The organism is Arthrobacter sp. ISL-69 (assembly GCF_018613775.1).
In the GTDB taxonomy this organism is placed as follows: domain Bacteria; phylum Actinomycetota; class Actinomycetes; order Actinomycetales; family Micrococcaceae; genus Arthrobacter.
Genome location: NZ_JAGGPO010000006.1, coordinates 1 through 49359 on the forward strand (window position 1 = coordinate 1; position 49359 = coordinate 49359).

A 49359-nucleotide genomic window follows, 5' to 3' on the forward strand; every position below is an offset into this window, starting at 1 on the left:
GCCCTGGCAGCGCGGCATTAACGAAACACCAATGGCCTGCTGGAGTGGTCCCCGAAAGTTGGACACCTTAATCGAACCTTACGCGATGGCGGATGTTTGGGCGCGGTACTCGTCGGGGCTGAGGTTACCGAGCCGCTGCTGAATGCGGGTGGTGTTCCACCATCGCAGGTAGTCAGTCAGCCCCGCATGAAATTCCTCGAGAGTCCCGGGTCTCTGGATGCGGAACCATTCCTCCTTGAGATGGCTGAAGAACCCCTCCATGACGGCGTTGTCGAGACACGTGCCTTTGCGGGACATCGACTGGGTGAGCCCCGCCTCACGCAACGTGTCCCGCCAGAGGGCGTGACGGTACTGAAATCCCTGGTCGGAGTGAACAAGAGGTTTCTCACCAACGTTGAGAGCCTCGATTGCAATGCGAAGGCCGTCGGTGACCATCTTCACGCTCGGAGAGGGACCTGCCGTCGCAGAGATGATCCGGTTGTCATGGAGATCGAGGATGGGCGAAACGTAGACCTTGGAACTGCCGATGTTGAACTCGGTCACGTCCGTGGCCCACTTGGTGTGCCTAAATCCTGTCGCGAACTGGCGGTTCAACAAGTTGTCGGCCGCCTCGCCGACCTCACCTCGGAAGGAGTTGTACCGTTTGCGACGGCGCACCGGGCACTGCAATCCGAGCTCGCGCATCAGTTTGAGCACGGTCTTCTTGGACACCCTCCACCCTTGTCGGAGCAGGACGGAGAGGATACGCCGGTGCCCGTATGCGCTGTTAGCCGCCTCGAATGCACCCCGAATGGCCTCTTTGATATCGGTCTGGGTGTCCCCGCGACTGAGCCGGCGCCGGTGGTCGTAGAACGTCGACCTGGGAAGGTCCGCGATCTGCAGCAAGAGGGGTAGCGGGTAGTGCGCCTTGAGATCTTCGACAGCACGAACTTTCAGCGTCGTTCCCGTGACCTCAAGGCCCGCAATTTTCCCAAGTACGCGACCTCAGCGCGAAGCCGTTCGTTCTCCGTGCGCAGCGTCTCGATCTCGCTTTCCGGAGGGGAATCCCCGCGATCGGTTGGCGGCCTGCCGCGCCGCTTCGGACGTAGCCCGACTTCCCCATCGCGCCGATAGATGCTCGTCCAGTTGGCAACGGTGCTGGGCGACGGAAGGCCATACTCCTCGGAAAGAGCTCTTCCGGACTCACCCTTGATATGGCGCACCACGATCTCGAGCTTGGTCTCGAAGTCGTACTGCCTGCGGTCTCTCGTCACCAGCGCACCCGCCCCCCGTAGCTGCCATCGCTGATACAACATTTGGACCGGAGACCGGGCAAGGTCAAGCGAAATGGCCACGGACTTCGCAGTGAAGCCCTGCTCGAACAATTCGACAGCCGACACGGCGTCGGAGTGACTCAACGTGCTTCCTGAGTACATCTGATTACTCCCTGAAGAAGGATACCTAGATTCGGTGTCCAACTTTCGGGGACCACTCCACTACTGCGCCAGTATTTCCCCAAGGGCACGGACCTGAGCATCCACAGCGCCGCAGACCTCGACTGGGTTGCCCAGGAACTCAACGACCGACCGCGCAAAGGACTAGAGTTCAGGAAACCGATCGAACTGATCGAAAACCTCCTGTTGCAATGACCGCCTGAATCCGCCGATCCTTGAACGCAACACCAGGAATTCACAAGCACGCGGCGAGCGAAGTGCATGGCTCGAGGGCAGGATGGAGAACATGGAAGTCCTTGGGAGCCGCATCCTGCTTCATCCGTCCGAACCCGAGCGGAGCCACCGGTTTTATCGGGACACGTTGGGCTTGGCGATCTACCGAGAGTTCGGGAGTCGTGACGCGCCGGGTCTGGTCTTTTTCCTGGGAAACGGTTTTCTTGAGGTCAGTGGACGATCGACTGATCCGCACGGGAGTGCCCTGGCGATCTGGATTCAGGTCCGCGACGTGCAGCTCGAGCACGATCGGCTGCTGGGGGCCGGGGTACCGGTGATCCGCAAGCCGCAGCAGGAGCCGTGGGGGCTGGTGGAGATGTGGATCGCGGACCCCGACGGAGTGCGCATCGTGCTCGTTGAGGTTCCGAAGGATCACCCCCTGCGACGCGACCAGCGGTGATCGTTTCTTCTCTCGCGACCGCCGCCCCGACGACATCCTTTGCGGCGGAACGAATGTTCGAAGGGCCGGGCCTTAGCATTGGGCGTATGAAGGTTGGTAAGGTCCACGGATGCTCAGGGCGGAAACCGCAATGACCCGTGACAGGGATCGGGATGCTTCAAGTCGCCCGCGTCAGGCCCGGCCACGTGACGCTCTTGGGCGGCCGCTGCCGTACGGAAGCGCTGGCGTCGAGCCGGTCTCGGAGGAGCCGCTGCCGCCGGCGCAGACGTTGGTCTCGGCCCGGAGTCTGGTGGAAGCTGGCCGGCCCTTCGCCGCCCATGAGGTACTCGAGGCCCGCTGGAAAGCCGGGCCGACCGAAGAACGCAACCTTTGGCAAGGACTCGCCCAGATCTGCGTCGGGCTCACCCACGCCGCCCGGGGCAACAGCGTTGGCGCGCTCCGGCTCTTCAAGCGCGGTGCGGCCCGACTCGAGGAGTACGGTTCCGGCGAAGGGCCGACCTACGGGCTCGACTTGTCCGCCGTTGTGAGTTGCGCACGTGATCGGATGCGCACCGGCCGCTGAGCTGGCGACGGAGGCACTATTTCCGGGGGACTACTAAGAGTTTGCTTGACCAATAACTTGTCCCGTTTGCGGGAACCCTGAGCGGGACGGATTCAGCTCCGGTAACTGGACCCTGCTCTTTTTGCCGTCTGTGATTTTAGTGATGGAACCAGGATGGGGTTGCCGGACACTTAAAGGTATGGGGGACACAGGGAAGGTATCCACAGATAGCGAGCTTTGGCTGCGCGTCGTGGATGGTGACGGCTCGGCTTTTGCATCCCTCTATAGGCGCCATCGCGATCGGGTCTTCATTCACAGCCTCCGGCTAGTAAGGACACAATTCGAGGCCGAAGACGTAACAGCGATGGCGTTCCTTGAGGCCTGGCGTTGCAGGTCCAAGATTCGCCTGGTCAACGACTCAATGGTCGGTTGGCTGCTGGTAACTGCCACGAACGTGGCAAGGAACAAGCTCAGGTCCACACTGCGGTATGAACGCCTTCTCCGGAAACTTCCAGAAAGCCAGGCGGTGCCGGATCACAGCGACTTCGTAGCTGACACGGTCGACGAGGACCGACGGTCCCAGCTCCTGCACCGGGCCTACCGTTCACTGGGTCGACAGGACCAGGAAATTATTGCGCTCTGCGTTTTCGAGGACATGAGCACAGCTGAGGTGTGTGAGCTGCTTGGCATTCCATCTGGCACGGTGAAGTCCCGCCCATCAAGAGCCAAAGGGAAGCTCTCACAGCTCATGAGACCACCAACAGGGTTCCTGTCGGCACGGCCCCGACTCACGTCTGAGGAGGAAACACAATGAGTGACAATTCGCGTTCACCCCGCTTCAACGGGGAACGCAGCGCAGCCATTGAGGCGCTGCTGACTAAGGTCGTGCAGGACGGGACCCCGGAAAACCGGCACTTCCAGGACACCAAAGGCAAGAGGATTTTGCTGGCAGGCATCGCCGTCGCCCTTGTGGCAACCGGAGGTGCCGTCGTCATGCAACTGCCTGTCACGGACAAAAGCTCAATTGATTGCTTTGCACGAGCCGAACTCCACGGCAGCCGGTTCCCCGGCACCACAGTTGTACTGGGGGAAGGAACACGGGTCGGCGAGCCATCGACACAACGCAACCCAATCCCTATCGAGGATGCGTTGGCCGCCTGCCGGGATGTGTGGGCCCAGCACGGACTGGACCCCGATGACCCTGACGGCAACGCACATCCGAGCCTGTACGACCGCAGCTTTTCCTATCCCGTTCCCGACCCACTGACCGTATGCGTGCTTCAGGACGGTAGAGCCGCCGTCATCCCCGGAGACGAAAAAGTGTGCGGTGCACTGGGACTGGCCCTGAAAACGGACACAGCACCTTGAAACGGAGGGCGATCAACAGCTTCGGCCCGATGGGGGAACGTTTACAGGACGGTCTATGTCGCTCCGCGTTGAGACGGATCATCGTCCTCATCGTCCGACTCCTGAGGAACGGCGTTAGGTTGGCTGTCTTGGCCTTTCTTACCGATCAGCTCCTGGCGATATCCTTCAACTTTTGTGGCGTAGTCGCCGCCCCATCCAACGGCAAAATAAGCACCCAAGCCGATCGAAATCATGATCATGGCAGTTGTGCCGGCTTCGGGCCCGGCTATCCAGGTCACGACCGCGTAAAGACCCAGAACTGCCAGGATCACGAGAAGGACTTTCCCAACTTTCCTCATCTCACATCTCCGATCTAGGAGTTCTAACGGCGTGAACAGCGCGGCCGGATCCCATGATGGTATGTCCCGAACCGCTCTGTTCGTCCCGGCTTGAAGTGGCAGTTCTATTTGGTCCGTTCGGGAACCCGTACCGGGACGGGTTCCCAGGTCTAGGCCAGCTGAGTCAAGCTAAATACGGCCAGGCAAGGAGCGGCGGCCTCAATATCGCGCTTCCTCCGCCCACGATCAACAGAATCAAGTACCAGCGGACGCGCTTCTCTGGCATGTCCTAACCCCCCAGCCGGCCCGTGTGATTCATTGGCGAGTTGCTTCTCGACCAGAGATTCCGGGCGGAACATCGAAGCGAACCAACCGCCTATAAGAGCCGGCCAATAGGCCACGGAAAGAAAGCCGTCCGGGCCGTCCGCAAGAGTGATAACAAAAGTCACGGAAAAGAAAATCGAGCAGACGCCCATAACCACGACGAGCCAACGTGCCGGGGCGAACACGAGCTGGGACCCTGCTTTGGCCCTTCAGAAGCCACACGACCCCACCCATGGCGCCAATGAAAACCATCACCACGCCGATCCATTTGATGGTGTCATTCTTGCCTGACGGGACTGCAAGAAAGGCAACGACCAAAGAAGAAAGGGCCAAAAGAATCACGACGTATCCAGCAGTGGTCCGAAATCGCTTCTGTCCCATCGTCGCCATGGCATCATCGAACTCTGCTGGTCAGGCTGTGTCAACGTCCTGGAGCTGGACTGGCTCAGGTGGCAGGATTTGGGACTGCCCGAACGTTGAGCGGGACAGATTCGCTGTACTCAGTGTTGTCCCGCCTGAGTGGCCAGGGCTGCGCCATGGTCCGTGGCCCAACAGTGAGAGGGACTTGGCAGTGGCGCGTAGGGTGCTGCGCGGGTAGTCGTGTCGAGCGTGCGTCGTGCCGGACGCGGACTAATCGCCGCCACGGAGTTCATAATGCACTTCATGGCGCTGAAAGCTGGGGTGCGAGGCCAGGACGATCAACCGTAAGTGGACCGTACGCGACCAGTTCAGCGCCCATCGGGCAACCTTGATCTAAGTTCTTCTGCACGGGAAACAATGTTCTGACGCTGGTCTCGGGTGAATCTTCTGACCTGCATGTCGAGGACGAACCGGCTGCCCAGTGCTCCCACGCCCAACAGTTGACCCACGCGACGGATTGCTTCATCCACGTCCTCTGAATCGTCAATCACTTGGAAGACCTCGTCGCGCCGATCCATCGCCTGCTCCAGGGCCTCGAGGATCATCAATTCATCCCTCGTCTGCCGCTCATCCTCATCCATGCCGCGATTCTTGCACGACCGGCAGTTCTTGGGGCATTTCCGTCCAGTTTGGGGATCCTTCACCGGGCATAAGCCGGACCAGGGCGCTTGGCGGGCGCCGATGAGGCCGGCAGCAACCTTGGTTTGTTAAACCCTGTCGCGAATCTAGTCGCTGGAGACGTTTCGCTTAGTCCTCCGGGCGCTAGGATCTGCACAGGACGCATGAGCAGGTTTTCAATGGCGCCTTGTCAGCGTTTTGTGCTTCGGGGAAGAAGAAGACGATGAGCGGTATTGACGATCTCATGGCGGAGGCCAATGACCGCTGGGCAGACGCGACGAGAAGAGCCCAGGGCGTCGAGGACAACGGCCTGGGCGAGGCCGTGAAAACCTACTACACACGCTATTTTCCTGCCGGATTCTTCATCCTGGTCGCGGCCGGGACCATCGGCGCAACCCTGGCTTTCCCGGGCACACCGGAGAGGTGGACGACCTTCCTAACCTTCGGGTTTCTCCTTGGATTTCTAGGCGCCCTGATTGGGGGCTTGGTCTACAACGCGAAGAAAGTGGTACCTGCAGCAAAGTTGGGGAGGATCGATGTGCTTCTTTCCCTTGAAAACGAGGAAAAAAAGCAGGTCCGTCGTCAGATCGCAGGGAAGGCACCCATCGATCCGGAACATCTTTCGGTCACCCGGGCCGCCGCGGTGCAATTACGAAAGGGCCTCGCCACGCAACTGCTGCTTCTGGCGCCGTTGTATCCGCTCGTCCTTATTCCCCAAGTCATGAACTTAGCTCTCCGCGGTGACAGTCTGTTCGCTTGGCTGATGGCAATTGGTGTGGGAGGAATAGTGGCCGGGGTAGGGTTTCTCGTCCGTGACTTCCGGCGGGCGGGCCGGTTCCTGACTCACACAGCGGAGCAGGCAGCCCCAGGCAACGCGCCGTTTTAATGTTCCAAACCCGAACCTTTATCGGGGCGGTTTTCGAGGTCTAGTCCATGAATCGTGCAACGGAGGGCCGCGACCTACCGGATTCTCATAGTTCGTGGTTCAGTTCATTCATGCCGTCTCAATCATCCAAAATGGCCGGTTGGCCTCCTGGTGGGGCAAGTCCTGAGGTGAAGCGCAGATTCCGTCACGTCATTTACTGGATGTGGACCTGCTTGTTGGTCATGATCATCCTGAATTTCTTGCCAATTGACACTGAACCGTGGCTTTGGGCAAAGCTTGTCCTCATGGGTGCTGCGGTCGTTGTGATGGGCGTGAAGGTGACTCGGTTTTCGTTGTGGCAACGAGATGAGTACTGGCGGGAGCGCGGCAAGGACCCCAAACATCCCGAACGTATTGTCCCGCCGGCCAGCTGAGCGAACTCGGTTGCTACTACTAGTTCCTGCCACTTGGAGCTTGGTGTGAGCGCTAGCGGAAATGGCAGAAAAGTAGCGGCTGAGAGCGGTGGTTCAGCTCCCGTTGAGGAACCCTGAACGGACGGAATCTGGTCTTCCGGCATATTCCATTGGAAGGCAACCGCAGCGGGCAGGGCCCTGGGGCGACCCTGCAACGCCGCGCGGCAGAAGAGGCTTCGCTAGGGTCCGCTCGTCGGGGCGTCAGCGGTTGGAAGGACGGGGAACTGTGAGGGGTAGGCGGGAATTCCGCCGCCCGAGCCTGATGCTTCGAAGATACCGACTTTAGTTTGGCCGTCGCTGAGGTACACGGCGATCTCGCGCGGTGGGCGGGGTGTGCTGAAGTTCTTCACGGCGTCTTCCGGGCTGGTGGGCATGGGGCCGCCGAACAGATCTTTGGCGTAGACATAACCGGACGCACCGTTGGTCGCCATGACCGCGATCAGATCAGGGGTCCCGTTTTCGGGGCTTTCGACGCCATACGTCTCGCCCTTGGCGTTGACGCCCAGGGCGGTTCTGACCTGCTTCACGTACTTAGCGGTGAGCTGCCAGCGGCTTTCGGGGTCGGTCGTGATCGTCACGCTGTGCTGGCCCGGGGTGAGAGGGATCGTGTAACGCCACTCGTTCAAACGAGCAGTAGCGTCGACCTCGGTGAAACTTGCACTGGCGCCGCCAGGGAACCCAAACCACCCAGGAGTGAGGGCGATCAGTTTCAAGTCGATGCCGGTGGTTCCTTCAGGCGGTTCGCCCAGTTCGACCGTCGCTGTACCTGTGTACGTCTCTGTCACCGGGGACGCCAAAGGTGTCACTTGTTCGGTCCCCGGAAGCACGAAAAAACCGGCCGCCGCAGCGCCGATGCCGCCGAGCAGCCCCGCGCCGGCCAGGGCGCCGGCGCCCAGCCACAACCGAATACGCCTGCGAGTCCGGGCCGGAGACGACTTCTGTACCCGTGAGACAAGTTCTGCTTCGAGTGCGTTGCTGAACCGGTCATCGACGCGAAGCTGGTTCATGACCGTTCTCCTTCCAAAACCGGGGTGGTGGAGACAGGTGACGGTTGTGACCTCTGAAGCGCGTTCCGCATGCGCTGACGGGCCCGGTGCATTCGTGTTTTGGCCGCACCCGGGGTCAGATTAAGAACAGCAGCCGCGGCAGCGATGGTGTATTCCTCAAAGACGATCAAGCTCACCAGGTGCACGTCCCCGGCGTTCAATGTTCCAAGAGCCCGGGCCAGATCCTGGTCGAGAACGTCTTGGGCGGTGCGATAAAAGTCTTGACCAGCGCGCTCGGTTTCGTCCGCTCGCGGAAGGGAAGCCAGGAGCCGGCGATAGCGGAGCGCTGCACGGCCGCTGTTGCGTGCGGCATTCGTTGTCGTGACGAGCAGCCAGGGCAGAACGGATCCTTCGACGATCCGCACCTTGGCCCGGCACCTCCAGAGTTCAAGAAACGCGGTGGCCATGATGTCTTCGGCATCGTGCCGGTCACCGGAGAGCCTGTACGCGTGGCGGAAGACCCTATCCCGGTGTCGGGCATACAACACCCTGAAGGCTTCACTCTCGCCCTTGAGGCTGCGAGACCACAGCCCCTCATCATCGGATTCAACGTTCCCCATGCCCTGTATTGTCCGCGACGGCCCAAAAGGTTACACACATGCGAAAAATCTTTAGCGAAATCCGCAACCCCGTCTGTTTGGGGAACCCGTTGTAGGACATATTCACGTGTCTTGGGATGCTTCAGTCCGTCGGCCTGCCCTTGGACCCTGCCATTTGTGTATGGCTGTATGGGGTCGTCCCTCAGGCGAGGACGAACATTGCAACGCCTGCGGCGATCAGGCAACAAAAACACACAAAGAGTGAAGTCCACAGGAATTTGTGTTCCCTGCCATATCCTTCTCCCTTCGGTTGCGGGTGTTTCGCCATATAGATGAGGGCAGCTATGAACGCAAGATCGGAAAGCGCCATGAATAGCATCCCCAACTGCTGCCACATGGCACCCTCCATTGAAGATCGTCCAGTCAGGGCGTTCGCGGCGACCGGCGTCCCGCCTTTGGCATACGCCCAATTTGGACCAAAATCCGTTGATCGCCGCGGCCCATCACAAGATCAGGATAGTTGCTTACCTTCAGTGTGACCGTTAGCTCGGATTGGCGATTAGATCGCAGCTTGAAATGGCGGTTTTGCTTCTTAGCCCTCATGTGTGTGGCCGTTACTGCAGCTGATTTTGCGCCCGGATGCCTGAGGAGCTGGGTCTACTATTGCCTGCATGAGACGCTGGATCAGCGAGCACCCCAATGCGTTCCAAGCATGGGTACTTCTGGTCGTATGGGCAGTCGGGATTGCGGCGTTATCGAGTTTTGGACGATCTCTGGGAGATGCCTTCTTCAGTTCACTTTTCTGGGTGGTCGTCCTTGGGTTGTCCTGGTATTTCACGTCACGGCGGTTGCGTAGAACGGCATCCGAGCTTGAGGCGCATGGACAAGTTTTGGCCTATATACGGTATCCGCGCTCACTTCCCGGTTCGCTTAGCGGAATCTGGAATCGGGGGATCGCGACCCTTGCCCCTGGGAAAATAGAGTTTCAGCCCGCTGTTTACGACACCCTGGAGCCATCCGGACGAGCCACTACGTTCACAGTCTTGGCCGCGACCCAGGAACTCCGACAGCTTGGCCGCGAAGATTCGAAATACATAGGTGAACCGGGCTTTCGATCGATCACGCTCACCACCGAAAAGGCGGATGTCGAGGTAGCAGCCACTCCGGCTTCCCTGCAGAAGATCCTTGATGCCGTCATCGCACCGCGAGAGCCTGAAGCCACCGATTGACCCGAACCACGGAACCCCTACCGGGCCAAAAATGGGCGCTGCGGCGCGCCACGTGGTCAAACGCCGCCCAACCGCCCGGTTGAGTAAGTGCGCGTGTGGTGACAGGCAATGACTGCGGTTGTAGGCTCCGGATATGTCGGAGGGTCGGAAGCGCATCGAGCCGCGCATGACGCGGGGCGGATTCCGCCTTCAATTAGTGACGTGGGCCTTGGTGACCATTAACCCGGTCTGGCAACTTGTGTACCGGTCGAATGAACCATGGGATGGGTTCCACTACATCATGGTGGCAATCTTGGTTGCTTGCGTCGGCTTTCTCGCATATTTGATGTATGTGCGCTACCACGACGGTCATTTCTGGGACGAGGAAGAAGCTAGGCGGGCGGACTGGGACCGTCGAGGTAGGCAGCTCTAGCGGTGACTCAAAAGACGAACCCCTATCGGCGCGGGTTTCCCACAAGGGAGCGGCGCCTACTGTTCAAAAGGGCCTTCACCCGGGGCATGAGGCTGACTTCGGAATTGTGCAATTTGCTCGTCTCGCTTCACCTTCCGATTGATGAAGATTGTGGAGACGCCTGCAATTGCTCCACCCGCAACGAGGAACAGAACGCCAGGCCATCCCAACACCACGTAGGTCACCCAACACATAGCCAGGAACCACACCACCCATAGGGCACGCTTCGTCGTCTTGCTCATGCCTCATCCTAATGAAGACTGCATCCTTCGGATACGGGAAATGATGTTTGCCCGTTGTACTCCAAGCGATCTTTTCGTCCAGTAAGTGGAACCCTCTACGGGACAGTCCGTGCAGAAGAGGAACACTAGGCCAAACTGCCGTGTAGCCATGCATGTCATCTGCCACAGATCACTCCACCTATTTCGGGGTCTAGGATGCAGCTAAGCAGTAAGAGGGGTACTGCCGCTAGACGGAAGGAACGGCGTTCATGCGGGTAATCCGTAACGCGAAGCAGGTGTCCGTAATAGCCGGTGGAGTCCTGGTAGGTGCCGCGGGCCTGGGCCTGTGGCAAGCCGCATTGCTTTCGAGCGGGCACGAAACCGGCAGAGTGGCCGCGCTCACCGCCATATTCGCTGGAGTGGCCCTTATCCAGGGCGGCGTCATTCTGTTATGGGACCGCCGATCCACACCCACCACCCTGATGCGGCCGCAGGCGGCGGATGCCATTCTCGGGATTCTGCCTGCGGCCGTCTTCGGATCCGCCATCGCAGCCCTGCCCGAAATTCGAGATCCTGCCAGGCCCGCTTTCTGGGTACTTGGCCTACTTCTATGTTCGATGGCTATTGCAGTAGTGCCGGCAGAGAAGGCGCTGCTCTCTGAGATTCCGCCACTGCGTTCGGTAGGCTTCCTGGACTGGATCAGATCGCAGAATTTCGGCTGGGGCACCCTGCTGCTCTCGATTCTCCTTACGTCCATGTACTTTACTTTTCCACTGCGGGTGGATGCCTGGACACCCGTGGTTGTCGTGCTGGCATTTGCCCAGGCCGCGGTGAGCATCTGGCGCATCGTAGAACAGCATCAATTTTCCAAGACAGGACCCCGCCTGTCCGGCATGCAGATAATCTGGCTGCGCGCGATCCACGTCAACCAGGGACACGAGGCGGCAGTCAAGGAGCTACGGGCGATGTATCCCAAGATCGGCACCGCGCGCGCCGATGCGCTCATCGAAAACCTCTACCAAGCCGAGGAAGAACGCTAACGACAAAAAGATTTTGGAAGCTGTCTGCGTCAGCCGGAGGGGAGTTTCCTTGGGGAACCCTGACCGGACGGAAGAGGGCTCCTGAACGGGTGAGGGTCAAAATCGAAGCAGATGAAGTGAGTGACATCGACAATGAATGGGCAGGGTGAGCCTTACCCGTTCCCAAATATTGGCGCGGCTTGTAGCCTCAGCACATGAGCGAGGCTAAGGGTCCCAAGAGGTTGCAACCCAGGATGACCCGCGGCGGCTTTCGCGTTCAGTTTGTCCTGTGGTCGCTCTGGACCGCGCTGCAGTTGGTGATGGTAGTCGGGAATCTGGTCGTGGGAACTGTTTGGGATCTGGGGGATTACCTATCGCTCGCAGCATTGATCCTGGGGGTGGCGTTCCTTGGGTTCCTTTTGTACGTTCGTCATCATGACGGCCATTTCTGGGAGGAGGAAGAGGCAAAGAGAGCTGATTGGGACCGGAGGGGGCGGGCACTATGACGCAGAGGAACCGCAGCGATTGGCTGTCTGGCCCCTGTTCCGCTGCTCGCCAAATGGGACTAAGTGCGTCTGACGACCCCGTCATCGCATTCAGCACGGTCCAAAAGGAATAAAGAAACGCTTTTGACTGGGTGTGGCGGGCAATCGCAGGCCTGTGCGGGCGCACGTTAGACGAAGTTTACAGCGGCGGTGTTTCCGAGGATCCGTTGGCTTTTCCTCCAGTGTCGCTGCCACTGCCCCTCCGCTTGTTCGGCCAATCCGCGCGGTCGGCGTCAGTATCCTTTTTCTTCCTCTGTGCCCGGTCCGCGGCCCAGCCGCCCACGAAGTAGAGCAGAAACACGAATGGCGCGAGCTGCCAGTTGATGAGCAAACCTACGCCCACGGTCAGCAGAATTCCCACCGCGATCAATACCGACCATTTGACCGCTTTTGAGACTCGTGAATTGTCGGGCATGGCTCAGGGTAATTGCAGCGGAGCCTCGGTCACAACAGGAATCACCAAATCCCTCGTACGACGTGTCCCATCTTGATCACCTGCCCTCCGCCTGGCGCCGGGCCGTAAGGGCTGTCCCGTTTAGAGCTTCCAAATCGTCCCATTAGAGGGTCCTACGCCGGGGAAGTCAGGACTTCACAAGCTGCGTTGTCGCGCCAGCTTTTGAGGTGTTCCGTATGACCAGTCCGGTGACCTGTCCTGTGATGGGGTCATATGTGACACACTGCTACACATGGCTGAACTTCTGGTCGGTTACGCGAGAGTCTCTACCGACGACCAAGACCTCACCGCTCAACAAGACGCCCTGGCCGCCATGGGCGTTGAACCTGACCGCATCTATGTCGACCATGGCCTCACCGGCAGCAATATGAACCGCCCTGGCCTCCGAGAAGCGCTGGCAGCCTGCCGCGCCGGCGATACCTTCGTTGTGGTGAAACTGGACCGCCTTGCCCGATCCGTGCGAGACGCTCATCAGATTGCCGACGAGCTCGCCACACGTGGAGTGAAACTCAGTATCGACGGCTCGGTGCACGATCCTGCGGACCCGATGGGCAAGTTGCTGTTCAACGTCCTGGCGATGGTCGCTGAATTTGAGGGCGATCTCATCCGGGCCCGGACCCGTGAAGGCATGAAGATCGCCAAGGCAAAGGGCCGGCTCCGGGGGAAAAAGCCCAAACTTTCACCCCGGCAGGAAGCACATCTGGTTCAACTGCATAGCGCCGGCGAGCACACCATGTACGAACTCGCTGAGCTGTTTTCCGTTGGCCGCTCCACCGTCTATCGGGCCATCGAAAGGGCGCGCCGGAAAACGGAAACCACGATCGAAACCTGACGCACGGCCAGCGACAACCTCGGCCAGATGGCTTTATTGTTTTGGGTTATATGTAGGAGCCATTTCCTGAACTAGGCGGTTTCCCGCCGGGCATCGGCGGACGCCGGACCTGCCTGGCCGTGATCCACCGGGCATTCTGCCACTGGCGCGGCGGCGGGCTGCTCAACGGTAATGCCGTACAGCGCTTCCAGCGCGGCAATGTAGTGTTCCTGCTGGCCGTTGGAGGCCAGTTCACGGGCCCGGACCGTCGGGACATGCAGGAGCTGCTTGACCATCCTGCGCAGTGCGAACTCGACTTCCTCGGCGGCGGCCGTGCAGCCGTGGCGCGCCCGGACCTTCTCCATTTCCGCGTCCAGGACGTTCATGGTGTGGCGGCGCAGCGCAACGATGGCCGAGTCCACGGACCGCGCTTCGCGCTCCTGCTCGAAGGCTGTGGCGGCGCCGGAGACGATGCCGCTGGCCTGGGCCAGTGATTCCGCCTGCTCCTGGGGAGCGGCGAGCCGCACGGATTCGAGGGTGAGCAGCTCGACGCCGTCGAGCTCGCCGACAGTCGGATCGAAATCGTGGGTGAGCGCCAGGTCGATGGCAATCAGCGTTTGCGGTGAGTCCGCCCGCACCCGGGCCAGCTCGTCCGCTTCGACGCGGGTATCGGAGCCGCTGCACCCGATCATGACATCCGCTGCGGCCACGGCGGCGGGGAGCGAATCGGCGTCGAGGGCCTTGCCGCCGCGGGTGGCCACGAAGCCTTCGGCGCGTCCGGAGGAGGAGAAGACGGAGATGTCCTTGCAGCCGCGTTCGCGGAGCAGTGACATGGTGGCACCGGCGTAGGCGCCGGTGCCGAAGACCACGGCCTTCTTGGTTGACCAGTCAGCGTTTTCGGAAAGGTCCGTGGCGAGGTCCAGGGCCACCGAGACAATCGACAGTCCGCGTGAGCCGAGGGCTGTCTGAGCCCCGACATCCTTCGCAGTCTTGGACGCGGCCTGGAACAGCCGGATGAGGCCGGAGCTGGCAGTACCTTCGTGCTGGGCGGTGATGAGGGCGCGTCGCACCTGGCCGGCGATTTCGCGTTCGCCCACCACGGCCGAATCCAGGCCCGAGCTCACGGCGAAGAGGTGCTGGCTGACTTCGCCGCCGGTGCGGGTATTGAAGGACCGGGAGACGAGCTGTTCGTTGAGCCCGCTGCGTTCGCTGATCTGGGCGACGAGGGCGGCCCGTGCCGCTTCTACGTCGTCCGCATGGGACGCTTCACCGTAAATTTCGAAGCGGTTGCAGGTGGCAAGCACCACCGCACCCGTCACTGCCGGTGACCCGGAGAGTGCGGATGTAGCCAGCTCGGAAGCGCCGGTGCTCAGTTGAGCAACGGTCTCGAGGTCGATGTCGGCGTGTGTAGCCACCAATGAGAAAAGAACCACAGCATCACAATCATAGCTTTTTCGTCGCGGTGTAGAACAACTATGCGCCGTGGGAAAGACCACGGCGTCCTGTGATTCCCGCCACGGGCGGCCGTGACGGGCTCCGGGTGACAGGCTGTCGTTATCTTTTGCAGGCGAATTTAGGGACAATCGGAGTCATGACTTCAAGCGCTGCAACCTCTGACGGCACGGTATCCGCCGCCCCGTTCTCCGCTGGCACCCTGGATGCAGGGCACCCGCTGATGGACGGCCGCACGGCTGATTCGCCGCTCATCACGGCCTACCGCGGCGGCAAGCCGTCCCGCCGCCCCGTCTGGTTCATGCGCCAGGCCGGCCGTTCCCTGCCGGAGTACCTGAAGGTGCGCGAAGGCGTTGCCATGCTTGACTCGTGCCTGCGTCCCGAGCTTGCCTCGGAGATCACGCTGCAGCCCGTCCGCCGGCATGACGTTGACGCCGCCATCTTCTTCTCGGACATCGTCATTCCGCTGAAGCTCGCCGGTGTGGGCGTTGACATCGTTCCGGGCGTGGGCCCGGTCCTGGACAAGCCCATCCGCACCGCCGGGGATGTCGCCGCGCTGCCGCAGCTGACCTGGGAAGCGCTGGAGCCCATCCGCGAAGCCGTCCGGCTCACCGTGGCCCAGCTTGGCAAGACGCCCCTGATCGGGTTCGCCGGAGCGCCGTTCACCCTGGCTGCGTACATGGTGGAAGGCAAGCCCTCCCGCGACCACCTCGGCCCGCGGACCATGATGCACGCCGATCCCGAAACCTGGAACGCCCTGGCCAACTGGGCTGCAGACGCCTCGGGCATGTTCCTGCGCGCCCAGCTGGAAGCCGGTGCCTCCGCCGGCCAGCTGTTCGATTCCTGGGCAGGCTCACTGGGGCTGGCCGACTACGAACGCTTCGTGGCCCCCGCCTCCGCCCGCGCCCTGGACCACGTCCGGCACCTGGGTGCGCCGCTGATCCACTTCGGTACCGGCACGTCAGAGCTCCTGGTGGCAATGCGCGACGTCGGCGTCGACGTGGTTGGTGTTGACTACCGGCTTCCCCTCGACGAGGCCAACCGCCGGCTGGGCGGCACCGTCCCGCTGCAGGGCAACATCGATCCCGCGCTGCTGTCCGCCCCCTGGGCGGTCCTCGAAGCCCACGTCCGGGAGGTCATCAGGGCAGGGTCCTCTGCGCCCGGCCACGTCCTGAACCTGGGCCACGGCGTGCCGCCGGAAACCGACCCCGCCGTGCTGACGCGCGTCGTCGAGCTTATTCACTCGATTTCCCCGGAGTAATACGGTGAGCGCAGCCACGCCGGAACCGTCCGCACAAGCGGCCGTGGTGGTGGGCGGAGGCATCTCCGGCCTTCTCGCGGCGCTGGAGCTTGCCAAGGCCGGCCGGGACGTCACGGTCCTGGAGGCCGGCGACGCCTGGGGCGGCTGCGTGGGCAGCCATGTGGTGGGCGGCCTGACACTGGACAGCGGGGCGGAGTCCTTCGCGACGCGCTCCACCGCCGTCGCAGACCTCGCGGCCGAACTCGGCATCGCCGGCAACATCGTGGCGCCCCACCCGGGCGGCGCGTGGGTCCAGCTCCCCGAAGGCGCGAGGGAGCTCCCCAAGACCGGCGTCCTGGGCATACCCGCCAACCCGTGGGACCCCGAAGTACGCCGGACCCTTGGGCTTGCAGGATCCCTCCGTGCTTCCCTGGACAGGTTCCTGCCCGCCGCCACGGGAACCCGTGCAGCGGTCACCAGCGTCTCCGACCTGGTCCGCGCCCGGATGGGCCGCCGCGTCCTGGAACGCCTCGTCGCACCGGTGGTGGGAGGCGTGCATTCGGCCGATCCCGCGTTGCTCGACGTGGACATGGTGGCGCCCGGACTCCGCGCCGGAATCCGGACCCACGGCTCCCTCGCAGCGGCTGTCGCCGCCCAGCGGCGGGGCGGCACGGCCCGGCAGGATCCCGCGGCCGGTGGGAGCAAGCCCGCAGCGCAACCCGCCAAAGCAGGATCCGCCGTCGCAGGCCTTCAGGGCGGCATGCACACCCTGATCACCGCCCTCGTGGCCGAACTGCGTCGGCGTGGCGTGAGGCTGCTGGACAATACCCGCGCCGACGCAGTGGCCAGGACTGCCGGCGGCTGGCGGGTCTCAGCGGGGGAGCGGACGTATGACGCCAACCTGCTGGTGGTGGCTCTTGACGGCCCGTCCGCCGTCGGGCTGATGCAGGAGGCAGTGCCGGAGTTGGCCGCGTACCGGCCGGTCGCCGGTCCGGATGTAAAGCTTGTGACACTTGTTGTTGACCTCCCCGAACTGGACCGCCGGCCACGAGGAACGGGCATCCTGGTGGCTCCGCAGACTCCCGGCGTGCAGGCCAAGGCGTTGACCCATGCCACCGCCAAATGGGACTGGCTGGCGGCTGCGGCCGGGCCCGGCACCCATGTTGTCCGGTTGTCGTACGGCCGGGGTGAGGTCACGCGGGCCGGTAAACCCCACGCACGCGGGGCGGATGCCGGACTGTCAATCGCAGCCGAAGCAGGTGCCGGTGACCAGCACCTCCTTGACGCCGCCTTACGGGATGCGTCGGCCCTCCTGACCGTAGCTGTCACGGCCGATGACCTGCTCGACTGGGACGTGGTCAGCTGGGGCGGGGCGCTTCCCTTCGCCGCCGTGGGGCACCGCCAGCGGGTGGCCGATGTCCGCCGGGTCTGCGCCGGCGAAGGAACCCTGGTGATGGTGGGCGGCTGGCTGGCGGGTAACGGCCTGGCCTCCGTCGTGGCCGACACGAAAAGGCAGCTGGCGGACCTCCTTCATTAGCCCGCGAGTACCTCGTGAAAGGCTTCTTCGCAAGTTTCTAATGACGCGTAATTCTGGCTAGTGTCGATGACTATGGTCAATCAGAAGTCCGAAGAAACTCGAACGCTGACTGGTTTCCATGGGGGTCTTCGGCGCGGCACGGCAGCAGCGGCGCTCGGAGCGGTACTAGTCCTTTCCGCAGGTGTTCCTGCATCCAATGCTGTGTCCCTCGTTCCGGCTCCGGACACCACAACCGACGGCGCAGGCGCCACCACCTCCGTGGAGGCGGGTGTTCCCTTGCTGGACGCCGTGGCGTCCGTGGTCCTGAGGCCGAAGCCTGAGCCTTCCGACTCGCCCGAACCCGGCACCGGCAAGCCGACGCGGCCCGGATACCGGACCCAGCCTGCCCCGTCACCCTCTCCGACGACCGAGCCGGCCTCGCCCTCACCGTCACCCACCACCCCGACATCGCCTTCCCCGTCGCCGTCCGAGGGGACGGTGCCGCCGTCGGGAACTCCCTCACCGTCCCCCACGGGCGGTGCGGCAGCTCCGTCCACCGGTCCCACGCAAACGCCCGGCTCGTCCGCGCCCGCCACCGGAGCGGCTCCCGCCGCACCGTCTTCAGTGCTTCCCGGCACGGCGGCCCCGGCCGCGCCCGGAACAGGAGCAACTGCCCCCGGCACTGCCTCTGGCGCCCAGGGATCGGCCGGCGCATCACAGTTACCGGCCGGCGGCAAAGCCACCGGCCCCGCCTCGCCGGCTCCGGCGTCCGCCTGGAACACCACCAACATGTTCGGTCCGACCAACATGGCCACCCTGACGTCGGCAGGCGTCATACCGCTGTCCGGCCCCGGCTACGGGGTGTCCAGCGCGCCGGTCATGCGCTCTGCCGTGAGCGTTTCGCCCATGGGCGACGTGTCGCCGCAGGTGTGGTGGGGCGCCGGGCTCGTGGCGCTGGCCTGCGCCGCGGGTGTTGCCTACGTCCGGATGCGCCGGGTCTGAGGTTATTGCCTGCCCATCACCGGGCGGGCAAGGCGCAGTTTCGGTCGTAATGTGAAATTAAGCACTTCTACACGTTGTAGAAGTGCTCGGTTTCGACTTAGCTGCATGGAAGGGGCAGACTGGTAGCTATGAGCCACACATCTGCCGAATCTGTCACTAAAACCGAAGAATCAGCCGAGCAGTTCTTCACCCTCTGGACCGTGTTCAAGCGCTCCGCCGACGTCCTGCGCAGCGCCGATGCTGCCGAGGACTTTGATGCGCTGATCGCCCGCCTGGCAGGGGCCGGTGTGGTCCTCCGGGGAAGCTATGATGTCTCGGCCATGCGTGCGGATGCGGACATCATGGTGTGGCTCCACGGTCCCAAGCCCGAGGCCCTGCAGCAGGCGGTCCGCGACGTCCGCCGCAGCAAGCTCTTTGCCGGCACGGAGATCGTCTGGTCCGCCATGGGTGTGCACCGCGAAGCGGAATTCGCGAAGAACCACACGCCGGCTTTCTCCCGAGGCGTGGCACCCGCCGAATGGCTCTGCGTCTACCCGTTCGTGCGCTCGTACGAGTGGTACCTGCTGCCGGACGCCGAGCGCGGCGCCATGCTTCGCGACCACGGCATGCTGGGCCGCGAATTCCCGCAGGTCATCTCGAACACGGTGTCCTCATTCGCCCTGGGCGACTGGGAGTGGATCCTCGGCCTGGAGGCCCCCGAACTGGTGGACCTCGTAGACCTGATGCGCCACCTGCGCGCCACCGAGGCCCGCCACCACGTCCGTGAAGAAATCCCGTTCTACACAGGCCGCCGGGTCACCGCGGCCGAGATCGCGGAGGTCCTTGCATGAGTGCCCTTGAGTCCCGGGCCGCGGTGACTGCCGTCAACCCCGTCACCGAAACCGGCCGAATGGCTCCGAAGGAGTACGACGCCGTCCTCCTCGCCTCCTTCGGCGGCCCCGAAGGCCAGGACGACGTCATCCCGTTCCTCCGCAACGTCACCCGTGGACGCGGAATTCCGGATGAACGGCTCGAAGAGGTCTCGCACCACTACCGCGCCAACGGCGGCATCAGCCCCATCAACCAGCAAAACCGCGACCTCAAGGCGGGAATCGAAGCGGAGCTCTCAGCCCGCGGCATCGAGCTCCCCGTGTTCTGGGGCAACCGCAACTGGGATCCGTATATCCCGCAGACCCTGCAGGACGTGTACGACGCCGGCCACCGCAAGGTGCTGATGGTCACCACGAGTGCCTACTCCTGCTACTCCAGCTGCCGCCAGTACCGCGAAGACATCGGCATGGCACTGACCGAGACCGGCCTGGACGGGAAACTGGAAGTGGACAAGGTCCGCCAGTACTTCGACCACCCGGGCTTCGTGGAGCCCTTCGTGGACAGCACCGCCGCCGGGCTTGCCGACGTCCGCGCCCAGCTGGCCGCAGCCGGCACGCCGGACGCGCCGGTCCACATCCTGTTCGCCACACACTCCATTCCGACGCGCGACGCTGAAGCCGCCGGACGTTCCGAGGGTGAGCCGCGCCAGTTCGCTGAAGATTCGGCCTATGTTGCCCAGCATCTGGCGAACGGCGCCGAGGTCATCCGCCGGGTCGAGAAACAATCCGGGCTGACCGCACCGTGGTCGCTTGTGTACCAGTCGCGCTCCGGTGCGCCGCACGTACCGTGGCTCGAACCGGACATCAACGACGCCATCGAGGAACTCGCCGGCCAGGGCGTCAAGGGAATCGTGATCGTCCCCCTGGGCTTCGTGAGCGACCACATGGAGGTTGTCTGGGACCTGGACACCGAAGCGCTGGAGACCTGCCGGAACTTCGGCATCGCCGCAACCCGGGTCCCCACGCCCGGCACGCACAGTAAGTTCGTGGGCGGCATTGTGGACCTGATCTGTGAGCGCACTGCCGCGAACAACATCGCCGACCGGCCCCACGTGACCGGTCTGGGCCCCTGGTACGACGTTTGCCGTCCGGGCTGCTGCTCCAACTTCCGGGGCGAGAAGCCCACCATCGCGGGAGCCGACGCCACCGTGGGCACCGGCCACGACGATTACGCCTCGGACTCGCCGGCCCGCCCGGCTGCACCGGCGGCGGGACAGGAAGCCCTGTGACCGTCCGTATCGGGACGCGCGCCAGCAAGCTGGCGCTCACCCAGACCCAGCAGACAGCTGACCAACTGGCCGCAATCGGCGGCTTCCCGGTGGAACTGGTCCACATCAGGACCGACGGCGACGTCCTGACAGGCTCGCTGTCGCAGATGGGCGGCACGGGCGTGTTCGTAGCGGCGCTGCGCGACGCCCTCCTGCGTGACCAGTGCGACGTTGCCGTGCACTCGCTGAAGGATCTGCCCACCGGAGCCGCGCCGGGACTGACCCTGGCTGCGACGCCGAAGCGCGTTGACGTCCGGGATGTGCTCTGCGCGCGCGACGGCTTCAAGCTCGCCGACCTCCCGCAGGGCGCCCGGGTGGGAACCGGCTCCCCGCGCCGTGCAGCGCAGCTTCGGGCTGCCCGCCCGGACCTGGACATCGTGGACATCCGCGGCAACGTGGACACCCGCCTCGGTCGCGTTCCCGGCCTGCCGGGCAACGCCACCGATGCCGTGGTGGCAGGAAAATCCTGTGACCTCGATGCCGTCGTTCTGGCGGCCGCCGGACTGGAACGCATCAGCCGCCTGGACGCCGTCAGCGAATACCTTGAAACAGACGTGATGCTTCCGGCCGCCGGCCAAGGGTCGCTCGCCATCGAGTGCCGGACCGCTGATGCACCGCGGAAGACCGGATCCACCGAGGGCTCCCAGGGGCCGCTGGCCCAGGCCCTCGCGGCCCTGGATGACACGGACACCCGGCTGGCGGTAACAGCCGAGCGCGCGCTGCTGGCACGGCTCGAGGCCGGCTGCGCCGCCCCGGTCGGAGCCTACGCCTTCCGCAAGGGAAGCATGCTCTACCTGGAGGCAGTGGTCTGCGCCGTTGACGGCAAGGCCTCGGTCCGCGACAAACGGGCCACGGACGGCCTCACCGAGGTGGGCGCCACGCTTCTGGGCATCGAGCTGGCCGAGGTGCTGCTGGCGGCCGGAGCCGCCGACATCGCGGACCTTGCCGCGTCCTGAACCGGCGGACCCCGGCACATGATGGGACGGCGCAGCGCCCGCCGCACGGAGGGCCAGCCAGGCCTGCGGGTGCTCGAGGGCGCCCGCGTCCTGGTCACGCGGAGCCCGGACCGGGCCGCGTCCCTGGTCGCCGCCCTGCGGGAAACCGGCGCCGAACCGCTGCTGCTTCCGCTCATCGACTTCGAACGCGCCCGCGACCAGCATTCCCTGGAAGTCGCCTTTGACGCCCTCGGCGCGGGCGCGTACAGCTGGCTCGTCATCAGCAGCGTCACCACCGTCCAGGCACTCGAAGAACTTGCCCGGGACCGGGGCGTCACACTGAGCCAGTGGCTCCCCGGAACGGTCCGGGTCGCCACGATCGGTCCTGCCACGCGCCATGAACTGGAAGCACGGGGAATCCCCGTCGACCTGGCCCCGGCCAGGCTCCAATCCGGTGTAGGCCTCCTCGACATCTGGCCGCAGGGCCACGGCAGCGTGTTCCTGCCGCAGGCGGACATCGCGGACGGCAGGCTGGCCGAAGGTCTGGAGTCACTGGGTGCCAGTGTTCAGGCCGTCACCGCGTACCACACCGTGGACTATCCGGCGGATCCGGCCCGCAGCTTCAGTCCGGACGGCGGCGCTGCCGTTGAGCCGCCCCTGGCTGAGGTGCTTACCCCGTCCGAAGCGAAAACCGAGCTTGCCGCCGGGCGGCTCCACGCCGTCGTCGCCGCTTCACCCAGCGCCGCGCAGCGCATCCATGGCGGCCTCTCGCCGCTGGGCGACTGCCGGTTCGTGGCGATCGGGCGTTCAACGGCGGCGGAGGCGGAGCGGCTGGGACTGCCGGTTGCCGCCGTCGCCGAGCAACCCACCACGTCCGGCCTGGTGTCCGCCGTCATCGAGGCGCTGGCTCCAAAACACTCCGCATCAACACCGCCCGCCCCCGAGAACTACGCGAAGGACAGACCATGAGCTTCCCGACCCACCGCCCCCGCCGGCTCCGCACCACCCCGGCCATGCGCCGGATGACGGCCGAACACCGGCTGGCGGCTCCGGAGCTGATCCTTCCCGCCTTCATCCGCGAGGGGCTCACGGAACCCAATCCGATCGCCTCCATGCCCGGCGTGGTGCAGCACACCACTGATTCCCTCAAGCGGGCGGCGGCCGAGGCCGTGGAGCTGGGCGTCGGCGGCATCATGCTCTTCGGCATTCCGGCCGAACGCGATGCACGCGGCACCGCTTCCCTGGACCCCGATGGCGTGCTCAACAAGGCAATCCGCGACGTCCGCGCCGAAGTGGGCGACGAACTCGTGGTCATGAGCGATGTCTGCCTGGACGAATTCACCGACCACGGGCACTGCGGCGTTCTCGACGCCGACGGCTACGTGGACAACGACGCAACGCTGGAAATCTACGCCGCGATGGCCGTGGCACAGGCGGACGCGGGCGCGCACATGCTTGGACCGTCCGGCATGATGGACGGCCAGATCGGCGTGATCCGGCAGGCGCTGGAAGACGCGGGGCACACCAACACGGCCGTGGTGGCCTACGCCGCCAAATACGCGTCAGCGTTTTATGGCCCGTTCCGGGAAGCCGTGGATTCGCAGCTCAAGGGAGACCGCCGCACCTACCAGATGGACGCCGCCAACCGCCGCGAAGCCATCCTCGAGGTGGAGCTGGACCTGGCCGAAGGCGCGGACCTGGTGATGGTCAAACCCGCCATGAGCTACCTCGACATCCTCGCGGACGTCGCGGCAATGAGCACCGTTCCGGTCGCCGCCTACCAGATCTCGGGGGAGTACTCCATGATCGAAGCGGCTGCCGCCAACGGCTGGATCGACCGCCGCTCGGCCATCACCGAATCGGTCCTGGGCATCAAGCGCGCCGGCGCCAACATGGTCCTGACCTACTGGGCGTCCGAGCTTGCCGGCTGGCTGAAGGAGTCATGATGAGCGAGGCGTCCCTCCCGGGAACCGGGAGTTCGGCAGCCCCAGCGGCCGCAGCCGACACCGCCGCCGTGGCCACCCCGGGCGCCAGCCCCACAGCGCCCGTCGGGCCGGGGAAGGTCCTGCTGGGCCTGAACACCTTCGGCGACGTCGGCGTATACCCGGACGGGCACCCGGTGCCGCATGCGCAGGTGCTGCGGCAGCTGCTGGAGCAGGCGGAGCTGGCGGACGACGTCGGACTCCACGCCTTTGGCGTGGGGGAGCACCACCGCCGGGACTTCGCCGTCTCGGCCCCGGAGGTGTTCCTGGCCGCCGCCGCGGCCAGGACCAAGCACATCAGGCTCGGATCCGCCGTGACCGTGCTCAGCTCCGATGACCCCGTCCGCGTCTTCCAGCGTTTCTCCACCGTTGATGCCATTTCTGAAGGCCGCGCCGAAGTCATGCTGGGGCGCGGCTCCTTCATTGAATCCTTTCCGCTGTTCGGCCTGGACCTGGCGGACTACGAGGTCCTGTTCGAGGAAAAACTGGAGCTCTTCGACAAGGTCCGCACCCAGAAGCCGGTCCATTGGGAGGGGCGGACCCGCCCGCCCATCAGCGGGCTGAGCGTCTATCCGCCGCTGGAGCACCACCTGCTGCCGGCCTGGATCGGAGTTGGCGGCACCCCGGAATCCGTGCTCCGGTGCGCCGAGTACGGCTACCCGATCATCTTCGCCATCATCGGCGGCCAGCCCCGATCCTTTGCCCCGCTCGTCAACCTGTACCGCGAGGCGATGGCCAAGTACGGCCATCCGATGCAGCAGATCGCCACCCATTCGCCCGGCCACATCGCCGACACGGACGAGGCGGCCCGCGAGGAGCTCTTCCCGCACTGGCTGGCGCAGCGCAACCGGATCGGTGCCGAGCGCGGCTGGGGTCCGGCCAGCAGGGCGGAGTTCGATGCCATGTGCGGACAAGAAGGTGCCCTGTATGTGGGGTCGCCCGAGACCGTGGCGCAGAAGATCGTCCTGCTGAAACGCAACCTGGGCGTCGACCGCTTCGACCTCAAATACGGCAACGGCACGCTTCCGCACGCCGCCATGATGCGCTGCATCGAACTCTTCGGCACCGTGGTGGCACCCCGGGTGGCAGAACTCCTGTCCGGGCACGATCCCGCAAACTGAAAGAATAGGAACCATGACTCCCAGCTCTCCTCGCAATGAGGAACTCTTCGACCGTGCACGCCAGCTCATGCCGGGCGGCGTCAACTCACCCGTCCGGGCCTTTGGCTCCGTGGGCGGGACCCCGCGGTTCATGGTGTCCGCCAAGGGCCCGTACCTGACGGATGCCGACGGCGCCGAGTACGTGGACCTGGTGTGCTCCTGGGGTCCCGCGCTGCTGGGCCACGCCCACCCGGCCGTGCTCGAAGCAGTCCACGCCGCCGTGGACCGCGGACTCTCCTTCGGCGCATCGACGCCGGACGAAGCCAACCTGGCCGCGATCGTCAAGGAACGCGTGCCTGCCGCCGAACGCGTCCGGATGGTGTCCACGGGCACCGAAGCCACCATGACCGCCATCCGCCTGGCCCGCGGCTTCACCGGACGCGACCTGGTCATCAAGTTTGCCGGCTGCTACCACGGCCACCTCGACGGACTCCTGGCCGCGGCCGGGTCAGGCGTGGCCACCCTGGCCCTGCCCGGCTCCGCCGGAGTCACCGCGGCCACCGCTGCCGAAACCCTGGTGCTGCCCTACAACGACCTCGCCGCCGTGGAAGCCGCGTGCGCCGCGCACGGCAGCAACATCGCCGCCGTCATTACGGAGGCGGCCCCGGCCAACATGGGTGTGGTCACGCCCGGCGAGGGGTTCAACGCCGGCCTTTCGCGGATCACCCGCGCACACGGCGCCCTGCTCATCGTGGACGAAGTCCTCACGGGCTTCCGCACCGGCTACTCGGGCTACTGGGGCCTCACCGGCGGCGCGGCAGACGCCGCCGAGCCGTGGACGCCGGACCTGCTGACGTTCGGCAAGGTGATCGGCGGCGGCATGCCGACGGCGGCCCTCGGCGGCCGGGCCGACATCATGGACTACCTGGCGCCGCTGGGCCCTGTTTACCAGGCGGGGACGCTGTCCGGAAACCCGGTGGCCATGGCTGCCGGCGTCGCCACGCTGACCCATGCCACCCCCGAGGTGTACTCGTTCATCGACGCCCGCTCGCTGGAGTTGTCCGCTGCGCTGTCCTCGGCGCTGGACGCAGCCGGCGTGGACCACTCCATCCAGCGGGCAGGCAACCTGTTCTCGGTGGCCTTCGGCACCTCGGCCCGCGGCGTCCACAACTATGAGGATGCCCAGGGCCAGGAAGTGTTCCGTTATGCGCCGTTCTTCCACTCCATGCTGGACTCCAGCGTCTACCTGCCGCCGTCGGTCTTTGAAGCCTGGTTCCTTTCCGCGGCCCACGACGACGCGGCCATGAACCGGATCTTCGACGCACTTCCCGCCGCAGCCAGGGCCGCCGCATCGGCAGCCGTGCCCGCCGCCCGCTAAGGCGCACGCAGCCGGACGACGGCACTGCTGCTTAAACACTGATGGCACCCGCAGCGGCGGGTGCCATCAGTGTTTAAGGCGGGTCTGTTCACGCCCGGGTGTAGCAGGCTTAGAAGGCCACCGTCACGTCACCGTTCGGCCATTCCTTTTCGATGAAGGCCTTGACCTCGGGGGAGTGCAGGAGTTCGTCGAGCTTCTTGATCCGGACGTCATCCTTGGAATCCTCGCGCCAGGCCAGGAAGTTCGCGTACGGGTTGTTTTCCACGGACTCCACAGCGAGGGCGTCCTTGGTGCTCAGGCCTGCCTTGAGGATGAAGTTGCCGTTGATCAGCGCAAGGTCCACCGAAGGGTCCTTGAGGTCGTTGATCAGCAGTTCGGGCTGGTTTTCGGAGAACTTGAGCTTCTTGGGGTTCTGCTCGTCGGTGAGGGTCAGCACGGAGGTATCTTCCTTGATGTCCTTCACGAGCCCGGCCACCTGGAGGACCTTGAGCGCCCGGACCTGGTTGGACGGGTCGTTCGTGATGGCAACCTTGGCGCCGTCCTGAACGTCCTTGATGTCCTTGACCTTTTCGGAGAACGCGGCGTACGGCTCGATGTGGACGCCTTCGCCGTGGCCGAACTTGTAGCCCTTGGTCTTCACCTGGTCTTCGTACCAGGGAAGGTGCTGGTAGTAGTTCGTGTCCAGCGAGCCGTCGCTCAGTGCGGTGTTCGGCGTCTGGTAGTCCTCGATCTCCTTGATGTCCAGCTTCAAGCCGGCCTTCGGGGCGAGGTCCTGATTGATGAACTCCAGGATCTTTGCCTGCGGCACCGGGCTGGCACCGACGGACAGGGTCACAGGATTGGCGGGGTCAAGGGTCTTGACGTCGGCGCTGGGGCTGGACGAACCGCCGCAGGCCGTCAGCGCCAGTGCGGCGGCAATACCGGTGGCCAGAAGGGAGAGTGATTTACGCATCTGATGCGTTCCTTTCGAATTGCTGGGAGTTCGACGGCGGGCTTGCGCCCGGCGCCGTCTCCGGCATAGATGCAGCCGGCGGCTACCTGCTGCGGTGAAGATTGCCGTGGGCCGTTGGATGACGGCCTATCGGTGGTGGTTGGCTTAGCGGTGGTCCAGGCTGCGGGAGATCCATTCGCCCACCAGTTGGATGACCTGTACAAGGACGATGATCAAGACGATGGTCACGATCATGACCGTGACATCGAATCGCTGGAAGCCGTAGTTGTACGCCAGCTTCCCGAGTCCTCCGCCGCCCACAAGGCCCGCCATGGCCGAGTATCCGACCAGCGTGACCACGGTTGTGGTGGTGGCCGCAACGAGGGCGGGAAGCGATTCGCGCAGCATCACTTTGTTGATCACCTGCATTTTGGTGGAACCCATGACCTGGGCGGCGTCGATCTTCCCGTGATGGACGTCCCGGAGACAGGTTTCCACCAGGCGGGCGAAGAACGGGATGGTGCCGATGGACAGCGAGACCGACGCCGCGATAGGGCCGAGGCTCGTGCCGGTGAGCAGGCGGGCCAGCGGAATCAGCGCCACCATCAGGATTGCGAACGGGATGGACCGGGTGATGTTGACGATGACGTCGCTCATGATCCGGTTAGTGACGGGCATTGGACGGAGACCGCCCGGAGTCGTTACGTGCAGGAAGACGCCGAGGGGCAGCCCCACCAGCACCGTAAAGAAGGCCGAGATTCCGACCATCTGCAGGGTTTCAATGATTGCTTCGGGGAGGGCTTTGGCCAGGACGGGGTTGCTGAAGATGTCGTTCATGAGGTCCTTCCCGTCACGTCGTTCAGTTCAGCAGCATCGCCGGGTGCTGTTTTGGTCTCGGCCAGCTTCGCCCCTATTCCTCGCTGGTGGAGGTAGGCGAGGACGGCATCGTAGTCCGCATTCTCGGCGAGCTGGACGCGCAGGTGCCCGAACTGCTGGCCGCCCAGTGTCTCGACGCTGCCTGCCAGGACATTGAGGTCGATGTCGAAGTGCCGCGCAACGCCGGTAAGGACAGGTTCCTTGGCGTTGTCACCGGCGAACAGGATTTCCAGGACGGGTCCGCCCTGGAGTGCGCCATGCAGCGGCTCTGATGCCGGCAGCGGGAGGAGCGCTTTGGCCAGTTTGCTCTCCAGATCGCCCGCCACGTCCTGCAGCGCCCCGTGCTCGATGATGCGGCCCTTGGCCAGCAGCGATACCGAGTCGCAGACACGCTTAACAACGTTCATCTCGTGCGTGATGATGAGCACGGTGAGCTGCAGGCGCCTGGTGAGGTCCTGGATGAGGTCGAGGATTTCGTCCGTGGTCGCCGGGTCCAGGGCAGAAGTGGGTTCGTCACACAGCAGGACGTCGGGGTCGGCGGCCAAGGCGCGGGCAATGCCCACGCGCTGGCGCTGGCCACCGGAAAGCTGGGAAGGGTATGCGTTTTCGAATCCTTCGAGGCCCACGAGGGACAGCAGTTCCGCAACCTTGGACCGGATCTTGTCCTTCGGCGTCTTGACGAGCTCCAGGGGGTGCGCCACATTGCCCGCGGCAGTGCGGGAATCCATGAGGTTGGCATGCTGGAAAACCATGCCGATGCGGCGTCGTGCCGCACGTATTTCGGAGTCCCTGACGGAGCTGAGTTCTGTGCCGTCAATGCTGACTGACCCGGCTGTCGGACGATCCAACAGCGTGAGGCAACGTACCAGGGTCGACTTTCCGGCGCCGGAATGGCCAATGATTCCGTGAATGGAACCTTTGGGAACGGAAAGGGTGACGCCGTCGAGGGCCACCACTTCCTTTTTCCCCTGGCGGTAGACCTTTCGAAGGTCAGTAACTGTGATCATTTATCCTCAGGAGGTTGGCCTCGGGCAGGGCATAGCACAAGCACGCTTTTGAACTTAATTATGTCAGCGAAGCCAGTGGCGAGTCACTTCCGCATAATGTTCGGCGTTAGGCCTGAAGAGCTGCACTATATTGCCGCCGGGCTCACCTGGGTTGTTGCTGGTGCGGTCTCACGGCGACATGGAAAATTGCGCTGGCCAGCCTTGGAATCCTGCGAGCCCCATGAAGCGTGTGATCCTCATCCCAGAGCGCCAAGCAATGGGGCCATTCCCGCTGAGGTCCTGCTGCGGGTTGTGCGGCTAGAAGTCGCCCCTGCTGGCGTCTTCAGGCGGGAGCACCGGCCAGTCGCCTTCGATCACGGCGGCGGGCTTGGTCTTGCGGAGGTAGGTCTGGAAGTCCGCGGCCTGGGTTGCTGCCCAGCCGACCTGCAGCTGGTGCAGCTGGCCCGCAGGCATCCGGAGCTTGGGAAACTTTCCGGCCATGGCGTCCAGCATCCGGAGCGTGGCGAGGGCGTCCGCAGCGGACGTGTGGGCGTTATCGAGGTTGACGTTGTACTCCTCGCAAAGGGCGGTCAGCGTCCTTTTGCCCTTACGGTACCGGTCCACCTGTTTGTTCATGATGTAGGGATCCAGAACCGGGAAGCGGTTCAGCTGCGGAATGCCGTACCTGGCCGACTCGGCAGCCAGAACGGTGAAGTCATAGCTGGCGTTGAAAGCGATCACGGGAACACCGTCGTCGAACAGGCCCTGCAGCACCGCGGCCAGTTCGCGGGTGACCTCCGCGGCCGGACGGCCCTCCTGCCTTGCCTTTTCGGTGGTCACACCATGGACTTCGCTGGCTTCCGCGGGGATTTCGACGCCGGGATCCGCGAGCCACTCATGCTCCTTGACGACACTGCCCTCGGCATCCACCACAGTGACGGACGCGGTGACGATCCGGGCGGCACGCGAGTTGCGGCCGGTGGTTTCCAGATCGAAGGCTGCCCGGGGCCGTTTGTCCCAGGTGGCGGTGGTGTTAGAGATGCTGGTGTTCGAGATGGTGCTGGTGATCGAGGAGCTCATGTTTCAAAACTACCTGCTGCCACAGACAGTTTTGTGCTAAGCCGCTGGTGTGCCGCCCGCCTCCCACAGGGACTGCGGCCCAGCGTGCGATCGGGCCCCGGCGCCCAGCGGCCCGGGCATCTGGGGGAACCGTTAAGCTGGATTCATGCGCACGGAGTATGTCGAGGCGGTGCTCGCCCTGGTTGAGCTCGTCCCTCCGGGGGCCGCGGTTGCCTACGGGGATGTCGCTGAGCTCCTCGGCTCCGGCGGTGCACGGCAGGTCGGGTCCGTGATGAGCCACCATGGCAGCGGCGTTACGTGGTGGCGCGTTTTGAGGGCGAACGGCGAGGCACCACAGGGGCTCGAGGCCGAGGCCCTGCGGTTCTACGTCCGCGAAGGGACCCCGCTCGTTGGCCGTTACCAGGACTTCCTCCGGACCGGCGAAGGACGTTGGCGCGTGGACCTTATGGCTGCCCGCTGGGCCCCCGAAGACGGTGATTTTGACCTCATCGACGCAATTGCCGAGAGGCTGGAGCGGCGGCTCCATAAAATGTCGGCGCCGGATGATGAAATGACTGTGTGACAGTTACCTTCGACTCTTCCGGAATCCGGGCAGGCCAGCCACCAGCCCGGCAGCCGGCCAAACATCCACTCCAGCAAACAGCACAGCTGACGGCGGCACGGCACGCGGGATCAGCCGCCGGCCTGAGGCTCCTGCCTCCCCGGCAGGTCCACAGCGTGGTGCCGGTACTGTCACCCGACCAGCAGGCGGCCGTGGATGTGCCGCACGGATCCGGCCCCGTCCTGGTTCCCGGAGCCCCGGGGACAGGGAAGTCCACCGTACTCATCGAAGCTGCCGTACGCAGGGCCGAGCGCGACGGCGTGGATCCGGAACGGATGCTGGTCCTGGCGCCAAGCCGGCTTGCCGCCGATTCCCTCCGGGACCGCTTCACCGCCCGGCTCAACAGGAGCCTCAGCACCACGCCGGCCCGCACCTGGGCCTCCTACGCTTTCGATCTGATCCGGCGAGCCAAAGCCGAAGGCATCCTGCCCCTGCCACGGCCGCCGCGGCTTCTCTCGGGACCCGAACAGGACCTTATTATCAAGGAACTTCTCGAAGGCCACGCCCTGCCGGGCCTGGAGCTGCCATGGCCGGATGATCTGGGGGCCGCGCTGGAAACCCGCGGTTTTCGCCAGGAGGTACGCCAGCTCTTTGACCGGATCATCGAATCCGGCCGGACACCTGATGACCTTGTGGCCTTGGCGCAGCAGTGCAGCCGCCCGGACTGGATTGCGGCCGCCGCGCTGTACGCCGAGTACCGGGACGTGCTGGACCTGCGGATGCCGGAGGCTTTCGACCCCGCCGGGATCATCACGGCGGCCCGCCAGATTTTCCAGGACGCCCCGGAATTCCTGGCCGCCGAGCGGGACCGCCTGCAGCTGATCCTCGTTGACGACATCCAGGAAGCAAACCCGGCTGTGTTCGAGCTGCTGGCGGACATCGCGGCGGGCAAGGACATGTACGTGACGTCGTCGCCTGACACAGTGGTCCAGGGGTTCCGCGGAGCCAGGCCCGATCTCACGGCTGAGTTGCCGCACCTCCTTGCCCCTGCTGGCATCGCCGACGCCGGCCCGGGGGACGGGGACGGCAAGGACACAGTCCTGGAGAGGCCGCTCTGGGTGACCCACCGCCATCGTCCCGCCGTTGCCGAGGCGTGGCTGTCCGTTGCAGGACGAATCTCGCAGCGGGCAGGCGGCCAGTCAGCCCGCCGGCTGGAAAGTGCAGGCACAGCGGAAGCGCAAGGGGGACCGGCTCGGGCCCATGCCGCCGAAGACGGCATTGTAGAGGGCCACATCCTTCCATCCCCGGTCCACGAACTGCGGTATGTGGCGCAGCGCATTCTGGATGCGCACCTGAACCACGGCCGGGAGCTGGGCGACATCGCCGTGATCGTTCGGAACGGCGGGCAGCTGAATCAGCTGCAGCGGCACCTGGCCGGCCACGGCATCCCCGTGCGCGTTCCCGTGGCCGAATCGGCCGTCCGCGACGAAGTGGCAGTCCGGCCCTTGCTGGACGCCTATGCCGTGGCATTGGATCCCGCGGTCCTGACGCCGGAATCCGCAGTCTCGCTGCTGACCTCCCGAATCGGCGGAGCGACGTCCATCGAATTGCGCAGGCTACGGCAGTCGCTGCGCCGCGAGGAGATCCTCGGCGGCGGAGGCCGCACCAGCGACGCCCTGCTCGTCGAATCGCTGCTCGAGCCGGGCGCCCTGGCCACCATGGGGGTCGAGGGCCACTCTGCCCGCCGTGTCGCCCGGATGATCCAGGCCGGGCAGGCGGCTGCGCGCGAACCGGGCGGAAACGCGGAAACCGTGCTGTGGGCGCTCTGGCACTCCACGGGGCTGGCCGGGCGGTGGACTGAAGCGGCATTGGCAGGTGGAGCGTCAGGGGCCAGGGCAGACCGCGACCTGGACGCCATGATGGCCCTGTTCCACACAGCCGAACGCTATGTGGACCAGTTGCCGGGTTCAGGACCGGACCAGTTCCTTGAGTATTTGCTCAGCCAGGAGCTGCCCATGGACACCCTGGCGGCCCGGGCACAGCTGGAGGACGCCGTGGAACTCATGACGCCCGCGAGTGCAGCAGGACGCGAATGGCCCGTTGTCATTGTTGCGGGGTTGCAGGAAGGAGTCTGGCCCAACACCAGGCTCCGGGGGGAGCTCCTCGGCAGCACGCTGTTCGCCGACGCCGTGGAGCACGGCGTGGACCACGCCCTGCAGCTTGGGCCCATCAGCAGGTTGCGCGAGATCCGCTATGACGAACTCCGCAGCTTTTCCACGGCCGTCTCCCGGGCCCGTGAAGTGCTGATCTGCACCGCCGTCTCATCAGAGGACGAGCAGCCCTCCTCTTTCCTCGACTACGTTGCACCGCTGCATCCCGGGCAGGACCGTCGGATGTTCACCCCCGTGGAACGGCCGCAGACCCTCCGCGCCCTCGTGGCCGAACTCCGTCAGTACGCCCAGCTGGACGGCAGGTACGCTGCCGAATCGGTCGAAGCCGCCAGGGTGCTTGCCGGCCTTGCCGCAGTCGAACCGTCCGTACCCGGTGCCCATCCCGATTCATGGTGGGGGCTTGCGCCGCTCTCTTCCGGGGAGCGGATTGTGCCGCCCGGAGGGACCGTGTTCGTCTCACCGTCCAAGGTGGAAACCGTCCAAAAGTCGCCCCTTGACTGGTTCATCCAGGCTGCCGGCGGGGAAGCCGCCACCGACTTCGCGAGGAGCCTGGGGACCCTGGTCCATGCCATCGCCCAGGACCTGCCGGATGCTTCGGGGGCCGAATACGTGGCGGAACTCGTCCGGCGGTGGCCGACGCTCGGCATGAAGGACAACTGGGAAGGCAAGCTGGATTTCCAGCGGGCCGAAGCCATGGTCCGGAAGCTGGCCCAGTACATCCTCGTCATGCGCAGTGAAGGCAGGAGCCTTGTCGGCGTCGAACGGGACTTCGAAGTGAAGCTGCCGGACATCGTCGATGACCCGCAGCCCGGCACGGAAGCGCCGGCAGGAGCAGACGCTGAACCCGCGGTGAGGTTCTCGGTACTCCGCGGACAGGTTGACCGGCTGGAGATCGATTCCGAAGGACGCCTGGTGATCGTGGACCTCAAAACGGGCAAGCGCCAGCCGTCCAAGGCCGAGCTGTCCCGCCATCCCCAGCTGGGCGCCTACCAGGCCGCGGTGCTGGCCGGCGGGTTCACTGAGCCGGGCACACCGGCCGGCGGTGTTCAGCCGGGAGGGGCTGTATTGGCCCAGCTTGGCACCAGCAACAAGAGCCCCGGCATCCAGGTCCAGGAGCCGTTGGACGGCGCCGGCAACTGGGCGCTCGATATGGTGGACGAGGCCGCGCAGCTCATGTCCGGCAGCCATTTCGAGGCGCGCCATGATCCGGCAAAGTCAGGCCACGGCGGCCATGGCTGCCGGCTGCCCGAGGTCTGTCCCCTTTGTCCGCGCGGAAAGCAGGTAACTGAATGACGACGTCCCACGACGTCCCGGCCCCCCGTTTTTCCCCGGAAGAGCTGACTGCCATGCTGGGCGAACGCAACAGTCCCACCGCTGAGCAGTCCGCCATTATCTCCTCGCCACTTACTCCGCGGCTGGTGATTGCCGGGGCAGGATCCGGCAAGACCGCCACGATGGCAGACCGCGTTGTGTGGCTCGTTGCCAACGGTTGGGTCCGGCCGGAAGAAGTCCTGGGTGTCACGTTCACGCGGAAGGCTGCCGGTGAGCTGGCCAGCCGGATCCGGGCCAAACTGGCGGCCCTCCAACGCATTGCCGCGGAGGACACGCACCACACGATTTTTCCGGCAGGCCTGCTCACCGAGGATGCCTTGGAACCCAAGGTTTCCACGTATCACTCCTACGCCAGCGGCATCGTGTCCGACTACGGGCTCCGCCTGGGCGTCGAACGTGATGTTGTGCTCCTGGGCGGAGCGCAGGCGTGGCAGCTGGCCAGCGAAGTCGTGGAGGCTTTCGACGGCGAGTACGAGCACTTCCGCGCTGCCAAATCCACCCTCGTGAAAGCAGTCATCCAGCTCGCGGGCGAGTGCGCTGAACACCTGCGGGATCCCCGCGAGGTTCAGGGCTGGCTGATGGACCGCGTCGCCGAATTTGAAGCCCTGCCCTACATGGCCGGGGCCAAAAAGAACCCGACACAGGCCGCCGGGGAACTTGGCGCGATGCTGCGCACGCGGGCCAGCGTCGCCGAAATGGTGGGCCGGTACGCGGAAGCCAAACGGGTCCGCGGCGCGTTGGACTTCGGCGACCTCGTGGCCCTCGCCGCGCGGGTCGCCAGCGAGATCCCGTTGGCCGCCGAAGTGGAACGCCAGCGGTTCAAGGTGGTCCTCCTGGACGAATTCCAGGACACCTCGCATGCCCAGCTCGTCCTGTTCTCCAGGCTCTTCGGCGGCGGCCACGCCGTGACGGCCGTGGGAGATCCCAACCAGTCGATCTACGGCTTCCGGGGTGCCTCAGCCGGCCAGCTCTTCCACTTCGTCCGGGAATTCCCGGTTCTGCTGGGCGAAACAGGGAACGGAGCCGACGCCGCGGATGCCGGTCCGGCGGGAACCGGGCACGGTGAAGGGCAGTCCCGCGGTCCTTTCGCGGTGGCGCCAACGTCGTACCTCACAACTGCCTGGCGCAACGGGCGGAACATCCTGTCCGCGGCCAACGTCATCTCAGCGCCGCTGAGCGCCGCTGCCGCCCGGACCGGTCCGGCGGGGGAGCGCGAGTCTGGTGATTCTGTGGAGGTCCCGCCGCTGCAGCCAAGCCCCGCAGCGGCCCAGGGGAAGGTCGTCATCGGGCGCTTCGCGACGGACGAGGACGAAGCCAAAGCCATCGCGGCGGACGTTTTGCGCTACCGCGTCACGGACTTCGAGGACACCGCCGGCGAAGACCGGATTCCTCCGGCCATGGCAGTCCTTTGCCGCCGGCGTGCACAGATGGAATGCATCCGGCGTGAGTTCGAGGTACGCGGTATCCCCTACGAGATTGTGGGCCTGGGCGGGCTCCTGGACACCCCCGAGATCGTGGATCTCGTCGCTACCCTGCGGGTCCTGGCGGATCCGGGCCGTTCGGACTCCCTCATGCGGCTGCTGGCCGGGGCACGCTGGCGAATAGGTCCCTCCGACCTCATGGCCTTCCGGGACTGGTCTTCATTCCTCGCGCGGCGCCGCGGCCGCCCGGATGCAGACGGGGATGAAGCCGACGACGCCGATACGGCCGTTATCGAGAGCGACATCACCGATTCGCCGAGCCTCGTGGAAGCGCTGGACTGGCTGCCGCGGGAAGGCTGGACGTCGGCCCATGGCCGGGCGCTGAGCACGCAGGCGTTGGACCGGCTGCACGCCCTCTCTTCAGAACTCCGGCAGCTCCGGGGTTTTATGGGTGACGACCTCACCACACTGCTGGGCGAAGTGGAGCGGGCCATGCTCCTTGACATCGAAGTGGCGGCCCGTCCCGGCATCAGCATCCATCAGGCCCGACGGAACCTGGATGCATTCCAGGATGCCGCGGCAGGGTTCCTCCACACCTCGCACCGTGTTGACGTCCTGGCTTTCCTGGCCTGGCTGGAGGCCGCGGCTGCGGAGGAGGGCGGCCTGGACGTCGCCGCCCCGGACGTAAACCATGAAGCCGTCCAGCTGCTGACCGTGCACGCGTCCAAGGGCCTGGAGTGGGATGTTGTGTTCGTTCCGGGGCTCAACGCCGGTGCGTTTCCCAGCAGCCGGGATTCGCGCTGGAGCAGCGGCAGCGCCGCCCTGCCCTGGCCGCTGCGCGGGGACCACGCCGATCTGCCGCAGTGGGACCTGGACCAGCCGGATCAAAAAGGCTGGTTGGACGCGGAGAAGGACTTCAAAGCGGACGTCCAGGTTCACGGCGAGGCAGAGGAACGCCGGCTCGCCTATGTTGCCTACACCCGGGCGAAATTCGTGCTGTGGGTCTCCAGCGCGGCCTGGGTCGGATCCCGGGCCGGAATGGCGGACATGTCGCCGTTCCTGTCCGAGCTGGCGCCCCTCGCCGGGGTCGGCCACACGGGTGCCGGCTCAACAGGCCCCGGGGAAGCTTTGCCCGCTGAAGGGCTGGCGGAAGAACCGCTGGAGCTCGCCGCCGTCGTGCATGCCGCCTCAGTGGAGGAGGCATCGCTGCCGGCCGAAAGTCCTTTGACCCAGGACCTCGAACTGGCGCTATGGCCGTATGACCCGCTGGAGGGGCCCGCCGATCCACGCACCGGGACCAGGCTCAGGCTGGTCCCGGGGCGGCGGGCAGCCATGGAACTGGCTGCCGCGCGGGTCCGCGGAACCTTGGCCGCGGAAGCCGCGGGTGACGCCGAAGGAACGGGTGACGCCAAAGCGGCGGCCGCCGGGCAGGAAACCCGGCAGCTTCGCAGCGTCGCCTCCAATTGGGCCCACGAAGCCGCCCTGTTGCTGGAACGCCGCTTCCGGCGGGCCACCGTGCAGGATGTCCACCTGCCCGGCCATATTTCCGCGTCAACCTTTGTGGATCTGGGCGACGATCCGGGATCCGTGCTGGCGCGGCTGCGCCGGCCCGTTCCCAGGGAGCCGGGGATGTCGGCACGCAAAGGCACGGCATTCCACGCCTGGGTGGAGGAATACTTCGGCACCGCAGGCATGCTGGAGCTGGACGAGGCACCCGGTTCGGACAACCACATTGATGAGGCCTACGGGCTGGACTCGATGGTGGAGACATTCCGGAACTCGGAGTGGGCTCACCGCGCGCCGGCCCATGTCGAGGTTCCGGTGGAGACACGCATCGGTGACGTCGTGGTGCGCGGCCGGATCGATGCCGTGTTCCGGGACGCCGACGGCGGCTGGGACCTGGTGGACTGGAAAACCGGCCGTCGCCCCGCCGCGGGACAGCTGAAGGTGAAGGCCGTCCAACTGGCGGTCTACCGTCTTGCCTGGGCCAGACTTAAGGGAGTCCCGCTCGACAACGTCCGGGCAGCGTTCTACTACGTCGGTGAAAACCAGGTGGTCCGCCCCCACGACCTTGGCACGGCGGAGCAGCTGGAGGACATCGTGACAGCGGCCCTTGCGGGAACCACCGCCATGGCCAAGGCATCCCCTTCGGCTAGTGGGACTTTGCGTCCACAATCTTGAGGGCCGCCGTGGACGTGTCATCCGCTGAAAGCGCGGCCGGGGGAGTGATCCGGTTTCCTCCGTCGGCCGCGTGGGCGGTTCCGCTGTCCCCGCCTGCTTCCTGGACCGCATCGACTTCGCCGGACCTTTCGGCCGGGGCGCCGCGTTCAGCGTTCCCGGGAGCCCCTGACTCTCGGCTCGGCGGGGCCGGGACGGCATCGACCGGGATCGGTGTCACGTGCACCGACGGCATGGCATCCGCCGACGGGGCGCCGGACAACCCCGAAATCTGCTCTGCGGCAAGCGCTGCAGAGGGCACACCGGTGGTACCCGCGTTTTCATCCTGCGGGACCGGTTCCACGTGCACGGCCGGGACAGTTTGCGGCAAAGGTTCCACGCTGATGGGCTGTCCGCCGTGCTCCGTGATGTCTTCAGCCAGCGAGGCGAGCATGTCTTCAGCTTCGGCGATCATTGCCTGGTCCCCGGCAGCCAGGCCCTTCACCAGGTACTGGGCCAGCGCAAATTCGGCGGAGAGGGCTGCGCGGCGCAGCAGATGGGCGTCCGGTGCGTCCCTGCGGCTCGACGTGTAGTGGCGGAGTACCGAGTCGACGAAGCTTTGCTCGTTGGAGGCGACCAGCCAGGCCATGTCGTCGGCCGGATCCCCGATGCGCAAATCGGTCCACCCGGTCACGGCTGTCACGCGTTCGCCCTCCACCAGGAGGTTGTCCTCGTGCAGGTCGCCATGGACCACGCAGGGATTGAAGCGCCACAGCGAGACGTCCTCCAGGGCATGTTCCCACCGGCGCAGCAGCACAGGGGGGATCTTTCCGGTGGTCGCGGCCTGGTCGAGTTCGTTGAGCCTCCGCTGCCGGAACTCATTGGGGGTGTAGCTGGGGAGGTCGGCATTGCTGACAAGGGCCTGGGGGAGGTCGTGAATGGCAGCCAGAGCGGCGCCAATCTCCTTCGCCAGTCCTTCCGAACCGGCTGTCAGCTCTTCGACGCTGCGCGTGGTTCCGGCCAGGTGTGAATAAACGAACGTGCTGAGTGCACCCTGCCGCACCGTGCCTGCCACTGTGGGCATGAGGAAGGGCAGCTCGGCCCTGACTCCCGGGGCAAAGGCACGAAGGACCATAAACTCCGTTTCCAGCCGGGCGCTTGCCTCTGCGTGGCGCGGCGAACGGACCCGCCACTGCTTGCCCTCGGAGTCCAGGAGAAGTGCCGAATCGAAGTCCGCCGGATCGTCGGGAGCCGAGCTCACGGCGGTGGGCGTCAGTCCGGGGACTGCCGCAGTTGCTACAGCTGCCAGTTCGATCGGTTTTCTTCTCACGCATCCACGGTAGATTGACTGGCGCCCAAGACGGCGATGTACTACGGCGAGTCTCCGGATCGGGATGATTTACCTTGCAAGTTACGGTGCCGACGACGCCGAAGAACGGCTTCCCGGGGCATCTGCGGCGGCCGGAGCAAATGTCATTTGTCTGCGGGAGTCAGTACGGTGGGTACATGAGTCTTGCGGAGTCCCCGGCAGCCCAAAATAAGGCAGAACAAAATAAGGCAGCTGAAAAGGCGGCACCGGGCAGTGCGGCCCCGTTGAAGCGGCTCCCGGCAAACCACCTGATGGACACGGTCCTTCCGGTCCGTCCCGCGCTGGTTGACCGCGGCTCCGGCGTCCGGATGAAACCGGGCATGGTCGAATCCGTTGTCAGCTCCGGGCGGGCGCTGGCCATGGTCATCTCGCACCGGCAGGCCCTGGTATGCGGCGACAGCCTGCTGCTGACGGAAGCCGCCGGCCTCGCGGAGAACCTTGGCGAGGCCGGACTGCCGCCGGCAATGATCATCTACCTCGGTTCCGCGCTGGGCAGCTCGGACGTGGATGAAGGTACGGACATCGTCCTCTTTGTCCTCGAAGAACCTTTTGAGGTCCGGGCGGAGCAGTTTGAACGCGGCATCGCCGGAATTCCCGCGGACGCCGTGTGGACGGGGTTCCGCGACGTTGCTGCCCGCCTGAATGCCACCGACACGGCCCTCTTTGTCGAAGCCAGTGCGATCGCCAACTGGCATGCCACCCACGTGCACTGTCCTCGGTGCGGAGCGGCGACGCTCGTTGAGGCCGGCGGGTGGGTCCGCAGGTGCCCGGCGGACAATTCCGAACATTACCCCCGGACCGACCCCGCCATCATCGTGACGGTCGTCGGCCCTGATGACCGGCTGCTGCTCGGCGGCGGCGGGCCACTCGATGCAAAGAACTACTCCACACTGGCCGGCTTCGTGGAGCCGGGCGAGTCGCTTGAGCAGGCCGTCGTCCGCGAGATCCAGGAGGAAGTGGGCGTCCGGATTACGGCAACCCAGTACCTTGGTTCGCAGTCATGGCCGTTTCCGGCCTCCCTGATGCTCGGGTTCACGGCGAGGACACCCGATACCGAGGCAACGCCCGACGGCGTGGAAGTCACCCGGGCGCGATGGTTCAGCCGCGCGGAACTCCAGGAAGCCGTGCTGAGCGGGGAAATCGTCATCTCCAGCCGGCTCTCCATTGCCCGGTCACTGATTGAGCACTGGTACGGCGGCGTCATCCAGGACCGGCCCGCCGACGAATGACCTCCTCGCGCACAGCGGACCCCCAACACCTGACCCCACCGATCGACTGAGCAGCAAGTGACAACTGACAATTTTGAATGCACCGCCCCCGGTGACAGTGCCCCCGCCGATTCCGCTTCGCCGGACAACCGGTCCCTGGAAGACCGCATTCTTGGCGGGCTGGACGACGAACAGCGGGAAGTCGCGAGCACGCTGAACGGGCCCCTGTGCGTGCTTGCCGGTGCAGGCACGGGCAAGACGCGCGCCATCACCCACCGGATCGCCTACGGCGTTCACTCAGGCGTTTACAGTCCGCAGCGGCTGCTGGCCGTGACTTTCACCTCCCGCGCCGCCGCCGAGATGCGGAGCCGGCTCCGTGACCTCGGCGTGGGCAATGTCCAGGCGCGGACCTTCCACGCCGCAGCCCTGCGGCAGCTTCAGTTCTTCTGGCCCCAGGCCGTCGGCGGCGCCCTGCCGAACCTCCTCGACCACAAGGCGCAGATGATCGCCGAAGCTGCCCGTCGCCTGAGGCTCAGCACGGACCGCGCGTCCATCAGGGACCTCGCCTCGGAGATCGAGTGGGCCAAGGTGTCCATGCTGACGCCCGCGAACTACCTCGAGAACGCGCAGGACCGCGGCAACCCCGGCGGATTCGACCTCACGGCCGTGGCCCGGGTGTTCCAGTCCTATGAGGACGTGAAGACCGACCGCAACGTCATCGACTTCGAGGACGTCCTGCTGATCACCGTGGGGATCCTGCAGGAGGACCCGAAAGTGGCAGCCACTGTCCGCGAACAGTACCGGCACTTTGTGGTGGACGAATACCAGGACGTTTCGCCGCTGCAGCAGCGGCTCCTGGAACTCTGGCTCGGCGGCCGTGATGAACTCTGCGTCGTGGGTGACGCCAGCCAGACGATTTACTCGTTCACCGGTGCATCGCCGAAGCACCTGCTGGGTTTCAAGGCCATGTACCCCGGCGCCAACGTCGTCAAGCTGATCCGGGACTACCGCTCCACACCGCAGGTGGTCAAGCTCGCGAATGACCTCCTCGCCGGACGGCGCAGCGGAGGGCCGGTCGCGGACGCGGCATGGGCGGCGCCGCTCAAACTGGTCGCACAACGGCAGCCCGGCCCGCAGCCGCAGTTCACCGAATGCGCCGATGATGAGGCCGAGGCAGCCACAGTAGCGATCAAGATCCGGGAACTGCTCGACGCCGGAACACCGGCCAGCGAGATCGCCGTGCTGTTCCGCACCAACGGACAGTCCGAGGCATATGAACAGGCACTGGCCTCGGCCGGGATCGGCTATCAGCTGCGCGGAGGAGAGCGGTTCTTCGCCCGCAAGGAAGTCCGGGATGCAATCCTCCAGCTCCGGGCAGCCACCCGGGCCGCCGCCGAAACCTCGGCCCCCGATCCCCTCGGGCAGCTGGTCCGGGACATTGTGGCGTCCCTTGGCTACACGGAATCCGCCCCGCATAGCGGCGGGGCGCTGCGCGAGCGCTGGGAATCGCTGGCCGCGCTGGTTGCGCTGGCTGATGAGCTGGTGCTGAGCCGCGGGCCACAGTTCACCCTCTCGGACTTTGTCAATGAACTGCAGGAACGTTCTCTGGCCCAGCACGCCCCCACCGTGCAGGGCGTTACCCTGGCGTCACTGCATGCTGCCAAGGGCCTTGAATGGGATGCCGTCTTCCTCGTGGGGCTCTGCGAGGGCCTCATGCCGATCTCGTTCGCGGACTCCCCGGAAGACGTGGACGAGGAACGCCGCCTGCTCTACGTGGGCATCACCAGGGCGCGCGAGCACCTCTCTTTGTCCTGGTCCTTGGCCCGGACCCCCGGCGGGAGGGCCAACCGGAAGCCCTCGCGTTTCCTGGACGGCCTAAGGCCGGACTCTGTGGCCAGCTCGACGGCGCGCGGCAAGGGCCCCGCCCCGCGGCGGAAGGCGGCCGCCCCTGCGATGTGCCGGGTCTGCGGAAGCATGCTGTCCACCGGTGCCGAACGGAAGGTAGGCCGCTGCAGCCAATGCCCGCCGAGCTACGAGGAACAGACGTTCGAGGCACTGCGCCAGTGGCGGAAGGACGTGGCCCTGGCCGCCGAAGTGCCGGCGTTCGTGGTGTTTACCGATGCGACGCTGACGGCGATTGCGGAGGCGCGGCCCGCAACCCTCGAAGAACTGGCCCAGCTGGCCGGAATTGGTCCGTCCAAGCTGGAAAAGTATGGCGAAGCCGTGCTTGAAGTACTCATTGAAAGCACCAGCGCCTGATGGCCGGGGGAGCGAAACCCCAAGCGATTCCGCTGACCACTCCCGACGGAGCACCCGTCGTTGTGCGGCGTTCCGCGCGCCGCCGCCGGACCGTGGCAGCGTTTTGGGAGAACGGCACAGCCGTGGTCGCCATCCCGGCGCATTTCAGCAAGGCGCAGGAAAGTGAATGGGTGCACCGGATGCTGGAGAAACTCCGGCTGCAGGGGGTCCGGCGCTCGCGCGGGGCGGGACGTCGCCGCCCGGCCTCGGATGCAGCCCTCGCGTCGCATGCAGCCGGGCTTTCGGCGAAGTACCTTGGTGGGCGGTCCGCACCGTCGTCCGTGCGCTGGGTCAGCAACCAGAATTCCCGCTGGGGTTCGGCTACTCCGGCAGACGGGACCATCAGGCTCTCGGACAAGCTGCGGACCATGCCGCAGTGGGTTATCGACTATGTGCTGCTCCACGAGCTGGCGCACTTGCTGGTCGCCGGGCACAACGCCGCGTTCTGGCGTCTCCTGGAAACCTACCCCGAGACGCAACGGGCAAAGGCCTTCCTCGAAGGCGTTGCGTTCGCCACCTCGCGGGGCATGGCACCGGACTCCGACTCGCCAGGCGGCGATGCGGACATGACGTGCGGACCGGACGCGACGCCCGGCACAGAAGAGCGAGGCACCGACGAAACCGTGGTTTCGTCCATGCCTGGCTAGTTCGCGCAGGTTAACCGGCGCGTCAGGCCTTCGGCGTCCCGCCGTCGTCGTCCTCGCCGGACGCTTCTTCGTCTTTGCCCGCCGCATCGTCGTCCTTGGCCGGTTCGTCGAATCCGCCGTTCAGCAGCTTCTGCAGGGCGTCGTCCACCTCGGTGTCACTCGCTTCGGCGAGCTTGCGGCGTGCGCTGAACCCCTGCGGATCGTCCAGGTCCTCGCCGGTGGGCAGCAGGTCCGGGTGGTGCCAGATGGCGTCCCGGCCTTCGGTGCCACGTTCCTCCTTGAGGGAGGCCCACAAGGTGGCAGCTTCGCGGAGGCGCCGGGGACGCAGCTCCAGTCCCACAAGGGACGAAAAAGCATGTTCGGCCGGGCCGCCGGTGGCGCGGCGCCGCCGGACGGTCTCGCGCAGCGCAGACGCGGAAGGCAGGAACTTCTCGGTGGCCGCCGCGGTCAGTTCATCCACCCAGCCTTCCACGAGGGCCAGCGCGGTTTCGAGTTTTTCCAGTGCCTGGTCCTGCGCCGGGGTCCGCTGGGGCATGAACACGCCTTGGGACAGTGCCTCCTGGATGCCTTCCGGGTTGCTGGGATCGATCTCCCGGGCGAGTTCCTCGATCTTGGAGGTGTCAATGTGGATGCCCCGGGCATAGGCCTCGATGGCACCCAGGAGGTGCCCGCGGAGCCAGGGCACCTGGACGAAGAGCCGTGCGTGGGCAGCTTCCCGGACAGCCAGGAAAAGCCGGATGTCGTTCTCGGGAAGGCTCAGGCCTTCACCGAATTTGGCTACGTTGGCCGGCAGGAGGGCCATCTCCAGGTCCGCCAGCGGCACTCCGATGTCTGTTGAGCTGACCACTTCGGCGGAGAGGGCGCCAATGGCCTGGCCAAGCTGCATGCCGAAGATGGCCCCGCCCATGTTCTGCAGCATGGAGGACGCCCCTCCCATCATGGACTTCATTTCCTCGGGCATCTGCTCGGTCATGGCGGTGGACAGCGCATTGGCAATGCTGTTGGCCACCGGCTCGGTGAGCCGCTTCCACGTCCCGAGCGTTTCCTCGACCCATTCCGCGCGGGACCAGGCCCGGCCGATCAGGCCGGTGGCGGGAAGCTCAGTCACCTGGTCCAGCCACAGCTCGGCGAGGCGCAGTGCTTCATCGATTTCCCGTGACTGCTGTGACGTGACCGAGGGGTCGGAGCCGCTGGCAGCCACCCGGCGGGCGTTCTCGTGGGCAAGCTGCCAGTTGACGGGCCCCTCGGAGGATGCGCTCATCATGGCCTGGACCTGCGAGAACATCTGGGCCAGGAGGTTCGGATCGTCGGGAAGACCGGCGGCCTTGGCCAGTTCGGCGGGGTCGATGTTGCCCATGCCCTTGCCACCCATGAGGTTTTGAAGCATTTCCGCAAGCGGATCCTTCGGGGTGTCGTCGTCGCCATTGGACGGATTGAGTGGGTTGGAGGTCATGATCCCGCCGATCGTCGGTGTGACTGTTGATCACCTTCACGGTACCCCGGGGCGTCGGCGGCTGTCTGCCGAATCCGGCCCCGTTCGCTGTGGGCAAAGAGCGTACGGGCGGCGCAAACGCGTAGTGTTAGTAATCGGAATATTTGCAGGCTGCCGGCATTCTGATCGGGCGCAGCCACAGTGCCGCGTCCACGGGCGCAGGTGCGGAGAGGTCCTTCATTGACTATTACTCAGGGTGGCCAGGTTCCCGGGGATCCCGCGGATTCGGGACACGACGGCGGGACCACTAACGGCACGCTTTCTCGCCGGCCGAAATCCCGTCGTGCCAAGGCACGCGACAATCGCTACCCGGCGATGGTGGCCTCCGGGTTGTTGGCACTCGCGCTGGGTATCACCGCCGCCAGCCTCCCCGTGCCGTATGTTGTGGAATCGCCGGGCCCCACTTTTAATACCCTGGCCAATGACAACGGCAAGCCGGTCATCAGCGTGACGGGCCGCGAGACGTTTCCGGCCAAGGGGAACCTTGACCTCACCACCGTCTATGTCGACGGCGGACCCAACGGTCCGGTCAGCGTGTTCGAGGCCTTTTCAGCATGGCTGGACAAGTCAAAGGCCGTCTATCCGGAGGAGCTCATCTTCCCCACAGGGGTGACGAAGGAGGAGTCCCAGCAGGAGAGCGCGGTGGCGATGACGACATCCCAGGAGAACGCCACAGCCTCCGCCCTGAAGGAACTCGGCATTCCCTTTGAACAAAAGCTGTTGGTGGCGGACCTTGCGGACCAGTCGGCCTCGGCCGGCAAGCTGCAGGCCGGCGATGTGTTTTCCACTGTGAACGGCAAACCCGTGACGTCGCTTCGCGTCGTCCAGGAGGAACTGGCCGCCGGAAACGGAAAGCCCGCCACCGTCGTCGTCACTCGCGACGGCGCTCCGGTCACGGAGACCATCACCCCCACCGAGAACGCCGCCGGCAAGTTCATCCTCGGGGTGCTGCTGCAGTACGACTTCAAATTCCCCTTTGATGTGAAGATTTCCCTCGACAAGGTGGGCGGCCCCAGCGCGGGCATGATGTTCGCCCTCGGCATCGTCGACACCGTGACGCCGGGGGACCTGACCGGCGGCAAGCACATTGCCGGGACCGGCACCATCACGCCCGACGGCGTCGTGGGATCCATCGGCGGGATCGGACAGAAGATGTACGGAGCAAGGGAGGACGGCGCGACGGTGTTCCTGGCCCCGGCTGCCAACTGCGCGGAAGTGGTGGGACACATCCCGGACGGGCTTCAGGTGGTGAAAGTCGAGAACCTGGCCGGGGCCCGGGAAGCCGTCAATGCGATCGGTTCAGGCGGCGACACATCCGGTCTTCCCACGTGCACCAGCAACTAGACTAATTGCAGGAACTAAGCACCACCGCCACTCGTGGCATTAATGACTGATGCTGACCCTCCCCTCCGAGGTGCAGCGGCGGTCCGAGCAACACCATCACACGCGCTCTGATTTTGACAAGACCAGTCACTGACAACCAGCTATGAGGTACCGAGTTTGTCCCGTCCTGCCAGCCCCACACCGCCCGGAAGACCCCAGCCAAGGCGAGGTGCCTTGACGCCGACATTGATCGTCGTAGCACTTGTTGTGGTCGGATTCATCTTCTTCGCCAATGTTTGGACCGACGTCCTCTGGTACCAGCAGCTTGGTTTCTTTGAAGTTTTCCTCACGGAAAACGTGGCCCGGATTGTCATCTTCCTGGCCGGCTTCGCGCTCATGTTCCTGGCCATGTTCTACGCCATCCGGATCGCCTATCACGCCCGCCCCGTTTACGCCCCGGATTCGGAAATCAGGGACAACCTGAACCGCTACCAGGCGCAACTGGAACCTGTTCGCAGGGTGGTCATGGTGGGCCTGCCGGTGCTGTTCGGTCTTTTCGCCGGAAGCGCCGCGGCCAGCCAGTGGCAGAAAGTGCTGCTGTTCCTGAACCAGGAGTCCTTCGGCCAGAACGATCCGCAGTTCAACCTGGATATCAGCTTCTACCTGATGACCTTGCCGTTCCTCGGATTCGTGACAGGCTTCCTCATCAGCGTTGTTGTGGTCGCAGGCATCGCGGGAATTCTCACGCATTACCTTTACGGCAGCATCCGGATCATGGAGCGCGGCATCTTCACCAGCCGGGCCGCCCAGATTCACCTCGCCGTGACGGGCGCGGCCTTCCTGCTGCTGCTCGGCGTCAACTTCTGGCTGGACCGCTATTCCGCCGTGCAGAACAGCGGCGGACGCTGGGCCGGCGCGCTGTACACCGACGTCAACGCGGTGATCCCCACGAAGTCCATCCTGGCCGTGGCTGCCGCACTGGTCGCAATCCTCTTCATCGTTGCCGCCGTGATCGGCAAATGGCGCCTGCCTGTCATCGGCACGGCAATGCTGGTCATCACCTCCATCCTTGCCGGCGGTGTCTACCCGTGGGTCGTCCAGCAGTTCCAGGTGCGCCCGTCGGAACAGACGCTTGAGAAGCCATTCATTGAGCGGAACATCAGCATGACCCGTGCTGCCTACGGCCTCGATAAGATCCAAGAGAAGCGGTATAACGCCACCACCACCGCTACCACTGGCGCACTGGCACCGGATGCACAAACCACTGCCAATATCCGGCTCCTGGACCCGAACCTGATTTCGGACGCGTTCTCCCAGCTGGAGCAGTACCGGCCGTACTACCAGTTCCCGAAAGCGCTCAACGTTGACCGGTACGAAGTGGACGGCAAAGTCCAGGACACCGTGATCGCGGTCCGTGAGCTGAACCCGGACGGCCTGAGCGCCAACCAGCAGTCCTGGCTGAACCGGCATGTGGTCTACACCCACGGCTACGGTGTGGTGGCCGCCAAGGGCAATAAGTTCACCGCCGACGGCAAGCCGGAGTTCCTTCAGGCCGGCATTCCGTCGACCGGAGTCCTCGGCAACGATACGACCTATCAGCCCCGTATCTACTTCGGCGAGAACTCTCCTGAATACTCGATCGTCGGAGCCCCGGACGGTTCACCCCACCGCGAGCAGGACCGTCCCGCCGGCAAGGAAGGTGATGGCGAAACCCAGTACACCTTTACCGGCAACGGCGGCCCGAATGTCGGCAGCTTCTTCAACAAGGTCCTCTACGCGATCAAGTTCCAGTCCTCCGATCTCCTGCTTTCCGACGGTGTGAACGCCGAATCGCAGATCCTTTACGACCGCAACCCGCGGGACCGCGTCGAAAAGGTCGCCCCGTACCTCACGGTCGACGGCAACGCCTACCCGGCAGTCGTTGATGGCCGCGTGAAATGGATTGTGGACGGCTACACCACCAGCCAGTATTACCCCTACTCGCAGCAGGAACAGTTGTCGTCTGCCACCGCGGATTCACAGACGACGGCGGGGCGCAGCGTTGCCCTGCCCAACAGCTCGGTGAACTACATCCGTAACTCCGTCAAGGCAACTGTTGACGCCTACGACGGCTCCGTAACGCTGTACGCGTGGGACGACCAGGACCCGGTGCTGAAGGCCTGGCAGAAGGTCTTCCCGACCTCCCTGAAACCGTTCTCGGAGATGTCTGGCGAGCTCATGAGCCACGTCCGCTACCCCGAGGACCTGTTCAAGGTCCAGCGCGAACTGCTGGGCCGCTACCACGTCACCCAGGCGGACAACTTCTACACGAACAATGACGCCTGGTCCGTGCCGAACGATCCCACAGTCACTGAGCCGGTCAAGCAGCCGCCGTTCTATATGTCGCTGAAGATGCCGGACCAGGAGCAGCCTGCCTTCCAGCTCACGTCTTCGTTCATTCCGCAGGTGGTCAACGGAACCGCCCGAAACGTGCTCTACGGGTTCCTCGCTGCGGATTCCGACGCCGGTAACCAGAAGGGCGTCAAGGCCGAAAGCTATGGCCAGCTCAGGCTCCTGCAGATTCCACCGGAAGCGCAGGTTCCCGGCCCCGGCCAGGCCCAGAACAAGTTCAACTCGGATCCCACGGTGTCCCAGGCTTTGAACCTGCTCCGGCAGGGAGCGTCCGACGTGCTCAACGGCAACCTCCTGACGCTCCCGGCGGGTGGCGGCCTCCTGTACGTGCAACCCGTCTATCTGCGCTCCACGGGCGAAACGTCCTACCCCACGCTGCAGCGCGTACTGGTGGCCTTCGGTGACAAGATCGGGTTCGCGCCGACCTTGGATCAGGCATTGAACCAGCTGTTCGGCGGCGACTCGGGCGCATCTGCCGGGGACTCGGACAACAATGGCCAGACACCACCCCCCGCGACCGGCGGCACGCCTCCTGCCACCGGAGGCACGGACGCCAAGGCTGAGCTGAAGGCCGCGCTGGAAGAAGCGAACGCAGCCATTCGGGCTGGCCAGGAAGCCCTCGCCAAGGGTGACTTTGCAGCCTACGGAGAGCAGCAGAAGAAACTGAATGCCGCTCTGCAAAAGGCCATCGACGCCGAAGCCAAGCTCGGCGCCGAAAGCACAACGCCGACGCAGGGAGCCACCCCGGCTCCCACGGCTGCCCCCTCGGCTGCCGCGACGCCGTCGCCCACTCCGAACAACTGATCACGCAGCGAGGCTGGCGCTAGCCCGCTCAGCCCCGCCTAGGCCGGCTTCCCCTTCCGCAAGGACAGGGGAGGCCGGCCTTTGCCGTAGCCGCAGCAACCGGGACGCCCGCACCGGCCTGTGCCCCGAAGGTCCGCGTGTGTTTTTGGCGGTGCCGCTCTGCAGAGACACAGATCACGTCCCCTCGATTTGGCCTGAAGTTCACTGGCGGGTAGTGTTGTTCTTGCGACGCGGGGTGGAGCA

At 64.9% G+C, this 49359-nt stretch carries 45 protein-coding genes and 1 pseudogene; 29 read left to right on the forward strand and 17 right to left on the reverse strand.

All coding sequences use genetic code 11. The features are described from left to right. Positions 1-78: 78 nt before the first annotated feature. Positions 79-885 carry an IS3 family transposase gene (locus J7I79_RS02975; protein WP_251042330.1) on the reverse strand — a complete coding sequence of 269 codons (807 nt, stop codon included), beginning with the start codon at positions 883-885 and terminating at the stop codon, positions 79-81. A 47-nt stretch (positions 886-932) separates the two neighbouring features. Then, positions 933-1415: a helix-turn-helix domain-containing protein gene (locus J7I79_RS02980; protein ID WP_214950081.1), complete on the reverse strand. Its 483-nt coding sequence runs from the start codon at positions 1413-1415 to the stop codon at positions 933-935. 51 nt (positions 1416-1466) lie between these two features. On the opposite strand from J7I79_RS02980, the pseudogene J7I79_RS02985 reads away from it, so the two are divergent. From J7I79_RS02985 to J7I79_RS03005, 5 genes and pseudogenes are all read left to right on the forward strand, one after another. Then, positions 1467-1628, forward strand: a pseudogene (locus J7I79_RS02985) (IS30 family transposase); the annotation flags it as partial. A gap of 91 nt (positions 1629-1719) precedes the next feature. Further along, on the forward strand, positions 1720-2106 hold the full coding sequence (locus J7I79_RS02990; RefSeq protein ID WP_214950088.1) for a VOC family protein: 387 nt from the start codon (positions 1720-1722) through the stop codon (positions 2104-2106). Between the two features lie 130 nt (positions 2107-2236). Beyond that, entirely contained in the window at positions 2237-2668 is a 432-nt protein-coding gene (locus J7I79_RS02995; protein WP_214950090.1) for a DUF309 domain-containing protein, read from the forward strand. Positions 2669-2846: 178 nt separating this feature from the next. Beyond that, positions 2847-3461, forward strand: a complete 615-nt coding sequence (locus J7I79_RS03000) for an RNA polymerase sigma factor (RefSeq protein WP_214950092.1) — start codon at positions 2847-2849, stop codon at positions 3459-3461. Further along, entirely contained in the window at positions 3458-4015 is a 558-nt protein-coding gene (locus tag J7I79_RS03005; protein ID WP_214950094.1) for a hypothetical protein, read from the forward strand. The genes J7I79_RS03000 and J7I79_RS03005 overlap by 4 nt, the downstream gene beginning before the upstream one ends. Before the next feature lie 53 nt (positions 4016-4068). Here the strand turns inward: J7I79_RS03005 and J7I79_RS03010 are convergent, their stop codons facing one another. The 3 genes from J7I79_RS03010 to J7I79_RS03020 form a co-directional block, all read right to left on the reverse strand. Next, positions 4069-4326: a hypothetical protein gene (locus J7I79_RS03010; protein WP_214950096.1), complete on the reverse strand. Its 258-nt coding sequence runs from the start codon at positions 4324-4326 to the stop codon at positions 4069-4071. 176 nt (positions 4327-4502) lie between these two features. After that, a complete protein-coding gene (locus tag J7I79_RS03015; RefSeq protein ID WP_214950098.1) occupies positions 4503-4841 on the reverse strand; it encodes a hypothetical protein in 339 nt (112 codons plus the stop codon). A 543-nt stretch (positions 4842-5384) separates the two neighbouring features. After that, entirely contained in the window at positions 5385-5657 is a 273-nt protein-coding gene (locus J7I79_RS03020) for a DNA gyrase subunit A (protein WP_214950100.1), read from the reverse strand. Positions 5658-5917: 260 nt separating this feature from the next. On the opposite strand from J7I79_RS03020, the gene J7I79_RS03025 reads away from it, so the two are divergent. Both J7I79_RS03025 and J7I79_RS03030 read left to right on the forward strand, forming a co-directional pair. Continuing rightward, entirely contained in the window at positions 5918-6580 is a 663-nt protein-coding gene (locus tag J7I79_RS03025) for a hypothetical protein (RefSeq protein WP_214950102.1), read from the forward strand. 221 nt (positions 6581-6801) lie between these two features. Beyond that, the gene (locus J7I79_RS03030) at positions 6802-6993 is read left to right on the forward strand and encodes a hypothetical protein (RefSeq protein ID WP_251042331.1); all 192 of its coding nucleotides are present in this window, start codon (positions 6802-6804) and stop codon (positions 6991-6993) included. Between the two features lie 218 nt (positions 6994-7211). On the opposite strand, the gene J7I79_RS03035 is transcribed toward J7I79_RS03030, so the two are convergent. The 3 genes from J7I79_RS03035 to J7I79_RS03045 all read right to left on the reverse strand — a co-directional run bounded on the left by J7I79_RS03035 (position 7212) and on the right by J7I79_RS03045 (position 9014). Continuing rightward, on the reverse strand, positions 7212-8039 hold the full coding sequence (locus J7I79_RS03035) for a peptidase M56 family protein (protein WP_214950103.1): 828 nt from the start codon (positions 8037-8039) through the stop codon (positions 7212-7214). Then, positions 8036-8638, reverse strand: a complete 603-nt coding sequence (locus tag J7I79_RS03040; RefSeq protein ID WP_214950105.1) for an RNA polymerase sigma factor — start codon at positions 8636-8638, stop codon at positions 8036-8038. Before J7I79_RS03040 ends, J7I79_RS03035 begins: the two co-directional genes overlap by 4 nt. 181 nt (positions 8639-8819) lie before the next feature. Further along, positions 8820-9014: a hypothetical protein gene (locus tag J7I79_RS03045; RefSeq protein WP_214950107.1), complete on the reverse strand. Its 195-nt coding sequence runs from the start codon at positions 9012-9014 to the stop codon at positions 8820-8822. A 274-nt stretch (positions 9015-9288) separates the two neighbouring features. Between J7I79_RS03045 and J7I79_RS03050 the strand changes: the two genes are divergently transcribed. Further along, positions 9289-9846, forward strand: coding sequence for a hypothetical protein (locus J7I79_RS03050; protein WP_214950109.1), 558 nt, complete (start codon positions 9289-9291; stop codon positions 9844-9846). Positions 9847-10314: 468 nt separating this feature from the next. Here J7I79_RS03050 and J7I79_RS03055 read toward each other — a convergent pair whose 3' ends face one another. Continuing rightward, positions 10315-10539, reverse strand: a complete 225-nt coding sequence (locus J7I79_RS03055; protein ID WP_214950111.1) for a hypothetical protein — start codon at positions 10537-10539, stop codon at positions 10315-10317. Between the two features lie 368 nt (positions 10540-10907). Here J7I79_RS03055 and J7I79_RS03060 point away from each other — a divergent pair, with 368 nt between their 5' ends. Together J7I79_RS03060 and J7I79_RS03065 are read left to right on the forward strand one after the other, a co-directional pair. Then, positions 10908-11558, forward strand: coding sequence for a hypothetical protein (locus J7I79_RS03060; RefSeq protein WP_214950113.1), 651 nt, complete (start codon positions 10908-10910; stop codon positions 11556-11558). 194 nt (positions 11559-11752) lie between these two features. Further along, entirely contained in the window at positions 11753-12043 is a 291-nt protein-coding gene (locus tag J7I79_RS03065) for a hypothetical protein (RefSeq protein ID WP_214950115.1), read from the forward strand. A gap of 178 nt (positions 12044-12221) precedes the next feature. Here the strand turns inward: J7I79_RS03065 and J7I79_RS03070 are convergent, their stop codons facing one another. After that, the gene (locus J7I79_RS03070) at positions 12222-12497 is read right to left on the reverse strand and encodes a hypothetical protein (protein ID WP_214950117.1); all 276 of its coding nucleotides are present in this window, start codon (positions 12495-12497) and stop codon (positions 12222-12224) included. A 271-nt stretch (positions 12498-12768) separates the two neighbouring features. On the opposite strand from J7I79_RS03070, the gene J7I79_RS03075 reads away from it, so the two are divergent. Then, the gene (locus tag J7I79_RS03075; RefSeq protein WP_214950119.1) at positions 12769-13368 is read left to right on the forward strand and encodes a recombinase family protein; all 600 of its coding nucleotides are present in this window, start codon (positions 12769-12771) and stop codon (positions 13366-13368) included. A 71-nt stretch (positions 13369-13439) separates the two neighbouring features. Here the strand turns inward: J7I79_RS03075 and J7I79_RS03080 are convergent, their stop codons facing one another. Further along, on the reverse strand, positions 13440-14780 hold the full coding sequence (locus tag J7I79_RS03080; RefSeq protein ID WP_214950121.1) for a glutamyl-tRNA reductase: 1341 nt from the start codon (positions 14778-14780) through the stop codon (positions 13440-13442). 158 nt (positions 14781-14938) lie between these two features. On the opposite strand from J7I79_RS03080, the gene hemE reads away from it, so the two are divergent. The 10 genes from hemE (at position 14939) to hemL (ending at position 26089) form a co-directional block, all read left to right on the forward strand. Next, complete coding sequence (gene hemE, locus J7I79_RS03085; RefSeq protein ID WP_214950123.1) at positions 14939-16060, forward strand: uroporphyrinogen decarboxylase; 1122 nt, start codon at positions 14939-14941, stop codon at positions 16058-16060. A gap of 4 nt (positions 16061-16064) precedes the next feature. Next, positions 16065-17576 (forward strand): protoporphyrinogen oxidase, encoded by a 1512-nt coding sequence (hemG, locus tag J7I79_RS03090; protein WP_214950130.1) that lies wholly within the window; start codon positions 16065-16067, stop codon positions 17574-17576. A 66-nt stretch (positions 17577-17642) separates the two neighbouring features. Beyond that, positions 17643-18557 (forward strand): hypothetical protein, encoded by a 915-nt coding sequence (locus J7I79_RS03095; RefSeq protein ID WP_214950132.1) that lies wholly within the window; start codon positions 17643-17645, stop codon positions 18555-18557. Between the two features lie 128 nt (positions 18558-18685). Beyond that, positions 18686-19387, forward strand: coding sequence for a hydrogen peroxide-dependent heme synthase (gene hemQ, locus J7I79_RS03100; RefSeq protein ID WP_214950133.1), 702 nt, complete (start codon positions 18686-18688; stop codon positions 19385-19387). Then, positions 19384-20655, forward strand: a complete 1272-nt coding sequence (locus J7I79_RS03105; protein ID WP_214950135.1) for a ferrochelatase — start codon at positions 19384-19386, stop codon at positions 20653-20655. Before hemQ ends, J7I79_RS03105 begins: the two co-directional genes overlap by 4 nt. Further along, the gene (hemC, locus tag J7I79_RS03110; protein ID WP_104172199.1) at positions 20652-21650 is read left to right on the forward strand and encodes a hydroxymethylbilane synthase; all 999 of its coding nucleotides are present in this window, start codon (positions 20652-20654) and stop codon (positions 21648-21650) included. Before J7I79_RS03105 ends, hemC begins: the two co-directional genes overlap by 4 nt. A gap of 18 nt (positions 21651-21668) precedes the next feature. Continuing rightward, the gene (locus tag J7I79_RS03115) at positions 21669-22598 is read left to right on the forward strand and encodes a uroporphyrinogen-III synthase (RefSeq protein WP_214950137.1); all 930 of its coding nucleotides are present in this window, start codon (positions 21669-21671) and stop codon (positions 22596-22598) included. Continuing rightward, positions 22595-23575: a porphobilinogen synthase gene (gene hemB, locus J7I79_RS03120; protein ID WP_214950138.1), complete on the forward strand. Its 981-nt coding sequence runs from the start codon at positions 22595-22597 to the stop codon at positions 23573-23575. Before J7I79_RS03115 ends, hemB begins: the two co-directional genes overlap by 4 nt. Then, complete coding sequence (locus J7I79_RS03125) at positions 23575-24732, forward strand: LLM class flavin-dependent oxidoreductase (protein WP_214950140.1); 1158 nt, start codon at positions 23575-23577, stop codon at positions 24730-24732. The genes hemB and J7I79_RS03125 overlap by 1 nt, the downstream gene beginning before the upstream one ends. Before the next feature lie 13 nt (positions 24733-24745). Further along, a complete protein-coding gene (hemL, locus tag J7I79_RS03130; RefSeq protein WP_214950142.1) occupies positions 24746-26089 on the forward strand; it encodes a glutamate-1-semialdehyde 2,1-aminomutase in 1344 nt (447 codons plus the stop codon). 109 nt (positions 26090-26198) lie between these two features. On the opposite strand, the gene J7I79_RS03135 is transcribed toward hemL, so the two are convergent. From J7I79_RS03135 to J7I79_RS03150, 4 genes are all read right to left on the reverse strand, one after another. Further along, positions 26199-27041 (reverse strand): MetQ/NlpA family ABC transporter substrate-binding protein, encoded by an 843-nt coding sequence (locus J7I79_RS03135; protein ID WP_214950144.1) that lies wholly within the window; start codon positions 27039-27041, stop codon positions 26199-26201. A 144-nt stretch (positions 27042-27185) separates the two neighbouring features. Beyond that, positions 27186-27857 carry a methionine ABC transporter permease gene (locus J7I79_RS03140; RefSeq protein ID WP_214950146.1) on the reverse strand — a complete coding sequence of 224 codons (672 nt, stop codon included), beginning with the start codon at positions 27855-27857 and terminating at the stop codon, positions 27186-27188. Beyond that, positions 27854-28903 carry a methionine ABC transporter ATP-binding protein gene (locus J7I79_RS03145; RefSeq protein WP_214950153.1) on the reverse strand — a complete coding sequence of 350 codons (1050 nt, stop codon included), beginning with the start codon at positions 28901-28903 and terminating at the stop codon, positions 27854-27856. The genes J7I79_RS03140 and J7I79_RS03145 overlap by 4 nt, the downstream gene beginning before the upstream one ends. A 297-nt stretch (positions 28904-29200) precedes the next feature. Then, positions 29201-29962 carry a 3'-5' exonuclease gene (locus J7I79_RS03150; protein ID WP_181038737.1) on the reverse strand — a complete coding sequence of 254 codons (762 nt, stop codon included), beginning with the start codon at positions 29960-29962 and terminating at the stop codon, positions 29201-29203. 145 nt (positions 29963-30107) lie between these two features. Here J7I79_RS03150 and J7I79_RS03155 point away from each other — a divergent pair, with 145 nt between their 5' ends. The 3 genes from J7I79_RS03155 to J7I79_RS03165 all read left to right on the forward strand — a co-directional run bounded on the left by J7I79_RS03155 (position 30108) and on the right by J7I79_RS03165 (position 37608). Further along, entirely contained in the window at positions 30108-30524 is a 417-nt protein-coding gene (locus J7I79_RS03155) for an MGMT family protein (RefSeq protein ID WP_214950161.1), read from the forward strand. 86 nt (positions 30525-30610) lie between these two features. Beyond that, positions 30611-33967: an ATP-dependent DNA helicase gene (locus J7I79_RS03160; RefSeq protein ID WP_214950307.1), complete on the forward strand. Its 3357-nt coding sequence runs from the start codon at positions 30611-30613 to the stop codon at positions 33965-33967. Further along, complete coding sequence (locus tag J7I79_RS03165; RefSeq protein WP_214950168.1) at positions 33964-37608, forward strand: ATP-dependent DNA helicase; 3645 nt, start codon at positions 33964-33966, stop codon at positions 37606-37608. The genes J7I79_RS03160 and J7I79_RS03165 overlap by 4 nt, the downstream gene beginning before the upstream one ends. Here the strand turns inward: J7I79_RS03165 and J7I79_RS03170 are convergent. After that, on the reverse strand, positions 37580-38914 hold the full coding sequence (locus tag J7I79_RS03170; protein WP_214950175.1) for a macrolide 2'-phosphotransferase: 1335 nt from the start codon (positions 38912-38914) through the stop codon (positions 37580-37582). The two genes, J7I79_RS03165 and J7I79_RS03170, sit on opposite strands and share 29 nt — an antisense overlap. A gap of 176 nt (positions 38915-39090) precedes the next feature. Between J7I79_RS03170 and nudC the strand changes: the two genes are divergently transcribed. From nudC to J7I79_RS03185, 3 genes are read left to right on the forward strand one after another with little or no spacing between them, the layout of a single operon-like run. Next, positions 39091-40182, forward strand: coding sequence for an NAD(+) diphosphatase (nudC, locus tag J7I79_RS03175; RefSeq protein ID WP_214950184.1), 1092 nt, complete (start codon positions 39091-39093; stop codon positions 40180-40182). Positions 40183-40239: 57 nt separating this feature from the next. Next, complete coding sequence (locus J7I79_RS03180; RefSeq protein ID WP_396020156.1) at positions 40240-42420, forward strand: ATP-dependent DNA helicase UvrD2; 2181 nt, start codon at positions 40240-40242, stop codon at positions 42418-42420. After that, on the forward strand, positions 42420-43106 hold the full coding sequence (locus J7I79_RS03185) for a M48 family metallopeptidase (RefSeq protein WP_251042332.1): 687 nt from the start codon (positions 42420-42422) through the stop codon (positions 43104-43106). Before J7I79_RS03180 ends, J7I79_RS03185 begins: the two co-directional genes overlap by 1 nt. A gap of 22 nt (positions 43107-43128) precedes the next feature. On the opposite strand, the gene J7I79_RS03190 is transcribed toward J7I79_RS03185, so the two are convergent. Continuing rightward, positions 43129-44559: a zinc-dependent metalloprotease gene (locus J7I79_RS03190; protein ID WP_104172211.1), complete on the reverse strand. Its 1431-nt coding sequence runs from the start codon at positions 44557-44559 to the stop codon at positions 43129-43131. Positions 44560-44778: 219 nt separating this feature from the next. On the opposite strand from J7I79_RS03190, the gene J7I79_RS03195 reads away from it, so the two are divergent. Both J7I79_RS03195 and J7I79_RS03200 read left to right on the forward strand, forming a co-directional pair. Beyond that, positions 44779-45942, forward strand: coding sequence for a PDZ domain-containing protein (locus J7I79_RS03195; RefSeq protein ID WP_214950186.1), 1164 nt, complete (start codon positions 44779-44781; stop codon positions 45940-45942). Between the two features lie 156 nt (positions 45943-46098). Beyond that, complete coding sequence (locus tag J7I79_RS03200) at positions 46099-49116, forward strand: UPF0182 family protein (RefSeq protein ID WP_214950188.1); 3018 nt, start codon at positions 46099-46101, stop codon at positions 49114-49116. Positions 49117-49359 lie beyond the last annotated feature (243 nt).

Excerpts from the sequence above, each read along its gene's own strand:
- J7I79_RS03150 (WP_181038737.1), bottom strand. The coding sequence starts at position 29,962 with ATGAGCTCCTCGATCACCAGCACCATCTCGAACACCAGCATCTCTAAC.
- J7I79_RS03040 (WP_214950105.1), bottom strand. The coding sequence starts at position 8,638 with ATGGGGAACGTTGAATCCGATGATGAGGGGCTGTGGTCTCGCAGCCTC.
- J7I79_RS03070 (WP_214950117.1), bottom strand. The coding sequence starts at position 12,497 with ATGCCCGACAATTCACGAGTCTCAAAAGCGGTCAAATGGTCGGTATTG.
- hemB (WP_214950138.1), top strand. The coding sequence starts at position 22,595 with ATGAGCTTCCCGACCCACCGCCCCCGCCGGCTCCGCACCACCCCGGCC.
- J7I79_RS03140 (WP_214950146.1), bottom strand. The coding sequence starts at position 27,857 with ATGAACGACATCTTCAGCAACCCCGTCCTGGCCAAAGCCCTCCCCGAA.
- hemL (WP_214950142.1), top strand. The coding sequence starts at position 24,746 with ATGACTCCCAGCTCTCCTCGCAATGAGGAACTCTTCGACCGTGCACGC.
- hemE (WP_214950123.1), top strand. The coding sequence starts at position 14,939 with ATGACTTCAAGCGCTGCAACCTCTGACGGCACGGTATCCGCCGCCCCG.
- J7I79_RS03125 (WP_214950140.1), top strand. The coding sequence starts at position 23,575 with ATGAGCGAGGCGTCCCTCCCGGGAACCGGGAGTTCGGCAGCCCCAGCG.
- J7I79_RS02980 (WP_214950081.1), bottom strand. The coding sequence starts at position 1,415 with ATGTACTCAGGAAGCACGTTGAGTCACTCCGACGCCGTGTCGGCTGTC.
- J7I79_RS03075 (WP_214950119.1), top strand. The coding sequence starts at position 12,769 with ATGGCTGAACTTCTGGTCGGTTACGCGAGAGTCTCTACCGACGACCAA.
- J7I79_RS03065 (WP_214950115.1), top strand. The coding sequence starts at position 11,753 with ATGAGCGAGGCTAAGGGTCCCAAGAGGTTGCAACCCAGGATGACCCGC.
- J7I79_RS03045 (WP_214950107.1), bottom strand. The coding sequence starts at position 9,014 with ATGTGGCAGCAGTTGGGGATGCTATTCATGGCGCTTTCCGATCTTGCG.
- J7I79_RS03165 (WP_214950168.1), top strand. The coding sequence starts at position 33,964 with ATGACGACGTCCCACGACGTCCCGGCCCCCCGTTTTTCCCCGGAAGAG.
- J7I79_RS02995 (WP_214950090.1), top strand. The coding sequence starts at position 2,237 with ATGACCCGTGACAGGGATCGGGATGCTTCAAGTCGCCCGCGTCAGGCC.
- J7I79_RS03145 (WP_214950153.1), bottom strand. The coding sequence starts at position 28,903 with ATGATCACAGTTACTGACCTTCGAAAGGTCTACCGCCAGGGGAAAAAG.
- J7I79_RS03185 (WP_251042332.1), top strand. The coding sequence starts at position 42,420 with ATGGCCGGGGGAGCGAAACCCCAAGCGATTCCGCTGACCACTCCCGAC.
- J7I79_RS03135 (WP_214950144.1), bottom strand. The coding sequence starts at position 27,041 with ATGCGTAAATCACTCTCCCTTCTGGCCACCGGTATTGCCGCCGCACTG.
- J7I79_RS03025 (WP_214950102.1), top strand. The coding sequence starts at position 5,918 with ATGAGCGGTATTGACGATCTCATGGCGGAGGCCAATGACCGCTGGGCA.
- J7I79_RS03050 (WP_214950109.1), top strand. The coding sequence starts at position 9,289 with ATGAGACGCTGGATCAGCGAGCACCCCAATGCGTTCCAAGCATGGGTA.
- J7I79_RS03095 (WP_214950132.1), top strand. The coding sequence starts at position 17,643 with ATGACTATGGTCAATCAGAAGTCCGAAGAAACTCGAACGCTGACTGGT.
- J7I79_RS03155 (WP_214950161.1), top strand. The coding sequence starts at position 30,108 with ATGCGCACGGAGTATGTCGAGGCGGTGCTCGCCCTGGTTGAGCTCGTC.
- J7I79_RS03000 (WP_214950092.1), top strand. The coding sequence starts at position 2,847 with ATGGGGGACACAGGGAAGGTATCCACAGATAGCGAGCTTTGGCTGCGC.
- J7I79_RS03020 (WP_214950100.1), bottom strand. The coding sequence starts at position 5,657 with ATGGATGAGGATGAGCGGCAGACGAGGGATGAATTGATGATCCTCGAG.
- J7I79_RS03105 (WP_214950135.1), top strand. The coding sequence starts at position 19,384 with ATGAGTGCCCTTGAGTCCCGGGCCGCGGTGACTGCCGTCAACCCCGTC.
- J7I79_RS03030 (WP_251042331.1), top strand. The coding sequence starts at position 6,802 with ATGATCATCCTGAATTTCTTGCCAATTGACACTGAACCGTGGCTTTGG.
- J7I79_RS02990 (WP_214950088.1), top strand. The coding sequence starts at position 1,720 with ATGGAAGTCCTTGGGAGCCGCATCCTGCTTCATCCGTCCGAACCCGAG.
- hemQ (WP_214950133.1), top strand. The coding sequence starts at position 18,686 with ATGAGCCACACATCTGCCGAATCTGTCACTAAAACCGAAGAATCAGCC.
- nudC (WP_214950184.1), top strand. The coding sequence starts at position 39,091 with ATGAGTCTTGCGGAGTCCCCGGCAGCCCAAAATAAGGCAGAACAAAAT.
- J7I79_RS03005 (WP_214950094.1), top strand. The coding sequence starts at position 3,458 with ATGAGTGACAATTCGCGTTCACCCCGCTTCAACGGGGAACGCAGCGCA.
- J7I79_RS03055 (WP_214950111.1), bottom strand. The coding sequence starts at position 10,539 with ATGAGCAAGACGACGAAGCGTGCCCTATGGGTGGTGTGGTTCCTGGCT.
- J7I79_RS03115 (WP_214950137.1), top strand. The coding sequence starts at position 21,669 with ATGATGGGACGGCGCAGCGCCCGCCGCACGGAGGGCCAGCCAGGCCTG.
- J7I79_RS03035 (WP_214950103.1), bottom strand. The coding sequence starts at position 8,039 with ATGAACCAGCTTCGCGTCGATGACCGGTTCAGCAACGCACTCGAAGCA.
- J7I79_RS03190 (WP_104172211.1), bottom strand. The coding sequence starts at position 44,559 with ATGACCTCCAACCCACTCAATCCGTCCAATGGCGACGACGACACCCCG.